The organism is Mesorhizobium sp. LNJC391B00, assembly GCF_000502535.1.
Classification (GTDB): domain Bacteria; phylum Pseudomonadota; class Alphaproteobacteria; order Rhizobiales; family Rhizobiaceae; genus Mesorhizobium.
The window spans coordinates 1-57,671 of the sequence record NZ_AYWI01000021.1 but is presented as its reverse complement, the minus strand read 5'-3'; the positions used below and the strand labels follow the sequence as shown (position 1 = coordinate 57,671).

Sequence of the window (57,671 nt, the reverse complement as noted above, 5' to 3'; positions counted from 1 at the left end):
AGCCAGCGCTGGGCCGCGTCCCAGATTCTCGCTGAGAACGCCCGATATGGTCCATCGACGATGGGTAACTCGACCCACCAAGCGCGGCTTGGGGTTTCCACTACCGCAAGAAACTCGCCGTTGAGGGCGTCAAACGGCGCAACGTATAGCGGCAGGTTGCTGATCTCCCTGAAATACGAGCTCGTGGAGCGCCGCTGTACCTCGACGAACCGACTGACGGTCGGATCAACAACCAGATGATAGTCAAGGGCACTGCGGACTCGGTGGCGCACCGCCGCCGCATAGTGTGTCGTCACCAATGCAAACGCGCCCTTCGACATCTCCGGCCGCACGGGATCGAATCCTTGCGCTTCTAGGTAACCGTAGCGGTTAATGAAGTCGCCGACGCTGTGGATGTCGTAACCCCGTGCTTGCAGCTGTTCCTGCTGAGAGATTATCTTCCACACGCGGTTGGTGTCGAAGTCAGCGTCCCAACTCATCCGCAACGCGTCACCGAGCCCGATACTGACACGGTGCCACTCGGGTGGGCTTTCATCGAAACCCATGGCGACGCCTCGCCCGACACCGCCATGGACGATCAACGTCAAGCCCCGGCGATAATCGGACGAGGCCGCCTGCTGCTTTTCGAGCTGCGAGACGGCCGAGGCGCCGCGATCCAGGTCCTTGTCGTTCATTCCCTGGAGGCCGGTCCCCATCGCCTCCGAAAGCTCGTCAGCAACGAGCACAATCAATGCAAAGCCGCCCAGATCGAACTCCGCCTTGACGACTGTCAGCTTCGGTTCGGCCGGCAGAGGGAGAATAGCCTGCTTGGACAACTGCATGTTTTCCGCCAAAATTTCCCGCACGTCCTGCAGTTCGGCCCGGCCGATTTCGGCCTGGAGTTTGGAAAGCGCGCCGGCGGCAGCTGCCTTGTCGAGGATCAGCCGCCGCGCCGCCGCACCGATCGCCGTCGGAAGCATAACCAACCAACCGCCTTCATGTCTCAGCAGGGGAAACCGTTCGAGCGAGCTGTTTGTCAGGGACTCGCTTTCGAGACTTGCCAGGTCATTTGCATCGCCGACGAAAGGCGCGAGGTCGCGGGCGACGAGACCCAGCCCGAATATCTCTTGCAAGCTGAAGCTGACGGCCTTCACCCCGGCCTCGACATTCCCCGGAGCAACTCTAACCCGCGAAACTGGCTGGGAGTCGGCTAGGGTGTATCGCGTCACTCCGGCCTTTTGCGCCATTGCCTCGCCCAAATAGAGCAACGACATCACGGACTGCATCGCCTCGTTCGCCCAAGCCTCCTCGCGTAATGGCAATAGCGCACCCATGATCCGCGCCAGATGGTAGCCGTTATCTTGCCATGCTCCTTCGAGGATCGTGGCGCTACCGGACGATGACGGCACTACCGAACTGAACACGTCCTCGACCGGGTCTTCGCCTGCGCCTATGCCGTCCTTAAGGAGAATCTCGTTCACCCATTCCCTAATCTGCAAGAGCGTGGGCTTCACAGTGCCTTTGCAGTTGAGGACAGCGAGGTGGATGAGCGCCTCGATGCGCAAAGTGGCTGCATGGTTTGCTGGCTGGGTAAGAAGCCCGGCAAGGATTTCAACGACATGGCGCTGGCTGAACTTTGCCAGCCGAGCGCACAGTTTCGCCTGACGCTTCGCTAGTGCGTCCAAGCTAAACATGTCGCCCGCTCGCGCAGCGGCGAACAGGGATGACAGTGCGTCGATCGTGGAACCGTTGGCGGCCATGTTCTAATCCTTCAATACCTCGGCCGGCTGAATCGCCCTGCGCGATGGGACGAGGCCTTCTAGACCTTGCGGGCAGTGCTTTGACGCCGCGGTAGGATCGTTGAATTCCTTCGCATCCCAAGGGGGCTTTCACGAATCCGATCAAGATGTCTCGCCTCCCCTCTGGTGCCAGATCGGAAGGGTGACTTGTGCGGGCCAGACTCCGAGGGATCTTGCCTACACTACCGCCGAAGCCCGGCGAAAACTCGCTTCTGCGATCCAGACCCGGCACGGTCCCGATCTTGGTTTGATAGCGAAGGTGAGTGAACTATCGCTCGACTTCTACAACCGGACGGGTCTATTTGCAGGAGGACGCTTCGCCAGGCCAACTGCTACGCCTCACACCGACTGATTGCAGTTCGACCTCTATAACGTCCGCTTTTGGCGCCTTGCTGACATTGATTCGGAAAAAGATAATCCGTAATGCCGCCCTCAGGGGCCGCCTTCGGTTAAGTGTTTTCGGTACCGCGTGACAAGCGCACACCAAAGCCACCGCCGTTCTCTGGAATGAATTCTATTCCGGCTGCTTCGAGCGATAGCTTCAGCACTTGTAGGATCGATTCAGATGCTGGTTTCGAACCGCGTTCGAACTGCACGATCGTCCTCAAACTTACCTTGGATAGATCCGCCAGTTCCTGTTGAGAAATGTCGAGAAGCCCGCGGGCTGCGCGAACTTGGGCCGCACTTACCTTCATTGTTCAAATGCCCTGTTGCACAAAAAGTGCAAATATGCTTGTTTTACGTTGGGGGGGGTTCCCCGCTTCCAACAGTCTAACCACGCCCACGCTTTGCGGAGCTCGGATCATGGCTGATTCAGACCATAGCACGACTATGCCTCTCGTCACGAATGGCGGGAGCACGGCGTCGCACCGGTTGTCGATGCAGACCCTCCAAATTCTACTGCTGCGAGATTGGTTGCGGGCGCAGCATGTTTCTCAAATCCTTTGCCGTCTTCAACAGCGTCTAGAGAGGCGTTATCTCCACGCTAGCTAGAGGCTCGGAAGCGATGGACAAGCGGGTCGCCTACTCGATCGCCTGCCAAGCTGAGGTCGAGTCTTCCACTGTGGCCTTGAAGCTTCAGGACGAGCTACCGCAAATACGGGCGCGGTCGCTTCTTGGCATTATCGCCAAGCTCGAAATAATCGCCGGCTCAGATCGCGATATCGACGAACCGACAAATTTTCCCTGGGGTTCCTGGAAGCTTTTCGAACTTTCTGGGTCGCGCCTCAGCCCGAATTGCGGTTGCTTATGGACAAAATAGCACACTAGATTAGGTTTTTGGATAGCTTTGAAGGCATCGACTTCTGGCACATGCGCCAGATAGCGCGTCAGCACGAACTTCCAAGCGTGCTACCTTTTGAACGACAGCTCTGCGCCTCATCCCGGCCATTCTGGCAGACTGCTCTTTGGCCGGAAGCTGCCTTCGCCGCTGATCATCGATGATGCTCGATAAGAGGTCGAAAACGGACTGGCAGTTTCGGGCGACGCCGCCGAGAAGGTTGCTTTTTATCTAATCACCGAGCTTGCGCGGAAACCCAACTTACATACTCGGCTGGTTCAAGCGTTTCGAATTTGCATTGCCAACAGGTTTGCTCGGTGTCGAATCCGCGTCAGAGCCAAGGCGATTGGGTCTGCCTCATGATTCTCGCGCCATAAAGCTTATCCTGAAGGGTTTCGCTTCTGCTCTTGATGGCTTGGTTCAGTACGGTCAGGTTCGTGTCCCAGTGTCGCCCGACCGGAGTCGTGAGCAGCTCAATATCCTTACCCTTGATCCAAAGGTTGCCTCGCCCGTCGATCGTCTTCGCGAGAACTTCGTGGGCGGCAAATGCGGTCGCTTGTTCAGCGGCGTGTAGGTAGCGTCGATACCACTCGCGCGCCCATCTGTTTCGACGATAGTGATCACTGCCAGTCGCGTAAACCTCGGCCAGCCAGCCTGTTCGTGGCTTCCTCGCCTCGAACTCGGTCCATATCTTTTCGAATGCGGGTGTCAGATCGCAGAAACCCAGGAGCGTATAAGCCCGCGCGATCCGGGCCGCATCGCCACTGGCCTCGTCATCTCGGATGGTGGCCTCAAGCCAGCTCGATTGGCCGTGCTGGATGGCGGCCCTCGCCATGTCAAGCAACACATTGTCAGTCGTACAGAGGTCAAGAGCCTCCAGGCGTCCTTCATCTCCGGCAGCGCATGCTGGCGCCTCAACTGGCAACAGGGTTATCCGAGGGTTCTTTATGATGCCTCGATCCCTTGCGTCATTCAACTTCCGCCACAACGGGATGCCAGCCACGGGCGAGGATCGAATGAGTCCCTCACACAGGGCAATGAGAGGAAATTCATCGAGCGTATCAACGTTCGAAATGTGGTTACGCTCGTCGAGCCAAGCGTTCAACCAGGCCACGAGCTCGCCCCTTGCTTCGCAATCAAGATGGTCATCGGCAGGTCGTGGTTTGCCCAATATCTCGGGTAGGACCAGGAGCCTCCCTTTTGATCCAGCCTATCGAAGGCACCGCGAACGAAGTCATGATATTTTTGCAGCGCGACCGGGTCTTCAGGATTTCGTTGAAGCATGACGGCCCAGATTTCGGGATCCGCCTCTTCCATCAGTTCCGGGCGTTGCAGAATCTCGCTTGCAGCCAGCAACGCCGATGATCCCCGGCAGCGGTCTTCGAGGTTCTTCGCTTCCGCAGCTTTCCATCCGCTATCGGCGATCGCCTGCAGCACCTGAGTGTCGCGCGTCTCTGGTGCCAGTTCGAAAGCGGCGCCGCGTATTTCTGCGTCCACGCTGCTGACAAGTGGCGCCAAATCTGACCAACCATCCAGAGCCTCTTCATCAGCTATGGCGCCCAGGAGCAGAAGCCCGCTGAGCACGTCATCGCGAGGACCGGTTAGCGGGAATCTGGAAAGGCGCGATCGTATGGCTGATTGTCCACAACGCAGCAGCACCTTCTCGATCCTGGCGAGGATCGGCAGCTTAAGACAATCGTCGAGCACTCTATCCAGCAGTTGTTCCGGTTCGAGGTCCCAAAGACGCAATTCCAGCTCGCGTGCTCGCCACCAAGGAAGATCATCGTCCTTGGCGATGGCCGAGGCGTCGATCAAATCCTTGATGGCATCGGCGATTAGAAGTCTCTCCTCCTGTCTATACAGTAGCGAAAGTCGGTTGGCCTCGGCCACAAGACGTTGCAATTCGAGTTCGTTTCGCCCCGGGGCGCTCAGGGCCGCCAAGCGAACGATTTGTTGCAGGAGATTTGGGTCTGTGCGGGCCAACATAGCTTTTAGGCGCTCAAAACGATTGTCGTCATCACTCGACTGGCGCCCGAGCAGCCAAAGCTGGTCGCCTGCGAACTTGGCACCATGGTTCGCTGCGCATGCGTTCGGATCAAGCGGACTTTGGGTATCCGCGCGGTCTGCAAATAGTGTAGGTGATTTGTCCTTTACTAACGCAGCCTGGTGCGTCCCGGCGACAGCGTCTCCAAGAGCCTCCAGAAGCCATTGCCCGCCAGTTAGCGCAATGTCATCACCTGTTGCGGTCAGTTCGTCCACGGCTTTCAGCAGCGCGGCATGAAAATCGCCAGATTTGCCGCCGCCCAGGCGCAAGACCCAGGCCAGCTCCTCGAAATGATTGGCGGTGGCCATGATTGCCCGGCTGATTGCCCAGGCCAGGAACGCGTCAGTGAATGCCTGCAGCGGCAGGAACGAAAGAATCCCGAACACCCGGTGAGCGAGCCAACTCACGTCGCCCGTGGCCACCAGTTCAACGGTCGGGCAGGTCGACGATATCGGCGAGTCATTCCATCGTTTCAGGTTGTCATGAGTTCGCTTGCGATTTGTGACCGATCGCTCGGAGTTCGGATCAATCTTACCAAGGAAGCGTCCGTCGTCTGGGTCTGCCCAGAGCCATCCCAGCCAGATCGTCACCTGCCTGACGAGGCGTGGCGCGATCTCTGCGAAGGAATGGGCTCGTGCCAGTCCCTTGATAAGGATTTCATCCATCGATCTGTTGCCGGACCGGGCGAGCCAGGTCTCCTCAGCAATCTGGCAAAAAAGTTCAAAATCCAGGCCGATCAAACGCCAGAAAGCATCATAGTCCACCTGAGAGAAGTTTTGTTCGGCTACCCACCGATGAACGATGGCACGCCGAGCAGGCCGGCCGACAAGCCCGTCCAGGAGCGCGATTGTTGCTGTCGCTCGCAGGATCGAAACGCCGAGCCGTTGCCCCTTGTAGGGATCTACGAACGTGGCGATGATGGCAGCGGCCTCGCCTTCATCGCCCAGGCCTCTCAGTTCAGCCGCCAATATTAGGCCGAGCACGAAAGGCGTGAGCTCCTTGCGGAGTTTGAACCGATGAGGACCGCCACCTGCTTCCAGCCAACGCCCCGCGATCAGCTCCGCCACGGTTTCGCGAAGGTCGTCCTGGCCCTTGCCGCTCTCCCGGCCCAGTTTCGTAACCAGATCAACGCGGGTGAACATTGCGTCATCGAGCGAAACCTTCACGCCGCTGCCGAGATCGCGGATGAAATCTCGGAATTCCTCATCGGAAATCGCCAGCGCTGCTCCGCGCCGACCTACCCTGTGCTTCCAATCTTCGTATGCGAGCCGCTCGGGCGTTATGTCGCCTGTTGGCGCGAGGGCCTCACGCCGTTCGATAGCCAACTGGGAGAGACGCGGCACCTTCATAAGATCCAGCATCCGATCTCCAAACGCCTCACTCTCCACCGCGTGCAACTTCAACAGCGCTTTCAGCTCGTCGTTGCTGAAGGGACCAACACGAATTTCATCCGGACGGGGAGCCAACGGCGCCAGCCTGTGCAGATCGGCCCAATGGTCTGGCCAGCAGCTGGTCAGAACGGCAAAGCGACCTTTCCAGCGCTCGTCGTAGAGCGGTTGCAGGAAATCCGACCAATCGCGTTTTCGCCAATTCTGGTTCAGTCCATCGACGACCAGAATGAACTGCTGACCGGCGAAATCGGCGCGCTGCCAGAGCCCAACTCTGCGTAGCCAGAACGTCGCATCGCCATAGCCGAGCCGTCTGGCTAGAACCTTGGCCAGCAGCTCCTCGGCGTTGTCGTCCCGGACGTCATTGGCAGAGACGAAAACCGACAGAGGCAGATTACGGCCGTCTGCGGAATTCGCTGCCCACCAGGACAAGAAGGACCAGGTTTTCCCCATGCCTTCATCGCCGAGCAGAACCGCAGGTCGACCGCTGATGAGCCATTTGTCGAGCTGTTCGTTCAGCGATGGCCGTAAGACTTTCCTCACGGCAGGGTCATGCAGATTGTTAAAGCTCCCGCCAAGACGTGATGCCGCGTTCATGGGATTGGCCAAACCAACCTCAATCCAGGTCTTCATGGCGCTCACAGCTGCCGCATATCCGATATCGGCGTCCAGCAGCCTTTGGCGGACCCTCTCGCGAGACTTTGCGAAATCCGGGTGGGATCCAATTGCTCTGACCACGTCCCGCAGAGATCGGTCGTTCCCAAAGTGGCGCGCCATGGCGACTGGCGCTTCAAGGCAAAGGACCGCCAAGTCGGGAAGCGAGTCTTTGGGGCTTGGCCAATCGAGGACCAGCACAGCTACTCCCAGGCGGTTTCCGATGTCTCGGAGCGCTTCGATATCGGTGACCGGGATCTCCCGCGAGGCAGCCAGTATCCATAGATCGACAGGGTCGCTTTGAAGAGCGGAGTCGACGACCTTTGCCTTCATCTGATCAAGGCTAAGCCGTGTTTTCGCGCCATATCTTTTGGCTTCCAGACCGACGCGAAATGTATTGTGCTCGATCGTCCGGACATCGGATCCTGCCTGCGGGCCTGATTTGGCCAACCTGAACAGCTGACCTGTGGTTTCCGACAGGACGTCTCGCATGAGACCTTCAAACCCACTCGTGCCGGTCGCATCGAGTTTGCGAAGTCGAGCCGCCAACAAAGTTTTTGCGCGAGCAAAGTCCATCAAGCTTGGTTTTTGGCCGGCGGAAGTGGTCATAAATCCCCCATGGGTTTCAGTCATTGATGGTTGTACTCACGGAGACGACGTGATCAGCAGAACCTGGATATGAATGCTCTGCAAGATTCGAGGTCGAATTCATGGGTAAGCTGACGGAGGCGTTGAGCCAGGACAAGCTCAGTGTTTGCCTTAAATTGGAGGCCTCCGAGGTCAAGCGCGTCTATAAGTGAACTCCTTCCGGACTTCGATTTCATCCCGTACGACGGGGGAACCGATAAGGACTACCCAGTCTGGCACGAGTTCGATCTCTCGGACGAAGCGATTTTCATCCATAGATTGAAACTGGACGACTATGGGTACTCCGTTGACGATGACCCGCACGATGATCCCGAATATGAGCTACCGAAAGCAACTCCTGAAAGCACAGGGAAGCTTGCCTTGGAACTCCAGATCGTAGACCGCTTTGGGTGTCGAGCACTGGTCAGGGGAAGCTTGTCTGGTACTTCCATGGAAATGAACATGGATGTGCGCTTCAATTTCATCGTGGCCTCCTACTCCGGAGAAAGCAGTCGTATCGGATATGCTGCGGAAGCGATTGCCGAAGGTTTCGCGTTCGAGGAAGAGGGAAAGCTCAAGCAGGCATTTTTCTCATATTTTTCGGCAGTCGACAGCTTCGTTGAATCGGAGCGTGAGAAACTCAACAAGGGGCAATCCGACGATCAGCGGATCAAACCTGACATCCGACTGATGCAGAAACTGCAGGCGATCATAAAGGCGAACATGCCACCGTCTGTCGGCGGCCTCGATAAATTGAAGGTATGGGGAGACGTTAAGAACGGTTTCGACAAGTGCGAAAGACTCAGAAACGCTATCGCTCACAACACGAAAACAGAGCCGATTGCTAAGGCCGACGTTGATCTGTGCTTTGCCGTCGCCGCCATCATCGTGGCGATGGTTAATGATGATCTCTACGAAGAAAAAGAGATGAGGAAGCACTACGTTGTAGAAAGCGACTGAGTCGGAGTTACGAAATTAAGGCGGATTGGCAGCTTGCGGCATCCACTGGCCATCCGCCGTGCAGGCTTACCAGGAAAGCCGAGACACAAGTCCGCTAAGGGCTAAAAGCAGTCCTACCGGAGCGCAGGAGCGGCGGCAATGCGGTCGAGAGCCGAACCGCAGACTTCCGCCATCCGCTCCCATAAGCGGACTGACCGCTGTCGACCCCTAGGAGGACAGTCAGACGGTTCTACAATTGACCATCGACTGGGGTTCCTGGAAGCTGTTCGAACTTTCTGGATCACGCCTCAACCCGAATTGCGTGTGCTTGTTGGACAAATTAGGTCACTAGATTCGGATTCAGGATAGATTAAGGAGGCTTCGAATTTCTAACACTCGCGACCTCGCAGGTCGTTCACGTCAGCACGAAGGGCGTTTAACTCTACGTGTCGTATTGGCAGCTATGCGCCTTCTATCGGCCATTCAGTTGGCTTTTGGGGATCCCTCGAGCGGACACTCAAGTGGACAGGTCAGGTGGCGAGTCGGTCCCAACAAGCAATGGGTCGCTGACCTGACTTGAGGCACGTTCGCATTGCGTGGTTACCCGGCATTTCGTCCTGCTCCCAGCAGTCTGCGACTGACTCGTCCCGTTCCGGTCCGATTTGCGGAGCCGGCAGGGACGGCGCGACGATCGTGTCGATGAGCATCCGTCATGGGAACAGCTCGCGCACGGATACGTTCGGCCGCCGCTCTTCGATAGCGATGCGAAGCTTTTTGGCCACGATCTTTTCGAGCGAAATCCGGCGACGCAACGCCTCGACGACGTCCATGCCATCCATCATGACGATGCGCCTGGCGACGAAAGCTTGCAGGCCGTCTTAGGTGAATCCCGAATATGAAACGAAGAGGCCACGCGCGCCTTCGAAGTGTTGCCCGATCAACTCTTGGAACGACCGGAGTTCACCAGCGCCAGTTTGGGCATTGCGCCAGTTCGCTTCGAGAAAATAGACGGTGTTGCCGTGCAGAAAGCTGCCATCGATCTGCTCGCCTTTGAGCTTGAAGGCTTTCCGCGGTTCTAGCCCCCATGCATCGAACCAGCGCTTCAGAAACCTCTCAAAGGCGTAGCCACGCGCCTGTGCTGCATCGTCCATGCCATGCAGCCCCATGAACTCGTTCTCAAGATCGACTTGTGTAGATTCGGCCGGTCCGCAGCGTAGCGGCGCACTCGGCTCCGGAGTCTGAGTGGTCGTGCCAGGGATAGGTCTGCCGCCCAGTCGCTCAATCAGTGCGCTCAGTCTCTCGCGGCTCCGGAGCACGCTATCTTCGTTTCCCGCAAGATAAGCCATCCGATATTCCCAGAGGCCATTTAGCGCCTTCACTATAGCGCCCTTCTGAGCCTTCTGCATGAATGCGCGTAGGCGCTTGCCCTTGCTGTTAGCGTTGTCGATGAGATAGGCGTCGTCGTAGATGTCGACGCCCACCTCGTCCCGGAAGAATTCTTGGTAGGTGCGGTTAGTGAAATCCATCACGTAGCCGTCGCCGAACAGATCCCCGACTAGCTTCAGATCCACCGCCTTGATTTCGCCGGCCATCGATTCGCCTGTCCAATTATTGCTTCGCCAGTTTGAAGCAGAACCGATCTCGGATGCAATTGCGTTCCCAATAGTACTGCCGCCTACCCACATCGTTTGGCGACTGCTTTTCTTCTCACAAAGACCGCCCGAACGTTGCTTACGAGAGCCCGTCACGATCGGGCCGCCACTTACCGGATCGCCGATTGCGGAAATTGCTCTTCTCGATCGATCGCCAATTGCGCTATTCCAATCAATTGATTGCTGCAGTGAAGATTCATATGGGACGTTCGAGTACGGCGATGCATTGGGGACCGGTGAGATGGTCGCTGCTACGGGCCCTCTGGGCACATCGTGCATCGTCGACCGCAAATGAGGCAGAGCTTTTGTGTTCCAAAAACTGCGATATGCTAAACCTTGGACATGCCGTCGAAGAAGACCACTAAGACAGTAACCGCAGATACCGCCTCGCTCCTGCAGGCAGGAGAAGGTGATCGCGCGGACTTCAAGCGCGGCCCTGACGGCGTGTCTGCTGAGGACCTGGTCGCGTTCGCCAACGCAGGCGGCGGAGCCATTCTTGCTGGCGTTGATGAACGCGCCGGGGATGGAGGCGCACAGATCGGCTTCGTGGTGGGATGTCATGTTGGCGATGGAACGATACATCAGATCGCCAACAAAGCTCTGGGATGCATACCACCGGTCGCGATCAATGTCAGCATCGAAAATGACGATGGCAAGTCGTTTCTGCGGATCGATGTCCCGAGCAGCGCCACGAAGCCACACTGCACCCCCAGGGGCATCTACTGCACGCGTGATGGGCGACGTAATCGCGCGCTGCATCCAACCGAGCTTCTGAAAATCTTCCTCGAAAGCGAAGCGCGCGCATTTGCCGAGCGGTTTGAGGCGGCGGCAGGCCGCATGACGAAGGAACTCGGCCAGCTCGAAGCCTCTTTGGATGCCAGCATCCAGAGCATGGCCGATCAACTCGGCTGGGCCGACAGCAAGCTTGGCGGTACGGAAAGCGCCCTCGACACCATCCAAGCTTACGTCACCCGCATCAAATCAGAAACTAACGATGTTGCCTCAAGACTTCGAACGATTTTCCGTCAGGACAGGCGCGACGACCCCGTCACGGAGCGTGAGCGAACCAAGCTTCGTGACGAGCTGCGTACCCCTCGACCGAAAACCCCCGCGAGGAAATTATCCTCCTGACACAGAGCTCCAGGCCGTCTATCTCAAAGGAAAAAGAAGGCACAAGCCGAACTCAACCGCATCCCGAGCCGGATCGCGGTGCGCGTCGACAATCAAAAGGCTGAAGCACATACCTGGGCCGCCTGGTCCCGAAACCCTGCCATTCCGGCGGAGCGTCATCAACGTGCGTGTATCGTGACCTGGGACCCTTGTTCCCTCCAGTTCACGCGGTCGCGACAAGCCCGCGCGCAAATCGAAGCTTCCGCAGGGCGGTCGGACGCGGCATCCTTTCCGAGATGCAGGCACTGGGCATCGCCCAGCCGCAAGGGCTCTCGACGGCCAGAGATCTGGCCATCCTGACACGAATACACTGACCGTCGTGTTACGGTTTGATGGTTTTTTGCACCACTGGCCTGACCACCATCAAGCAAATGGGAGAGGTTGCCATGTCTAGGATCAACCGCCGCGCCTTGCTCCTCCACTCCGGCAGCGCAGTCGTCGCCTCGACGGTTGCGGCAACGGCGTTCAATACAGAGCCGCCGGGCCGGGACCAAGAGCCGTCCAATAATCTGCGAGCACTGATTGAGGCCCACAAGGCAGCTTATGCTGCGTTCGGTAAAGCGCTACATGACATAGGTGGTGGCAGCAGTGGCTCCGATAGAGCCAGCCTGGAAGAGGAGAGGGCGCTGCTCGCCATCTGCGGCTATGCTGCGGTTACGGAAAGGGATCGCCTGACCAAGGCCCGATACCTTCTAGAGATCGAGGCGCGCGGGAACTCGACCTCGCAGAGCATATGCAGGCTGTTCTCCGATCGACGATGTGGAAGGGATGTAACAACGGCGCGCCTCACCGTCTGCTAATCAATGTCTGGTGTGCTCAACCCCGACATTCAGCATCGGTCGGTTGAACCCGCCTCTGAAAGCGGACGTTCAATTCTGATCGAATCGGGTGCGGCGTAGACGTAATTTCTAAGCGATCTTCGGCAGGCACGTGACTTCCTGTCCTGTCCGCGAGCAGATCGATCGCGCGTCGCGAAACTTGCCGCAGCGGTCCCATCCGTTGGCATCAGCTTCTGGTGGGATACCTCAATTGATGAAGCGATCTACAGCGGCGGCGCAGCCCGTCTGACGACGTCGCGCGTGTGCTTGATTCCGTCGGTTTGGACGGCGTTGTCTGGTCGACGGTGCCGATCGGTGCGGCGTGGGTGCGCTACGAGACGAGCGCGAGTCGCGACCGGAAGCGACTAGCCCAAGGGCGCGCCTCGATGGCGCGTAGGCACCCTTAGACAGTGCCGCGGGCAGGCGCTGCAGCGCGCTGCCTGTGTTGCGATCAGCGCGCCCGCAGTGCGTCTACCGGCCCAGTGACCGTGATCACCAAGGGCACGCCCCTGATCTCGAGGGGTAAACGAGCCGCCACGCCGGCATCAACTACACCTACCACAAGCGCCTCGCCTCCCGCGGGGCCGAGGCCAATGCCGACAGAGGTTACGCCCTGAACAGCAAGTAGCCGCGCCTCCTCGCTCGCCAGCAGCGATTCTAGCGTTCCGCGCTGCGTGGTTTGGGCCGGCTTGAACTCGACGGGACCGGAACCTGAGAAGTCCGACCCGGGGTCTTCGATGTCGCTCATTTCGTCACCTCGACTTGCCTCACCAGAACATAGGCAACCGGCCGCCCCAGTTAAAGAGCGGCCGACAGACATCGTGGTCAGAACAGCCGGATGTTCAGCGCGGCGAGAACCGTGCCGATTGGGTTGACGAAGGTCGTGCCGCCGCCGCCCGCGAAGAGGAGGCCGACCGGCCGCACTCCAGTAGCCCAGTGCCAAACGAGCGAGCCGGAATCGCCACCTGCCGAGAACGGATTGGCATTAACCGACTGTATTGCGATCTGGTTGCGGAACAGCGCAACGCGGCCGCCACCATAGTTGACATTCACCGACACCCCGATTTGTGTCACGCGGCCTTGGGTAAGGCCGGTGGTGCGGCCGCTCTTGCCGACGATCAGGCCGAGCGAGGCTGCGAGTGGCGCCGTGCCCGTATTGTAATAGGCTGGTGCGCCTCCCGAAAGGTAGTACTGCCCGCCGCGAATGCGTTCGTGCCACGCCCAACCAAAGGCGGCGTCCACGAAGTTCGGCGCGCCACCAAAGTTTATCGGCACCCAGCGCGCCAGCACCGCGATCTGGTCCCCCGGGTGGCGGCCGCCATCTGCGGCACCTGGCTGGATGATGCTGTCACCCACCCGGCCGGCGTTCGAATTCGCCAGCACATGGTTGTTGCTGAGTACCAGGTGCCGATTGTTCCACGGAGCCGTCAGACCGATCGCGCGGCTGCCGAGCGTCCCCGCCGTGATGGCGACGTGCCCGACCGACACGCCGCCCGGCGCGGGGCGGTGCCGCGCGCGGTGCGAGTAGGCGTCGACCGCGCCGACGGGCACCTGCTGCACCGGCACGCTCGAGAGCGCGCGCGTGCCGGCGCTTTGCGCCAATTGGCTCAGCAGAGCTTCCTGCGGCATAGCGCTTTCGGTGAAAAGCGTCAGCGTCGGCTCGCCCGGGCCGCCGGCGCCGAGCGCAACGGTGTCCGGGTCGGACAAGCCGATGCCTACGCCAACGATGCCCTGCGTGGAAGGTGCGTCCGAGAGGACTTCGATCTGGCCGGACGCGGCAAGCAACGTGGCTTCGACCGCGTCCCTGAGCGCGAGCAAGTCGTCCGACACGCCGGCTTCGACGTACACGGCCTGCTGTTCGGCCTCGACGCTCAATGCATCGAGATCTCCACCCGCCGCGTCAGGATCCTGTGGCCCCGCAGACGAAGGCTCGCTCCCGACCGAGCCGCCGTCATTTTCTTCTCCCGGATTGTCCACGAGCGGGGTATCGCTGTTCTTTCCTGTCTTTCCTGGCATGACAATATCCTCCACAAGTAAGATTTATATTGAGTAGGGTCACCAGTTATCCATAGAAGGGGGGGGCTGAAAGCCATATTAACTGGCTTGCTACTACTTAATAATACGCTAAAGTAGTAGATCCTGTCAAGTACTCGCCCGCGCTGAGGACACATGAGGCGGGTGAGCAATCCGGGTCTCGGCAGATTTTGAGATACTCGTTTGGTGTTAGGCCGTCGAGGGCTCCGTGCGGGCGGTGATGGGTGTAGAGATGTAGGAAGACATCGACATGCTCGGCGATTGTGTCGATCTGGGCCGGGAGGTCGATGGTTGCATAGAATTCGTACGCCATGTTGCAATGGACGATGGAATCCAACTGCTTGAGCTAGCCCGCAACGCCAGCCAAATGTTCACTCGTCAGGCCCCAAATGAGAAAAAACGACTGCTGAATCTGGTGCTGTCGAACTGCGAATGGAATCGCGGCGAGGTCCGCGCGGTCTTCAGGCAACCGTTTGATTTACTAGCGGAAACGGCCGCGTCTGCGGCAGCTGCACAAGCTCGCGGGGATGTGTCGTTGACGATGCATCCAATTTGGCTGGGGTTCCTGGAAGCTTTTCGAATTTTCTGGATCCCGCCTCAACCCTAATGCTGTGCTTGTTGGACAAATTAGGTTACTGGATTCGGGCTTATGATAGATTCAGGAGGCTTCGAATTTCTAGGGCATTTGCAGCGCTCAGCGCCACTAGAAACGCGTCGACAAGTGTTTCCCTTCTGGTTTTTACCTCGGCATCACCCCGAGCAAACCGTCCGCGTATTTCGCGAAATGCAAACCGTAGTGCTTCAGCCGATCCAGGCGCGACATCGACAATATGTCGAACGATTGTGCAAATCGTGCTCATGCTGTGCTCGCTGTCGCGTCCGCATCGAAATGCGGGGTTCCTTCGGGCTTATAACAATGCCTATCAAAAGTTGGAGGATTGGCGCCTACAACGAGGTCCATGCGATCCGGCATAAGGTGCCGATCTCGTTGCTTCAATGGCGCAGCCAGGCCGCAATCGTGAGAAGACCGGGGAACTCTATCGCCGGACGCAAGAATGGCCATCAGAGCAGACAGGATTCTGCCGGTTTGATTTTGCCCCCCAGCCCCGTCGCTCCATGATGCAGCGGCAATATCAACCGCGAAAGAACAGCAAAGTTGCTTGCTTCGGTTCCCCGATTGACGCCCCTCTCCGGAACCGATGTCCTCAATCCCATGCCAAATCGCAGCACACGTTACCCCTCAGTGTATCCACTTACCGTGGGACCCGGTGCCGCGGCTGGGAAAAATACTCCTCGCGGGTCATTTCGTAATATTGGTAGAATCTGCCGTCATGCCAGCGGTCGTCAATATACCGCAGCCCAAGCTTTGTGGCTGCTCGCTGCGACCGCAAATTACAATGCCTAATGAGACCGACTACCTTTTCCTTGGTCGAACTTCGCAAAGCGTGCGTGATGGCGAATCGTGCGGCCTCCAGCCCCAAACCTCGTCCAACTCCGCGTTCGACCAATGAAATAGAGAGTTCGATATTATTTGTGTCAGCGTGGTCGCGCAGGCCACAGCGACCGATGAAAACCGGACTGTCACTGCATTTTTGGTATACGATCCAGGTGCCGAAGCCGTTCTTGCGCCACTGGGTCAAAGACCTTTCGACCCACTCGCGCACATCCTCAATCGTTTGCGGAGTATTATCATAGATTATCTTCTGAACCACGGGATCGGCATGCAACTGGAACAATTCCGCCGTGTGTTCGGGTCGCATGGAGGTGAGAATTAAACGTTCGGTCTGATACGTGATCATAAGTATTTCCAATCTGAACGCTATTATGATGTCACAGGCAAGCGCCTACCCGCATCAACGGTGACCATGGACTTTCGAAACGGCCAAGAGAGGCAATGTGGATCGAACTCCATCAGTTGCCTGCAAGAGCTGCGCCAGTGCTGCGTCGCGATTCGGATTTTTGTTGCAGGCGGAGGGCATCGCCAGCTTGTCTCGGCGGATCGTCGGCCCTTCATCTCGGCCTACAACTGCACAGCCCGAATGGTTCAAGCCTAATCCGCTCCAGATAGGGTCGGAAATGGAGTTATCGACCAATCGATTAAGTCGACGGCGTCCTGCAGTATCGCCTCTGTCCGAGCACGGCTGGGCGAAGTAGCGACAACATGTGCGATGCGGTCTCCGGAATCGCTGTTCATGATTATCGGCGCCTTGGGTTCAACGTAAAATTTTACCTCGGCAACACCCGATAGGGCAGCCGCCCGTCTCCCGCCATCGATCCAATCGAGAGTGCCATCGCACTCGGGAAGTAGGTACCGCGAGGCCGCAGCGTGTGACTGCCTTTCGCGCAAATCCAATTCCTCACCAACAACGAGCCTGATGTGGTTGGTGATGAGATCGACACCGTAAGCCAGTTGGACCATGTTAGGAACGGGCGAACCCGCAAGACGTGGATTGACTTCAATGACGGTTGGACCGTGGTTCGTCCACCTAAGTTCAATGTTCGTCGGCCCCCAACCGAGCCCGAGAGCTCGCAAACAACTCAGCGAAAGATCTGCGATACGTTTGCACTCTTCCTCAGACAGCGGGGCCGGATAGATGTGTCCACGACAGAAGAAATTAGGTGGACCGTAGTTCGCAGCGCCAATGGCTATAACCTGATCTCCCATTATTTCTAGGTTATACTGGGGGCCTTGTGCGAACTCTTCGACAAGTATCCTTGGTGAGGACCGCCATTTGTGCTTCGCACTCAACAGATAGATCATATGTTCGGCCATCTCATCGAGAGTGCGGCACAATCGGACACCACTGCTGCCGATGCCGGTGGCTGGCTTGAGAATTACCGGTAGGCCGATTTCGGTGGCAGAGCGTTCAACCTCCGTCGCATTCACTGCCAAACGATATGCAGGTACTCGAAGGCCAGCCTCAGCGAGCAGCTGACGTTGAACGAATTTGTCGCAACACCGTTCAACCGCCATGGCGTTCGGTCCCGGCAGATCGAAGTACCGGCAGAGCTGGCCAACCATCGCATAGGCCGACTCCTGGGCGCTGGTAATACCAGCTATTTCATAGGTCGATCGTAGCCGGATACATTCTCGGATCAGCGAATCGAAGTCGTTGTTATCGACACGGACCGCCTCAATTCCCAATGCCGCGAGGTAATCAAATAACTCCGGGTCAGCAGACATGGTAATGGGATAAATATCAAGGCTCCTGGCGGCTTTAATGTATAAAAGGCTATTGCTTGCGCCTTCAAGGAGTATTATTGCCCGCTTTAACATATATCGACACCTAACGTCTTACTTAGTCCCCACGTTTGTTTGGAGTAACTCGATCGCCCGTGAAGTAATTTCCATTTCCGCCGACCTTCTGTTGCAAAACATTCCTTAAATGAGCTGTTTTACAATTTGTTGCATGGCCTCCCAATATGATGAGAACGTCTCAAAATTCATGCCAATTGCGCCGAGGGAGCCTGAGAAATAGTTTTTCTGAGTTTTGTTCAGTGACTTGACCCGGAGTGCAGCAGACTGTCAGGCCGAAAACAATGTGTCGCGGATTCGACAAACACGTCAGTAGGTGTCGGTTGCCCGGCGTTTTATCAAGAACGGCTCGGACGCTAACGACGGAGCAGGCCCTCCGCTCCGACAACAAGATTGCGCCCTTTGTCGACTATCTGCGTGAAAGCGCCCATCGTTCGCCTGAAGCGCAGATTCGCGAACGCGGTTATGAAGGCGGCTACACCGCCGTGAAGCGATTCGTCGCCGCTTGGCCACGCGCGCTACATCTTCGCCGCCTATCGTCATGCATGCACCAGGACCTGCAGATTCTGCTGCGCGTATCGCCTAAAAACCAAGGGCCAGGTCGAGCGACCGTTTCGCTACGTCCACGAGGACTTCTTCCTGGCCCGCTCGTTCCGCAATCTCAACGGCCTGAACGACCAGTTGCAGGACTGGCTCGACACCGTCGCCAATGCCCGCCTGCACTGGCGCAACAATCGCGCAATCCAGCGACACGTTCGGAGTCTAGGTTAGTCTGCGGCCGAAACAAGGTACGCGCGGTCGACGGTAATCCGGCCGCCGTTGATACGACTGGCAATTCGCTGCCTGTCTGCGCTACCGAGCGGCATCGTCACCGGCGTTCTGACGGGCATGGCCGGCGCGTAGCTGTCGCTTGCCCAGGATGCGGATATGACCGCCAGCAAGCGTTCCATCGCGCCGGCAGCGCTCACCGTCGCCAAATGGAAACCGGTGCCGGCGAGGTCCACGTGTCTGGCGGGGAAGGTCGCCATGGCCCGGAGGTGAAGCCGGCGAGGCGCTTCCGCTGGTCCATGCAAGCGGAGGATCGCGCCGCGCCGTGCATCGCATCTCTCGTCCCGCTGCGCTGCTGAGATCTCTCCTGTCAGGCGGTCCAGGTTTAGCGCTTCGGGCCGAGCAGGAACACTATTAGGGCAGCGATGAACGTGGCAACAGCACTGTAGGCAATGGCGCTGGCGATCCCCGCATTCTCCACCAACAGCCCGCCGAAAATCGCGCCGGCTGCGATTGCCACTTGGAATGCTACGACCATCAGCACACCGGCGCTTTCGGCCTGCTCGGGAACGGCCCGCCGCACCATCCACGTCTGCAATCCCACTGGCACCGCGCCGAAGGCAAAGCCCCACGCGCCAACCGCAATCCCCGAGGCGAAGGCCGATGCTCCCGCCGTCAGTAGCGAAACAGCCGCTATCCCTATGAGCAGCGGTGCAAGTGCCGCGACTGCCTTGAGACTGTACTCGGCCAGAAGCCCGCCGGCCAAATTGCCGAAGAATCCGCCGATGCCAAAAGCAAGCAACACAAGCGAGATCGTCTCGACGTCAAGCGCGGGAATCTTTTCGAGGAAGGCGCGGATATAGGTGATTCCGGCGAAGTGGCCGGAAGCGACCAGCAGGATGACAAAAAGCGCAACCTTGACCATCGGAATCTTTGCCACATCCAGCAGGCTGCGGACGCTAGTCACTCCAATCGGAGGCAGTCTCGGAATGGTTATGAGCTGCACGAGCAGTGTAGCGACGCCACCGGCTGCGGCGAGCGTGAAGGCGCTTCGCCATCCCCAGATGTCGCCGACATAAGCGCCGATTGGAGCTGCGCAGACGGTAGCTACGGAAACGCCGGTGAGGATGATCGACATAGCGCGCGGCAGGAGGTGGCTTGGAACGAGCCGCATCGCCAGTGCTGCCGACATCGACCAGAAGCCTCCGAGCGCTATGCCGAGCACGACGCGTGCAGTCAGGAGAACCGCCAGCGACCACGCGCCGGCCGCCAGAACGTCCGACAGGATCAGCAGCAGCGTCATGGTCCACATCACGGTCCTGCGGTCCAGGCGCTTTGTGATGATGGCCACCGTCGGCGCCGAGATCGCCCCGACGATAGCTGTCGCCGTCATCGCCTGTCCAGCCGCTCCCNCCCTCGCTGATACCGAGATCATGCGCGAGGGGCGTGAGCAGGCTGACAGGCAGAAACTCTGCCGTGACCAGCCCGAAGGTGCCCAAGGAAAGCGAAATGACGGCACCCCATGCGGGACCAGACGGTGGGACTGGCTTTTCTGGGTCGTGCAGAACAGCGTTCATAACGCCTGCTGCGGATCGGGTCATGAACGAAGTCTCCACTTTGATGCAATGCAACGTGATGTTGGCTGCCTTGACCCAAATCTAAAAACACAAGCGCATTTCCCGGCGGCGTTGTACGGAGGAGGGGATGTTCATTGCTTCGCGATACTTTGTGACGGTGCGGCGCGCAACATCAATGCCGGTTTCCTTCAGCCGGACAGCGATGTCCTCGTCGGAAAGCACGTCGCCGGGAGATTCTGCGGCAATGATCGCTTTGATCCGATGCCGGACAGCTTCGGCGGAGTGCGCATCGCCGCCTTGGCAGGACGCGATCGCGACGGTGAAAAAATACTTCAGTTCAAAAACTCCGCGCGGGGTAAGCATGTACTTGTTCGAGGTCACCCGGCTTACCGTCGACTCGTGCACGCCGATCGCGTCAGCGACGGTTCTAAGATTGAGAGGCCGCAGGTGGGCGACGCCATGTTCCAAAAAGGCATCCTGCTGACGCACGATTTCAGCCGCAACCTTAACAATCGTCTTGGCGCGCTGATCGAGGCTGCGGATTAGCCAGTTCGCGTTTTGCAAGCATTCGTCGAGAAATGCTTGATCTTTCGAATTTTGGGCAGTCTGACGCGTGACTTCGGCATAGTAGGTTTGGTTGATCAGCAGCTTCGGCAGCGTGGCGGGATCAAGTTCGATCTGCCACCCGCCTTGCGGCGAGGGCGTGACCCAGACGTCGGGTATGATTGATTCAGACGCACCGGATTCGAATCTGTTCCCAGGCTTTGGATCGAGCGCACGAACCTCATGCATCATGTCGAGAAGGTCTTCTTCATCGACGCCGCAATGCTGCTTCAGCGCCTCAAAATCGCGTCGCGCAAGCATTTCAAGATGGGCAACCAAAGCTGCCATTGCCGGGTCGAGCCGGTTTCGCTGGCGCAACTGAATCTCGAGGCATTCTCTGAGACTTCGCGCAAAAACTCCCGGTGGATCAAATTGCTGCAAGGTTCCGAGAACCCGTTCCACAACAGCCTCATGGACATTTAGGCTCTCGGCCAGCTCCAAAAGGTTTGCCCGAAGATAGCCAGTGTCTTCCAGATCGGCGGCAAGCTGGCCAGCGATCAGCCGCTCCTGTGGTGTGAACGCAGTGAGGGCGATCTGACGAGCGACATGGTCGTGCAATGTTTCGGCGAGGGTGGCAAACTCGTCGAGGGAAGGGCCATTGCCCCGCGGGTTGTTGGTCGTGTTGCGAAGTGATTTCCATTGCCCGAGCCGTTCAGGCGACCCTGCCCCGGTCGGACCTTCAACGGGTTTTGCCCCAAAGCCGACAGGCTGATCCGCTCCCGAAATCGAAGCATCGTCAAAAGGCCCGCCATCGTTTGACGCAGATTCCAAGAGCGGGTTCTTCTCGATTTCCGCCTCCACGAACTGATGCAGTTCGGTATGCGCCAGTTGCAGCAAGCGAATCGACTCAATGAGTTGAGGCGATGCGACGATGGATTGCTTCTGGCGCTGAAACAGGCTTGCTGAAGATTGCATGGTGAGTGCGATAATCCTGTCGAGGAGCCTCTTGGGGCCTGCAATGGCGCCAGTGAGACGTTTTCTAGGTCATGCGGCGGCTCTCAGCGTTTCGAGAACGTTTTGCGGGGATGAGACGCCATACGGGTCGGCCTCGCAGTTGTCGGAGAAACCTTCCTCCTCGAACCAGTGCTCCACCACGCCATTGTTGATCAGGGCGGCGTAGCGCCATGAGCGCATCCCGAATCCGAGATTGTCCTTGGCAACCAGCATGCCCATCTTGCGTGTGAACTCGCCTGAGCCATCGGGGATGAGCTGGACCTGCTTCAGGCCCAAGGACTTCCCCCACGCATTCATGACAAAGGCATCGTTGACTGAGAGGCAGTAAATCGCGTCAATTCCCTGCTTCGCAAACTCATCATAGAGCTCTTCGAACTTGGGCAATTGGTAGGTCGAGCAGGTCGGGGTGAAGGCGCCAGGCAGCGAGAACAGGATGACCCGCTTGCCGGCAAAGTAGTCGTCAGATGTTTTTTCTTGCCAGCGATATGGATTCGGCCCCTGGACTGACTTATCGTGAACACGCGTGAGAAAGGTGACGAAGGGAACTTTCTTTCGAACTGTCATCAAGTTGCTCCTGAAGAAGACTGCGCTGAATTCTGGCAGAGGCTGGCGCAATACCGGGCAAAGGCTCGTATCCCCGGCACGGAATGAGGGCCTCGCGGCTCGCAACCTCCTTTTTCCCTCCCGACGTATGGGAACGTCTTGGCGGTTGGTCTTGGCCACCCGAACGCAATCGATCTGAGCGAGCTGGACACCGTCGAGCCGGTTGCTTTCCACGGCTATGGCGCCGGAAGCGGGATCGGTCACTAGCGATAGTGCGTTTGGAAAAGGGATAGCGGCCGGAAGGAGCCAATATCGCAAAGCATGTGGGGGCCTGAAATGTCACTTCACGCAACAGACCCGCGTCACTGGATTCCGCGTCACTGGACTGGTTCAGCATGTTGTCGATATGTGGCAGTGACCCGCCGGCCTTGGTTTGGGTGACGACCCTTTGACAAGGCTTTTCGGCACTCACATGCTGAACAGAACCGGCAAACCGCATTTGCGCGCGCGGCCCGCGTTGGCGCGCCGGCATCGGACCAGCCATGCGCAAAGCGGCCACCCAGAACGGACTTCCGGAGGAGACGATGCCCCGATGTTCAGCTGGAAGGGGCACCGTCTCCTCAGGCCACGGTCTGGAGCTTCGCGTATCGGGCATGGCACAAGTCGCTTTCATCGTGATTTGATGGTGCTCTAACCAGGAGCAGCAAGCGGCGTGCCATTTGGAATAGAGGTGCCGTTGGACCGCCCCTTTCTTCTCGGAGGCCGTGTCTTGGAAGATCGGGCGCGCGCTATAACCGCCTCGTCACCACACGCAACAACGGTGCTGTATGGTGCGGGTATTCGGCGCCCCGGCTGGGCAAAGACGAACCGGAAGCCGAGCCGATGCACTACCTCACACCGGCGGGCACTGCAGCGATTGTGTAGCGTGTGCCACTAGCGTGTTCTTGCGTGCGGGGGCACGGCTATCGCGAACACGCGCCTGTCGCAGCAACCATGAGCGCGCGTTCTTCGGCAAGCGCCGTGATTCCGTGAGGATCGAATTCCACAATCGTGTCTGTTTGCCGCCCTCTTATGTTCGAAACTGGACCAGAATGTCGCAAGCCCGACCTAAAGGTCGCCGAGGCGTTCTGTCCGACACTGTTCCGTCGCCTTTGTTGGCCGGCGACACCGGCCTATTTCGCCTAGCTCTTCTCTGGCCTCAGGCTAAGCCCTTAAAAGCATCACAGATTTTTTTCTTCGGTCGGCCAAATTGGCACGAGGTTTGAAGCCTCTTCGTTGCGGGCCGGGAGCCGCCGACCGACTTTCATTTCGTGGATGGCACGAATGGGACGAAGAAAGAAAAGCAAAATGTCAAATCCGCGTCGGATAGCGTCTATGGGCATGGGGTCCTCGGCGAAACCACCCTTACCCAACAGCTCGCCGCTCTTGTCGACCCTTGCGCAGGAAATCTTGGCTGGCGGCGGCTCAAAGGCCCACCACACCGACCTTATCCTGAAATCGATGGTGCAGGATAAAGTTCTGCAACTCGCCGCGCGGTGTGCCTAGACAGTTACACGTTGGCCGATGTTGATAATCGGTCTGCCTTCGGACGACGTCCTCTACATGCCGTCTTAGGTCTTCGCTGCCGCAGCACCCGCCGGTCACCTTCCGCCCTTCCATCGCTATAGAGTGAAGTGCCAGCATGTCCGAACAACCTTTGCCGACGCTGCCGATGTGGCGGGTCGATCACATTGAGCCCTCGCCCGAGATGTTGGCGCTACGGGCCAACGGTCCGATCCACCGCGTGCGCTTCCCGTCCGGGCACGAAGGCTGGTGGATCACAGGCTATGACGAGGCCAAGGCGGTGTTGACCGACGCGGCGTTCCGGCCCGCCGGAATGCCGCCGGCGGCATTCACCCCGGATTCGGTGATTCTCGGTTCGCCAGGATGGCTGGTCTCGCACAAGGGGGGCGAGCATACGCGGTTACGTACGATCGTGGCCCCGGCCTTCAGCAATGGCAGGGTGAAGCAGCTCACGCAGCAAGTGGAGGCGATCGCCGCGCAGTTGTTCGAGACGCTGGCGGCCCAGCCCCAGCCCGCCGATCTGCGGCGCCACCTCTCCTTTCCGCTTCCGGCCATGGTCATCAGCGCGCTGATGGGCGTGCTCTACGAGGATCACGCCTTTTTCGCCGGGCTGTCCGACGAGGTGATGACGCACCAGCATGAAAGCGGCCCGCGAAGCGCGTCGCGCTTGGCCTGGGAAGAACTCCGCGGCTACATTCGCGGCAAGATGCGGGACAAGCGCCAGGATCCGGGCGACAACCTGCTGACGGACCTGCTCGCGGCGGTCGACCAGGGCAAGGCGACCGAGGAAGAGGCGATCGGCCTGGCCGCGGGCATGCTCGTGGCGGGTCACGAGAGCACCGTCGCGCAGATCGAATTCGGCCTGCTGGCCATGTTCCGCCATCCACAACAGCGCGAACGCCTGGTCGGCGATCCATCCCTGGTGGACAAGGCGGTGGAGGAAATCCTGCGCATGTACCCGCCGGGCGCCGGCTGGGACGGCATCATGCGCTATCCGAGGACCGACGTGATCATCGCGGGCATGCATGTTCCCGCGGAGAGCAAGGTGCTGGTCGGCCTGCCGGCGACGTCGTTCGATCCGCGCCATTTCGACGACCCGGAAATCTTTGACATCGGACGTGACGAAAACCCGCACCTGGCGTTCTCCTACGGGCCCCACAACTGCGTCGGCTTGGCGCTGGCCAGGCTGGAACTCAAGGCGGTGTTCGGTTCGATCTTCCAGCGCTTTCCCGCGCTGCGCCTGGCCGTGCCGCCCGAAGAACTGAAGTTGCGCAAGGAGATCATCACTGGCGGGTTCGAGGAGTTCCCGGTGCTCTGGTGATGCGCGGACGCCACCAGGAATCCCGATGTTCTCGAATTGCCGGCGCGCCTGCCGCGCGCCGATCAGAAGCCAGCCAACAGGTGACCAAGATGGACGTGCAAGAAACCACGGCAGCATGCCGGGACGCCTTCGCCGAACTGGCGTCGCCAGCGTGCATTCAGGACCCGTACCCATTCATGCGGTGGTTGCGCGAGCACGATCCGGTACATCGCGCGGCGTCGGGCCTCTTTCTGTTGAGCCGCCACGCCGACATCTACTGGGCGCTAAAAGCCACTGGCGATGCTTTTCGGGGGCCGGCACCAGGCGAACTGGCGCGCTATTTCCCGCGTGCGGCGACCAGCCTGTCGCTAAGTTTGTTGGCGTCTACTTTAGCGATGAAGGAACCTCCAACGCATACGCGTCTGCGCCGGCTGATCTCGCGCGATTTCACCATCGGCCAGATCGACAAGCTGAGGCCGACCATCGCTCGCATTGTCGCAGCGCGCCTGGATGGCATGGCGCCCGCACTGGAGCGCGGGGAGGCAGTGGACCTGCATCAGGAATTCGCGCTGGCCTTGCCCATGCTGGTTTTCGGCGAACTGTTCGGCATGCCCCCGGACGACATTCTCGCGCTCGTCACCGGCATCAGCGCCATTCTGGAAGGCCTGAGCCCGCTCGCCAGCGATCCGCAGCTCGCCGCGGGGGACGAGGCCAGCGCCAGGGTGCAGGCCTACTTCGGCGACCTCATACAGCGCAAGCGCACCGATTCCCGCCACGACATCGTGTCAATGCTGGTCGGCGCACACGACGACGATGCCGAGACGCTGTCGGATGCGGAATTGATCAGCATGCTCTGGGGCATGCTGCTGGGCGGCTTCGCCACCACTGCTGCGGCCATCGGCCATGCTGTCCTGGCGATGCTGGCGTATCCCGAACAGCGGCACTGGCTGAAGGGAGATGCCGTGGGGGTGAAGGCATTCGTCGAAGAAGCCCTGCGCTACGACGCGCCCGCCATGTTCAGCTCCATTCCGCGTATCGCCCAGCGCGACATCGAAATGGGCGGCGTCGTGATCCCGAAGAACGCGGACGTGCGCGTGCTGATCGCGGCCGGCAATCGCGACCCGGACGCCTTCGCAGATCCCGATAGCTTCGATCCCGTGCGGTTCTGCGGCACCAGTCCTGGCATGTCGATCGACGGGAAGATCATGCTGACCTTCGGCCACGGCATCCACTTCTGCCTTGGTGCGCAACTGGCCCGGGTGCAGTTGGCCGAAAGCCTGCCGCGGATCCAGGCGCGCTTCCCCACGCTGGCATTGGCCGAGCAGCCGACCCGGGAGCCCTCCGCGTTCCTTAGGACGTTCCGCGCGCTGCCGGTGCGGCTGCATGGGCAGGAGGGCTGAGATGCGCGTCGTGGTCGATCAGGATCTGTGCGGAACTACCGGACAGTGCGTGCTGACGCTGCCGGGCACCTTTCGCCAGCGCGAACCGGACGGCGTGGCCGAAGTGTGCGTGGCGACGGTCCCGCAGGCGCTGCATGACGCCGTGCGGCTTGCGGCCAACCAGTGCCCGGTCGCCGCCATTCGGGTGATCGAAAGCGACGCCGGCCATGACGAGCGCGCCAGCGCCGACCCTGCGCCTTCTCCGGCGCAGGCCGAGCGGCATGCCCCCGAAGAACAATGCAATTCAGGAGGCACGATGGGACGGTTTGAAGGCAAGGTGGCCGTGGTCACCGGCGCGGGCGCCGGCATCGGCAAGGCATGCGCTCTCGCCATCGCGCGCGGGGGCGGCAGAGTGGTGGTGGCCGACATTGATGGCTCGGCGGCCATCGCCTGCACCGCGCAGATCGCGGCCGATGCAGGCCACGCGCTGCCCATAGCCATGGATATCGCCGATGATCAGGCGGTGGCAGCGCTGTTCGAGACGGCGGAGCGGCACTTCGGGGGGGTCGACCTGCTGGTTAACAATGCGAGCGCCATGCATCTGACCCCGCGCGACTGCGCGATCCTCGACCTGGACCTGGCAGTCTGGGATCAGACCATGGCGACCAATCTGCGCGGCACGCTGCTCTGCTGCCGGCAGGCCATCCCACGGATGATCGCCCGCGGCGGTGGCGCGATCGTCAACATGTCGTCGTGCCAAGGGCTCAGCGGTGACACGGCGCAGACGTCCTATGGCGCGTCGAAGGCGGCGATGAACATGCTCTCGGCTTCGCTCGCCACCCAGTACGGTCATGCGCAGATTCGCTGCAACGCGGTTGCGCCGGGTCTTATCATGACCGAGCGTCTCCTCGCCAAGCTGGACGAGTGCATGCAACGGCATCTGCGCCGGCACCAGCTCCTGCAGCGCGTCGGCCGCCCCGAGGACGTGGCCGCGCTCGTGGCGTTCCTGCTCTCCGCCGATGCTGCGTTCATCACCGGCCAGGTCGTGTGCATCGATGGCGGCATGCTGGCGCATGTGCCAACATACGCGGACGGTGGCAACAGCTGCGCCGCGCGCCCTGCCGGCGACACCGAATCGGCGACGGCGGCGCGCTGCTGATGGACATGCTGCTCAACCCACTCAACCGTCGGCACCGGCTGCGATCCGACATCCCGGTCATGCCCGGCGCGTTCCCCCTGGTCGGGCATCTTCCCGCCATTGTCTGCGACCTGCCGCGCCTGCTGCAACGCGCAGAACGGACGCTGGGCAGCCACTTCTGGCTGGATTTCGGCCCTGCCGGACATCTGATGACCTGTGTGGATCCGGACGCTTTCTCACTGCTCAAGCACAAGGACGTGTCCTCGGCGCTGATCGAAGAGATCGCGCCCGAATTGCTTGGCGGAACGTTGGTTGCCCTGGACGGCGGCGCGCACCGGCAGGCGCGCGATGCCATCAAGGCAGCGTTCTTGCCCAAGGGACTGACCCAGGCCGGGATCGGCGACCTGTTCGCGCCCGTCATCCAGGCGCGGGTGCAGGCGTGGCGCGCCCGCGGCGAGGTAACTATCCTGCGCGAGACCGGCGACCTGATGCTGAAGCTCATCTTCAGCCTCATGGGAATCCCCGCGCAGGACCTGCCGGGATGGCATCGCAAGTACCGGCAATTGCTGCAGTTGATCATCGCGCCACCGGTCGACCTGCCCGGATTGCCTTTGCGGCGCGGCCGCTCCGCCCGCGACTGGATCGACGCGCAGTTGCGCCGGTTCGTACGCGATGCGCGCGCGCATGCCGCGCGCACCGGGTTCATCAACGACATGGTGAGCGCTTTTGACAGCAGCGACGGTCCGCTCTCCGATGACGTCCTGGTCGCGAATATTCGCTTGCTGCTGCTTGCCGGTCACGACACCACTGCCTCGACGATGGCCTGGATCGTGATCCAGCTGGCGCGGCAGCCTGTGCTGTGGGACACGCTGGTCGAGGAGGCGCAACGCGTGGGCGCGGTGCCGACCCGGCACGCGGACCTGGCGCAGTGTCCGGTCGCCGAGGCGCTGTTCCGCGAGACACTGCGCCTGCATCCGGCGACCACGCTCCTGCCGCGTCGCGCGCTGCAGGAATTGCAACTCGGCCAACGGCGCATTCCCGCGGGCACCCACCTATGCATCCCGCTGCTGCATTTCTCGACCTCGGCGCTGCTGCACGAGGCGCCTGATCAGTTCCGCCTGGCGCGGTGGCTGCTACGCACAGAGCCGATCCGGCCCGTGGACATGCTGCAGTTCGGTACCGGCCCACACGTCTGTATCGGCTACCACCTCGTATGGCTGGAAATGGTGCAGTTCTGCATCGCATTGGCGCTGACCATGCACAAGGCCGGGGTGCGGCCGCAATTGCTGAGCGACGCCGAAAAAGGCCGGCGCTATTACCCGACCGCACATCCGTCCATGGCAATCCGCATAGGCTTCTCATGAGCTGGCATCGCATGCCCCGTGTGGAAGGCAGCCGCGCCGGCGAGGCGCGGCATTGCTGCACTCGGCGCTCGCACTCGTGTGACGACTTGCGCTCGCCGTGGCCGTCTCAGCTACAAGGACATCAACAACATGCAGACCGGTTCCACTCCACGCGACCGAATCGGCGTTTCCGCATTCGGCGGATTGGGCGCGCAGGCGCGCGGCGCCTCCGGCGGGCTGCTCCCGGAGATCTGGATGCAGGACGGCGCAAAGCGGGTCGAACAGGCTCTGGGGCGTCTGCTCTGCGCCGAAGACGACGGTAAGACGGAGCTGATGGCGGCCATGCGCTACGCCACCTTGCATGGCGGGAAGCGCACCCGCGCCTTGCTCTGTCTGGCTGCCGGCGCACTGGCGGGCACGCCGGCGCACATGCTCGACGACGTCGGTGCCGCCATCGAGATGATGCACGCCTGTACCCTGGTCCACGACGATCTGCCCGCGATGGACGACGACGTGCTTCGCCGCGGCCTTCCGACCGTGCACGTAAAGTTCGGCGAAGCCACTGCGATCCTGGTCGGCGATGCGCTGCAGGCCCACGCCTTCCTGACGCTGGCGAGCCTGGATGCGCCGGGCGACAATCGTATTGCGCTCGTGCGCGAACTGGCGCAGGCGGTGTCCGCCGAGGGTGCCGCAGGCGGGCAGGCCATGGATCTGTCGCTGGTCGGAAAGCACGCCGGGCTGGACAGGATCCTGGCGATGCACCGGATGAAAACCGGAGCGCTAGTGCGCGCGTCGGTTCGCATGGGCGCGCTATACTCCATCGCGGAGGATGCCGCGCACGCTGCGCTGTACAGTGCGCTCGATCGCTACACCGCCTGTTATGGCCTGGCGTTGCAGGTGGCCGACGACATTCTCGACGCGACGGCGGATACCGCGACTCTTGGCAAGACCCCCGGCAAGGACGCGGCGGCGCAGAAGCCGACCTGCGCGTCGATCATGGGGTTGCAGGCAGCGCGCCTGTTCGCGCTGTCCTTGTTGCACGACGCCGGGGAGGCCATCGCCCCTCTGGGGCCGCGTGCGGAAGGGTTGGCGCAGATGCTGCAGCGGGCCGACCTGTATCTGTCCGCGCCATACGCATGAGCGGCCCATTATCCGTAAGGACTCGCCCCTGTGCTGGTGCGATCGGCCGGCGGGCGCTGCATGCTGCACTGTGTCCGTGTCGGCGGCGACGTGCGCGGCGTCTGCACGTTTCTGTTCTCATTAGCCCTCTGCAGAAGGAACATCCCGCGTGAACGCGCTGTCCGAACAGATTCTTTCCGAATTGCGCCACCTGCTGAGCGAGATGAGCGACGGCGGCAGCGTCGGTCCGTCCGTATACGACACGGCGCGAGCTCTGCAGTTCGACGGCAAAGTCACCGGTCGGCACGAGGCATATGCGTGGCTCATTGCGCAGCAACAGGCCGATGGCGGATGGGGAAGTACGGACTTCCCGCTGTTTCGCCATGCGCCTACCTGGGCGGCGCTGCTGGCATTGCAGCGTGCCGATCCTCTTCCCGGGGCTGCCGACGCAGTCCAGGCTGCAACCCGGTTCATCGAGCGCCAGTCCGACCCCTACGCGCATGCGGTGCCGGAAGACGCGCCCATCGGCGCGGAGCTGATCCTGCCGCAGTTGTGCGACGAGGCCGCATCCTTGCTGGGCGGCTTGTCGTTTTCGCGCCACCCGGCGCTGTTGCCGTTGCAGCAAGCACGCCTGGTCAAGCTGGGGGCTGTGGCGACGTTGCCGAGCGGCCATCCGTTGCTGCACTCCTGGGAAGCCTGGGGGACGTCGCCGGCCACCGCATGCCCGGACGACGACGGCAGCATCGGCATCAGTCCGGCGGCCACCGCCGCGTGGCGTGCGCACGCCGTGACACAGAGAAGAACGCCGCGCGTCGGGCGCACGGGCGGGTATCTGCAGGCGGCATCGCGGGCGACGCGCACCGGCATCGAAGGTGTCGTTCCCAACGTCTGGCCGATCAATGTGTTCGAGCCATGCTGGTCGCTGTACACCCTGCATCTGGCCGGTCTGTTCGCGCATCCCGCGCTCGCCGAGGCGGTGCAAGTGATCATCGCGCAGCTCGACGCCCGCCTCGGAGTCCGCGGTCTGGGCCCTGCCTTGCACTTCGCGGCCGATGCGGACGACACCGCCGTCGCGTTGTGCGTCCTTCGCCTTGCAGGCCGCGACCCGGCGGCCGACGCGTTGCGCCAGTTCGGAACCGGCGAGCTGTTCGTCACCTTCCCCGGCGAGCGCAATGCCTCGGTGTCGACCAACATCCATGCCCTGCATGCTTTGCGAATGTTGGGAAAACCCGCCGCCGGCACCAGCGCCTACGTCGAGGCCAATCGCAACCCGCACGGTCTATGGGACAACGAAAAATGGCACGTTTCGTGGCTGTATCCCACCGCGCATGCGGTCGCTGCGTTGGCGCAAGGCAAGCCCCAGTGGCGCGACGAGCGCGCGCTGGCAGCGCTGCTGCAGACGCAGCGCGACGACGGCGGCTGGGGCGCCGGTCGCGCGTCCACATTCGAGGAAACCGCCTATGCGCTGTTCGCGTTGCACGTGATGGACGGGACCGAAGAGCCGGCAGGGCGACGGCGCATCGCGCAGGCGGTGGCGCGCGCGCTGAAGTGGATGCTCGGCCGCCACGCAGCGCACGCACTGCCCCAGACGCCGCTGTGGATCGGCAAGGAACTGTATTGCCCCACCCGGGTGGTGCGCGTGGCCGAACTCGCCGGGTTGTGGCTGGCGCTTCGTTGGGGGCGGCGCGTCTCGGCCGAGGGAGCAGGAGCCGGGCCATGATCCCGACCGATCGCGCGCTGCAGCAGGTGCTAGAGTGGGGGCGTTCCCTGACCGGGTTCGCCGACGAGCATGCCGTGGAAGCAGTCCGGGGCGGCCAGTACATCCTGCAGCGCATCCAGCCGAGCCTGCGCGACACCAGCGCCCGCACCGGCCGCGATCCGCTGGACGAAACGCTGATCGTGGCGTTCTATCGCGAACTGGCGCTGCTGTTCTGGCTGGACGATTGCAACGACCTTGACCTGATCGCGCCGGAGCAGCTCGCCGCGGTGGAGCAGGCGCTGGGGCAGGGCTTGCCGTGCGCGCTACCAGGATTCGAGGGCTGTGCTGTGCTGCGCGCTTCGCTCGCCGCGCTCGCCTACGATCGTCGCGACTATGCCCAGCTTCTCGAGGATACCCGGTGCTACTGCGCGGCGCTGCGCGCCGGACACGCGCAGGCGGCAGGGGCGGAGCGATGGTCCTACGCCGAGTACTTGCAGAACGGCGTGGACTCGATCGCCTACACGAACGTGTTCTGTTGCCTGTCGTTGCTGTGGGGGCTGGACATGGCGACCTTGCGCGCGCATCCGGCGTTTCGCCAGGTCCTGCGGCTCATCTCCGCGATAGGGCGCTTGCAGAACGATCTGCATGGACGCGAAAAGGATAGGTCGGCCGGCGAGGCCGACAACGCGGCGATCCTGCTGCTGCAGCGCTATCCGGCCATGCCTGTGGTGGAGTTCCTCAATGACGAGTTGGCCGGCCACACACGCATGCTGCACCGGGTGATGGCGGAAGAACGTTTTCCCCCGCCGTGGGGACCGCTGATCGAAGCCATGGCGGCCATCCGCGTGCAGTACTACCAGACCTCAAACAGTCGCTACCGCAGCGACGCTGCGGGGGCAGCCCAGCGTGCGCCGGCCTGAACGAGCGGAAAACGGCGGCGTGCGCGCGCTGCCGTCGGTCCGACCCGACGCAACGCCGTCGCCCGATGACGCGGATGGAGCGAGCATCAGCGACACCAACTTGAGCCGGCGCAAGGACGACCATCTGGACATAGTGCTGAATCGGCGAACGGCACGGGCCAAGGCCGCCGGCTGGGAGTACATCCGTTTCGAACACTGCGCATTGCCCGAGTTGGACCTGACGCAGATCGACCTCAGCGCCTCGCTGCTGGGCAAGACCATGCGCGCGCCTCTGCTGATCAGCTCCATGACTGGGGGCATGCAACGCGCCGAGGCCATCAACCGGCATCTGAGCGAGGCAGCGCAAGCCTTGGGGATCGCCATGTGCGTCGGTTCGCAGCGCGTGAGCCTGCAATCCCGCAACTCCCAGGGGCTGACGCGCGCGTTGCGCCGCTTGGCCCCAGACGTTCCCTTGCTGGCCAATATCGGCGCCGCGCAACTGCGCGAGGCCGACGGCCTGGACCTCGCGCGCCGGGCGGTGGATGCACTGGAGGCCGATGGACTCATTGTCCATCTCAATCCGCTGCAGGAAGCGGTACAGCCGGAGGGCGACCGCGACTGGCGCGGCGTCCTGGCCCAGATCGCTCGCGCCGCACGTAGCGTCGGCGTGCCGATCGTGGCCAAGGAAGTGGGGTCGGGCCTCTCTGCCTCGGTGGCTTGTGCGCTCGTTCAGGCGGGCGTGGCGGTGATCGATGTCGCCGGCGCCGGCGGCACCAGTTGGGCCGCGGTGGAGGGCGAGCGGGCCCCCGATGCCGCCGACCGTACAGTTGCGATGGCGTTCGCCGATTGGGGGATCCCGACCCCGGCCAGCGTGCAGGCGGTACGTCGGGCGCTGCCAGCGGTGAAGCTGATCGCGTCTGGCGGGGTCAGCGACGGCGTCGACGTGGCCAAGGCGATCCGCCTCGGCGCGGACATCGCCGGGCAGGCAGCCGGCGTGCTGCGCGCGGCTACGGTATCCACCGAGGCAGTTGTCGCGCATTTCGAGATCGTCATCCGCCAGTTGGCCGTCGCCTGCTTCTGCACCGGCTCGGCTGATCTGGCGGCGTTGCGCCAGGCCCGCTTATTGCCCTCGGCCCATCTGCCCGCCGGTTGATGCCGGCGTAGCCCGCAGGTGGCGGCGGGCGCATAGCCTTACTGAGTGAGAAAGTCTCGGAAGCGGGGACGCGCTGGTCACGGGCTTGTTCGGGTGCTGCTTCGTGATCGGGGAGGCACCCCGCCATGCCCCGAACGGACAGCCGAGAGTAAAGCGGTATTCGACGGCTATGTCGATGCTTGATCAGGGTGGTCACGCCGATCGAGCCGAGCCCCTGAAGGGGTCGGAACATGGTGCGCCGGAAGACCGGCAGGGAGTAGATGGTGCAAATCCATTGCAATAAAGGAGTCGCGATCCACATTGACCCCGAGTCAGCGCGGTCGGCCATATGAACGAGAAGAGGGAACCGATTTCAGCCGCCGGACCCGCCTTGATTTAACATTTCGAATTTCGGAGCGCTGATCGGGCGCTAATTTCGGACGGCGTCCATCGTCGGGCGGCGCTAAATGCAGGATGAGTGATCTCCTTACGTTTCATAAGGCTAACGCATGATACGCAAACAGATCATACCGTATTGACACGATCGCTCGATAAGATACTCTGTCATATCATCTAGCATTGGAATGGATCGTTACGTATCATAATGGACTCTCAATCGGAAATTCTTCGCGAAATTGGTGGGCTTTTCAGGCAGGCCAGGCTGGCGGCTGCGATGACGCAGGAGCAGGTCGCTGATTTGGCGGGTATATCCCGTCCCCGATATCGCGACATCGAAAAGGGAGCCGCAGCGGCGCGCGCGACGACGCTCATGAATATCGCTCGCGCGCTCGGTCTGGAAATGATGCTGGTTCCGCAAGCCATGGTGCCGGCTGTCCAGGCTCTATTGCGTCCGCATGATGATGACGATCGACCCGCCTTTGTTTCTCAACCTGACGATGACGATCATGGCTCCAGTCTTTCGCGCACCTAAGACGATCCCGTCGCTGGACGTGCTCTTGAATGCAGTGAAGATCGGCACAATCGTCAGGACGCCGGGCGATTTCAATGCGTTCAACTTCGATGACGCCTACCGCGCGACGGGCGGCTTCCCGGTTCTCAGCCTGTCGTTCCGGGCAGCGACGGGAGGATTGCGGAAAGATCCGAAGCCTCTGGCAAGCGCCTTGCCCGCTTTCTTCGCGAACCTCCTGCCGGAGGATAAATTGCGGGAGGCGATGGAAAGGCATCACGAAGGCAATGTGCGGCCAGGCAATGATTTCGATCTTTTAGCGGCACTGGGCGCCGATCTGCCGGGAGCCGTACGGGCGTTGCCCAGTGACGGCGCGATAGCGGTTTCGAAGGATGGCTCAAAGGATCACCCCAAGGCACGGTTCTCGCTTGCCGGCGTGCAGATGAAGCTGTCGGTCATGAAGAACATTGGAAAAGGCGGCGGCTTTGCCTTGCCGATGGACGACGAGCAGGGCCGGTACATTGCCAAGTTCCCTTCGACGGCGTTTCCGGGCGTTTCCGAGAACGAATTCGCCAACCTGGCGCTGGCAGCAGCAATCGGCATGGAGGTTCCTGAATGCGAACTGGTCGAGAAGTCCGATTTTGAGGGCGTTCCCGAAGAATTCAATACGCTGTCGGAAGGCAAGGTCCTTCTCGTCAAACGCTTCGATCGCGGCGCCGGTGGCGAGAGGATACACATCGAGGATTTCGCTCAGGTCTTCGGTGTCTACCCCTCGCGCAAATATGAGGGGGCCGCTTATCACGACATAGCCTTGGCTCTTGGCGTGGCCGTCTCGCCTACGGCGGCTCTCGATTTCGTCCGCCGCCTGGCACTGAGCGTCATCACCGGCAATGGCGACATGCACCTGAAGAATTGGTCTTTGATCTATCCCGGAAACGGCGACAAGCCGGCGCTTGCACCAATCTACGACGTCCTGTCCACCGTGCCATATATTCCCGCCGACTCCATGGCGCTGTCGCTTGGAGGAGAGCGCTCGTTCAAGGCGCTGGCAGCACCGCGATGGAAGGCATTTGCGAACCGTGCAAGGCTTCCGGAGCCGGCAGTCCTGAAGGCAGTGGTCGAGACCGTCGAACACGTCAACGAGCACTGGTTGCGTCTGCCTGAGCGCGACGTGATCCCGGCAAAGGTGCTCGAGCGGATCGACGAGCATGTGAAGGTGATGACGCCGATACTGAACACCTGCGCCGAGAAGTGCCGAGTCCCCTCGGGTTGCTGATATAGCGGAACTTTCCGCCCGCGGCCCTATGGATGGCCGTGGATCGAAGGTATGCCAGCGTGGCGCGAGATTCCGCGGAGTGTCCTACACGCGTGAGCAAGCACGTCAGCTCGCCGAACAGACCGCATCCCGCAATTCACCCAACAGGATCGAGCTGCTGTTCGTCCACTTCAACATAAGGACGCGGTTCAAACGAATTCGGTGACTGAGGATCGCGATCCGACGCTTTGTGTCGCCATTGTCGGGTCCGCTACACGGTCTGTCCTGACGATCCTTTCTTTGGGCTTCAGGCTAAACCCCTGAAAAGAAAACATCAAATTATTCTTCGGTTTGATCAGCCAAATTGGCACGAGTCTTGAGATCCTTAGGTGCGAGGCGGCGACAGCTGCCCGACCGGCATTCATGTCGCGGCAGCCGCGATGAATGGAACGAAGGAAGGAAAGCTACATGTCAGGTTTGCGTCAGATCGCCTTTTACGGCAAGGGCGGCATCGGCAAGTCCACCACCTCCCAAAATACGCTCGCCGCCCTTGTCGACCTCGGGCAGAGAATCCTCATCGTCGGCTGCGACCCCAAAGCCGACTCCACCCGCCTGATCCTGAACGCGAAGGCGCAGGATACCGTCCTGCATCTCGCGGCAGAGGAAGGTTCGGTGGAAGACCTGGAACTCGCGGACGTACTCAAGGTCGGCTACAAAGGCATCAAATGCGTGGAGTCGGGCGGACCCGAGCCGGGTGTCGGCTGCGCCGGCCGCGGCGTGATCACCTCGATCAACTTCCTCGAGGAGAACGGCGCCTACGACGACGTCGACTATGTCTCCTACGACGTGCTCGGGGATGTGGTGTGTGGCGGTTTCGCGATGCCGATCCGCGAGAATAAGGCCCAGGAAATCTATATCGTCATGTCCGGCGAGATGATGGCGCTCTATGCCGCCAACAACATCGCCAAAGGCATCCTGAAATACGCCCATTCGGGCGGCGTGCGGCTCGGCGGCCTGATCTGCAACGAGCGCCAAACCGACCGCGAGCTCGACCTCGCCGAGGCGCTTGCTTCCAGGCTCAATTCCAAACTTATCCACTTCGTGCCGCGCGACAACATCGTCCAGCACGCCGAGCTCAGGAAGATGTCTGTGATCCAGTATGCGCCGGACTCCAAGCAGGCCGGGGAATACAGGGCGCTGGCCGAGAAGATCCATGGGAATTCGGGCCAGGGCACCATCCCGACCCCGATCACCATGGAAGAGCTCGAGGACATGCTGCTCGACTTCGGCATCATGAAGACGGACGAGCAGATGCTTGCCGAGCTTCAGGTCAAGGAAGCGGCTAAGGCGGCCGCACAGTAGCGACCGCTGCCGACATGAGGCGCCGCCTGACCTGGTGCGTCTTTCAAAGAACGGCGCCTCGTCGGTGAGGCGTCACCCTGAACCTTGAAAGGGGTCCCATGAGCCTGGAATACGAGAATGACGGTGGCCTCCATGCGAGGCTTATCGAGGAAGTGCTGTCGCAATATCCTGACAAGTCGGCGAAGCGCCGCAAAAAGCACCTCAGCGTCGCAAAAAGCGGCGACGAGGCTGGCGAGGAAAGCGAGGTCCTTTCCGAATGCGAGGTCAAATCGAACATCAAGTCCATCCCCGGGGTGATGACAATTCGCGGCTGCGCCTATGCCGGCTCGAAAGGCGTGGTGTGGGGTCCAGTCAAGGATATGGTTCATATCTCGCACGGCCCGGTCGGCTGCGGGCAATATTCCTGGTCTCAGCGCCGCAACTACTACGTCGGTACGACCGGCATCGACACGTTCGTCACCATGCAGTTCACCTCCGATTTCCAGGAGAAGGATATTGTTTTCGGCGGCGACAAGAAGCTCGAACGGATCATCGACGAGATCGAGGAACTGTTTCCGCTGAACAAGGGCATGACTGTGCAATCCGAATGCCCGATTGGCCTGATTGGCGACGACACCGAAGCTGTGTCCCGCAACAAGGCCAAGGAGCACGAAAAGACAATCGTGCCGGTGCGCTGCGAGGGCTTCCGCGGCGTCTCGCAATCCCTCGGCCACCACATCGCCAACGACGCGATCCGCGACTGGGTGTTCGAGAAGAAGGACCTCGAGTTCGAGGCCGGCCCGTACGATGTCAATGTGGTCGGCGACTATAATATCGGCGGCGACGCCTGGGCTTCGCGCATCCTGCTCGAGGAGATGGGTCTGTGCGTGGTCGGCAACTGGTCGGGCGACGCTACGCTGGCCGAAATAGAGCGAGCGCCAAAGGCGAAACTCAATCTCATCCATTGCTACAGGTCGATGAACTACATCTGCCGGCACATGGAGGAAAAGTATGGCATTGCCTGGATGGAGTACAATTTCTTCGGCCCCTCCCAGACCGAAGCCTCTCTGCGCAAGATAGCCAAGCACTTCGGGCCGGAAATCGAGGCCAAGGCCGAGGCGGTCATCGCCAAATACCGGCCGCTGGTCGAAGCGGTCATCGCCAAGTATCGGCCGCGCCTCGAAGGCAGGACGGTGATGCTCTATGTCGGCGGGCTGCGCCCCCGTCACGTCGTCACGGCATATGAGGACCTGGGCATGGTGATCGTCGGCACTGGCTACGAATTTGGCCATAACGACGACTATCAGCGCACCGGCCACTACGTGAAGAAGGGCACACTGATCTATGACGACGTGACTGGTTACGAGCTGGAGAAGTTCATCGAGGGGATCCGTCCTGATCTCGTGGGCTCCGGCATCAAAGAAAAGTACCCGGTCCAGAAGATGGGCATACCGTTCCGTCAAATGCATTCCTGGGATTATTCCGGCCCGTATCACGGCTACGACGGCTTCGCCATCTTCGCCCGCGACATGGATCTGGCCATCAACAACCCGGTCTGGAACCTCTACGACGCCCCCTGGAAGAAACAAGCCGAGCCCTCGGCGGCGATCGCAGCCGAATGAAAACCTGGCCTCCCGGAAGCCGGGAGGCCGTGAACGCCTGTGGCCTTTGTCCCCGGGAGACCTGAACCGTTTCGACGTCCCTGTGCCGCCGTGTGGCGGGCCAGATGGAAAGAGGTAACCACCCATGCCGCAGTCGGCTGAAAAAGTTCTCGACCACGCGCCCCTGTTCCGCGAGCCGGAATACAGGCAGATGCTCGCCGAGAAGAGGCTGAATTTCGAATGTCCTCACCCGGACCAGATCGTTGCCGACCAAGGCGAATTCACCAAGACGTGGGAATACCGCGAAAAGAACCTTGCTCGCGAAGCCCTTGTCGTGAACCCCGCCAAGGCCTGCCAGCCGCTCGGCGCGGTGTTCGCGGCCGCAGGCTTCGAGCGAACCATGTCCTTCGTCCATGGCAGCCAGGGCTGCGTGGCCTATTACCGCTCGCACCTGTCGCGCCATTTCAAGGAGCCTGCTTCGGCGGTTTCCTCCTCGATGACTGAGGACGCGGCAGTGTTCGGCGGCCTGAAGAACCTGGTCGACGGGCTCGCCAACACGTACCAACTCTACGACCCGAAGATGATCGCCGTCTCGACTACTTGTATGGCGGAGGTCATTGGAGATGACCTGCACAGCTTCATCGAGAACGCAAAGGACGAAGGCTCGATCCCGCGCGACTTCGACGTACCATTCGCCCATACGCCGGCCTTCGTCGGCAGTCATGTCGATGGCTACGACGTCACGCTCAAGGGGATTTTGGAGCATTTCTGGAAAGGCGAGGAGCGAACGGAAGCCGAGGGGACCATCAACGTCATCCCGGGCTTCGACGGGTTCTGTGTCGGCAACAATCGGGAACTCAAACGCCTGCTCGATCTGGTAGGTGTGTCCTATACTTTCATCCAAGACGCCTCTGACCAGTTCGACACGCCGTCGGACGGCGAATACCGCATGTATGACGGCGGCACGAAGATCGAAGACGTGAGAAAGGCACTCAACGCCGAGGCGACACTTTCGCTACAGCATTACAACACCCGAAAAACTCTGGAGTATTGCGAGGGGGTAGGGCAGGCGACTGCCTCGTTCCATTACCCTCTCGGAGTCCAGGCAACCGACGACTTCCTGATGGAGGTCTCTGCGATTTCCGGCAAGCAAATCCCCGAGGCAATCCGCCTCGAGCGCGGTCGACTTGTTGACGCCATGGCCGACAGCCAATCCTGGCTGCACGGTAAAAAATACGCCATCTACGGCGATCCGGACTTTGTCTACGCCATGGCCCGCTTCATCATGGAGACGGGTGGCGAGCCGACCCATTGCCTCGCCACCAACGGCACCTCGGCGTGGGAGGCGGAGTTGAAAGAACTGCTTGCATCATCGCCTTTCGGCAAGGATGCTCAAGTCTGGGCGGGCAAGGACCTCTGGGCGATGCGCTCGCTGCTCTTCACCGAGCCGGTGGACCTGCTGATCGGCAACTCCTATGGCAAGTATCTGGAGCGCGACACCGGCACGCCGCTGATCCGGCTGACGTTTCCGATCTTCGATCGCCACCATCACCATCGCTATGCGCTGATGGGCTACCAAGGCGGGTTGCGCGTACTGACGACGATCCTCGACAAGATCTTCGACAAGCTTGATCGCGAGACAAGCGAGACGGGCGTGACGGACTATTCGTATGACCTCACCCGCTAGTGACGGTCGGCTTTGGCCGGTCGTCTTCCCGAGGGACTTTGGAGACCGACGCAATGTCCTTGCTCAAAGCCAAAATCCAGGATGTCTTCGACGAGCCTGCCTGCGAAAAGAACCGCGGCAAGGATGCCAAGGCGCGCAAGGAGGGCTGTTCGAAGCCACTGACCCCCGGGGCGGCGGCCGGCGGCTGTGCCTTCGATGGCGCCAAGATCGTACTGCAGCCGATCACCGACGTCGCACACCTGGTCCATGGGCCGATCGCCTGCGAGGGCAATTCCTGGGACAACCGCGGTGCGGCTTCGTCCGGGCCAACGCTGTGGCGCACGAGCTTCACGACCGACCTCACCGAACTCGATGTTGTCATGGGGCAGGGCGAGCGGAAGCTCTTCAAAGCGATCCGCGAGATCAAGGAAGCGTATGGGCCGCCGGCGATCTTCGTCTATCCGACCTGCGTGACGGCGCTGATCGGCGACGACATAGAGGCCGTCTGCCAGCGCGCGGCGGAAAAGTTCGGCTTGGCCGTTGTGCCGGTCAATGCGCCGGGCTTCGTTGGCTCCAAGAATCTCGGCAACAAGCTTGCCGGCGAGGCGTTGCTCGAGCATGTCATCGGCACGGTCGAGCCAGACGATGCCGGCCCTTACGACGTCAACATTCTTGGCGAATTCAACCTCTCGGGCGAATTCTGGCTGGTGAAGCCGCTGCTGGATCGGCTCGGGATTCGGGTGCGCGCCTGCATTCCGGGTGACGCGCGTTACTTCGACATTGCCTGCGCGCACCGCGCCCGGGCGGCTATGATGGTGTGCTCGACCGCGCTCATCAATCTCGCCCGAAAGATGGAGCAGCGCTGGGGCATCCCGTTTTCCGAGGGCTCCTTCTACGGCATTACCGACACCTCGGAAGCGCTCCGACAGATCTCTCAGCTGCTCGTGAAGAAGGGTGCCGATCCGGAGATCCTCGGCCGCACCGAGGCCTTGATTGCAGAGGAGGAGGCGATCGCCTGGAAGAAGCTCGCCGCCTACCGGCCGAGGCTCGAAGGCAAGCGCGTGCTGCTCAACACCGGCGGTGTGAAGTCCTGGTCGGTGGTCCATGCGCTGATGGAGATCGGCATCGAGATCGTCGGCACCTCTGTCAAGAAGTCGACCGTCGAGGACAAGCAGCGCATCAAGCAGATCCTCAAGGACGACAACCACATGTTCGAGCAGATGACGCCGCGCGAGCTTTACGCCATGCTCTCAGAACACAAGGCCGATATCATGCTGTCGGGCGGGCGCACGCAGTTCATCGCGCTGAAGGCCAAGACACCCTGGCTCGATATCAACCAGGAGCGCCAACATCCTTACGCCGGCTATGACGGGATGGTGGAACTCGTACGCCAGATCGACCTCGCCATTCATAACCCGATCTGGCGCCAGGTGCGCGAACCGGCACCATGGGATTGCCACCCTGCGGTGAGGGAGGAACTGCCGAGCACGAAAAACGAGACCGCGACCTTGTATGTTGTCCAGGAATTCGCCGGCACGACGGCCGACGATTTCGGCGACTGTTAAGGAGAGCCGATGGTCCGCATCCTTCCCCAGACCAAAGCGGCGGCGGTCAATCCGCTGAAGTCATCGCAGCCATTGGGTGCCGCCTTGGCCTTTCTTGGCGTCGACGGCGCGATGCCGTTGTTCCACGGCAGCCAGGGGTGCACCAGCTTCGCGCTCGTGCTCTTCGTGCGGCATTTCAAGGAAGCCATTCCTTTGCAGACAACCGCGATGGACGAGGTGGCGACGATCCTCGGCGGGGAAGACCATCTGGAAGAGGCGATCCTCAACCTCAAGGCCCGGACAAAGCCAACGCTGATCGGGGTTTGCACGACCGCGCTGGTGGAAACCCGGGGCGAAGACTGCGCAGGAGATATCGCCAATATCAGGCTGAAGCGCACCGAAGAACTCGCGGGTACGGAGGTGGTGCTAGCCAACACACCGGATTTCGACGGCGCGATCGAAGAGGGCTGGGCCAAGGCTGTAACCGTGATGATCGGAAGGATTACGCGTCCCGGCGAGCAGGCGCGGCAGTCGAAGAAGATCGTGATCCTGCCTGGCTGGAACCTCACTGTGGCTGATATCGAGCATTTGCGTGAGATGGTTGAGAGCTTTGGACTGAAGCCGGTGATTCTGCCGGACGTATCGGGCTCGCTCGATGGTACGGTGCCCGACCGTTGGGTCACGACCACCTATGGCGGCACCAGCGTCGAGGACATCCGCGAACTCGGCACGGCCGAGCAATGCATCGTCATCGGTGAGCATATGCGCCGCCCGGCCGAGGTGCTGCAGAGGTTGACCGGCGTGCCTTACGTGCTGTTCCGGTCGCTGACTGGATTGAGGGACGCCGACCGGTTCGTCTCGCTGCTGTGCGCGATTTCGGGCGCGGCGGCGCCGGCAGGGGTGCGACGTCAGCGGGCGCAGTTGCAGGACGCGTTGCTCGACGGACATTTCCACTTTGGAGGTAAGAAAATTGCGATCGCTGCTGAACCAGACCAACTCTACCAACTCGCGAGCTTCTTCATCGGCATGGGCTCCGAAATCGCGGCGGCGGTCACAACGGCCGCTATGTCGAAAATTGTGGAGGAAGTACCGGCGCAGTCGGTTCAAATCGGCGATCTCGGCGATTTGGAAGCGCTTGGCGCCGGCGCTGATCTTCTCGTTACTCATTCCCACGGCCGCCAGGCGGCGCAGCGCCTCGGCATTCCGCTCATGCGGGTCGGCTTCCCGATCTTCGACCGGCTCGGGGCCCAGCACAAGCTCACAATCCTCTACCAGGGGACCCGCGACCTGATCTTCGAGGTTGCCAACATTTTTCAAGCCAATGGGCGAGCGCCGACGCCTGAGGCGCTTGATCCACTCCGTAAGCGAGAAATGCCAGATGAGCTCCGTTCGTCGCCTCTCGCTCGTCACTGACGAGGTTCACGCACCGAAGCCGGAACGCCAAGCCGGCGCATTGCGCGTGGCAATCGCCACGCAGGACATGAAGAACCTCAACGCCCATTTCGGGTCGGCCAGGCGCTTTGCTGTCTACGACGTGATGCGCGAGGAGTGGAATCTCGTCGAAGCCGTGGCCTTCGATGACGTTTCCGACGAGAGCGGGAAGCACCGAACTGAGGGCGATGACCGCATCACCCCGAAGGTGGAAGCGCTAAATGGCTGCCATCTCCTGTTTTGTCTGGCGATCGGCGGACCTTCGGCAGCCAAACTTGTTTCCGCAAAGATCCATCCGATCAAAGTGCCGCAGCCCCAGACCATCCAAGAGGTGCTGTTGCGCACGCAGATGATGCTCAGGACGTGTCCTCCCCCTTGGCTGCGCAAGGTGCTGGCGCAGGCAGGTGTCGCTGAACAGAAGCCCTCCTTCGAGGACGAAAGCTGAAATGAGGAGTGGGCCAAATGTTTGAAGCCGCTGTTGGCGCTGCCGCCACCGAGGACGAGGCGGCCCTTGCCACCCCGTTCGTCAAATGCCTCGTGCGGCTGATCCGTGCCAATGATTCCCACGGGTCATGGGAAGGCAAATCGGACGCCGAGCTGCTGGGCGACTTCATCATCACCAGGGAACAGCGCCGTGCAATTCCAATCATCGGCGATCCCGATCCGGACGTGCTGTGGAGGCTCGATAAGTTCTACACCGCCGTCGGGCTTGCGATTGAGGAACGCTCCGGCCTGATGGCATCCCCGATCATGGAGATGAGCCATGAGGGCTTCGGGCGCGTGCTTTTCACGGCCGGGCGGTTGGTCGTTCTGTCGAAAACCCTGCGCGACGTCCACCGGTTCGGTTTCGAGACGTTCTGGAAACTCGCCGCGGCCGGTACTCAACTGGCCGGCGATGCCACCGCAGCCATTGAGGCTTATCCCGAGGTGGCGCGGGCGTGATGGAACCGATTTTCGATCAAGGGGATCATGTCAGGCTCGAGGATATGCGATCGCCAGCCCTCTCAGTCGAGGCGGTCGAGGCCGATGTGGTTCCTGGGGTAGCGCTGATGAAGCCACTGGTCCTGATCTGTTCGCAAGGTGCGGAGTTGTATCTGTACTACAGCCACATTCTGGGGGTGGATGGCTTCAGGATTGAACTGGCCAGAAGCGTGGAAGAAGCGCTGGCATTAGCCAGTGTACGGGAGCCGCAGGCCGTGGTGCTGGACTGCCAGCCGGCAAGCTCGACAGGGTCCACCATCTGTGCCCAGCTCAAGGCGGAGTTCCGGAACAGAGGCCTGCTGGTTATTGCGATGATCGCGCCCGGCGCCGAAAACCAGCACCTCGATCTCTTGAAGGCAGGTATTGACGAGAGCTTTGTGCGGCCCTTCGCGCCGGCGATGCTGCTCGACTGTCTACGCACGAAGCTGGCGCTGCCAAAGCCGGGTTCAAACGGGATCGAAAACGGCAGCTGGCTCCGCTGTGGCAGGCTAGAGATGAACGTCGATGCCCGCCGAGTCCATGGTAACGGCCACGACATCCACCTTGGACCGATCCAGTTCAAGCTGCTGCGGCATTTGCTCGAGACTCCCGGCATGGTGTTCAGCCGAGTCGAGCTAAAGAACGCAGCTTGGGGGGAAAAGATCCATGTCGGTGAACGCACCGTCGATGTCCATATCAGCCGGATCAGAAAGGAGCTGGAGAGGACGTCGGCCGGGAGCGTCATTCGAACCATCAGGTCCGACGGCTACTCGCTGGAGGAGGAGGACGTTGAGCCTGAAGCTGACGGCGGATAGGCATCGGTGCGGTGCCACTCGCTCGAGTGGCCGGACGGCTGAACAGCGAAGATGTAGTGCCATCCGTCGTGCTAAGGGCAAGTCTTGCGGCTTCGAAACGCGCCTACAGATACGACATACTTAGAAAGAAGCAGTCAGATGGCCTTCAAAAGCGTACTCAGTGTGACGGGAGTGACCACTCCGATCAGGATGTCAGGACAGCTGCCAGCTTGTGTGCCGAAGTCGGCGCGTATCTTTCCGTACTGGTGATGTCGCCTCCGCCGCTCGTGATGCTCGCCTCGGCCGCTAGGCGGTGGCATCCCCGAGTGGCCTGGACAACGCGCACACGCCATGCCGCACTGGAACACGGTACAGGCAAAGAGATTTTCACAGGACACGGCCAGTTCGGAAAAAACATCCAGCGAAATTCACAAACTGCTGAAAGCCACGTGGCGGTGCGATGATGTCGATATTGCGAACTGCGACCAGGCCAGCATCGGTGACGCGGTGCGACAGCGGGCGCTCTGCAACGATCTGACAATCGTCGGCCCCGCACTTCTCAACGACATTAAAGTCGGTCCTCTTGTTATCAACGGCAGCCCTGTTCGACACCGGAAAGGCGGTGCTTGTCGTGCCGGAGGCGCTGAGGCGACTCTGTCTCCACGGCGCGTGCTGGTCGGCTGGGATTCGCGAGTCGAGGCGTCCCGTTCGATTCGGGAAGCGCTGCATCTACTAGCCGGTGCTGAGGAAGTTCGTGTCGCACTAGTGGATCCGGAGGCGCCCTGCACCGGAAATGGAACCGAGCCGGGAGCTGATATCGCTGCCTATCTCACTCGGCACGGTGCTCGGGTGCCGGTTGACCTGCTGGCGAGCGCCGGAAAATCGGCAGCCACGGTGCTCGCGCAGCACGCAGTCGACACGTCTGCCGACATGATAGTCATGCGCGCTTATGGCAATCGCCGGCTGCGTGAGCGGCTCTTCGGCGGTGTCGCGAGATGGATAGTTGGGAAGCCGCCATTGCCGCTGTTTTTGGCTCGCTGACTGGTTCTGAGGCAACACCGTTGCTTTTCGTTCTACTCACCTGGCCTGATGCGAAGTCGGAAAAGGTGGCGGGAACGCGCAGGTTTCGCGAAGCTCACGAGCAACTTGCAGACGCCATCGCGAAGAACATTCGCGGACGCCTCTAACGCGCTCGGTGTCTGCCCGCCGAGACAAGCCGTAACGCGCAAACAAACGATCGGGCAGAAGCCCGGGCGTCCTCATGCGCTCAAAACACCGATACTCAAGCCGCGTCAGGTCGAGAAAGAGAGCCGTTTCAGCGCGGCAGGTCCGCGTTCGTACCGTAGACTCAACGTATTGGCGTTATCACGATTTCCTTCACCACTGGCCGGGAACGGAACACGGCAACGACCGTGCAGCGGCCAAGGCACCGACCTTCGAATCCGACGGTCGGGCTCTTGCCGGCCGTCGCCGCGCGAACGGTGGCATCAATCACGTGTCATCGCCCTGGGATGGTAGCCGGGTCAGCGGCGAGGGCGGCCGCATCTTCAGCGTTTTAGTCTGCCCGGCCCACCGCGTGGCGACCGAGCGGCCTTGGGGCTGGTCAAATTCCGACAACGCTCACATTCGCACCAGGCGGTCGCTGTAGGACCTGTGCACAGGGATACAGAACAACCCGGGAGAGTTCACCGGCCCGGCACATGGCGGCAGATCTTGGCTCTCTTCGGCACGATCATCATGTCGATCCGGGTTATTTCGCGACACGCAGCCGGACATGACCGGCTTCGTCGTGAAACTCTGGCGTTGCCAGCCAGGAATTCAAGCGCAAAGCGGAAGAGGTAGCGCAGAGGCGATGCTCGGAGGGAGCGGCCCCTCCAATCGCATGGCGTTCCGCTGAGCGACCGGAACGGCAAGAGGCTCAAGCAGGGCTTGAGGCGGACGGTGATGACGTGGCTGGCGCTAGCCAACCCGGTCATGATGTCCATCTGTCCGTCCCTATATGTCGAGACGTCCGTGGCCACGCTTCTGTGCCGACGCGAAGCGGGTGATGCGTGTCCAAGACCTGACAATGGCAGAAAACATGTCGCGACTACTACAACCGGCTATCTGAGCGCCCCGGAAGCTTTTTAAGTATAATCAGCATTTACTGCACGCCGAGCGCGTTGGCACGACCTTTGCGAATTAAGTTTCAGCAACACTGAGTGAAGGCCTCAATGCACGCAGATGCGCAAGACGAGCGATGCTCTCCCTTCGTTGAACCCTCGTGCCACGTCTCAAAGGGGAACAAGCTTGCCCATAAGGTCACGCAAACCTTTGGCAACAGCTTTGGAGGGCAAGATGATGTTGCGGATGGGGTCACCGGCTCTTTCGATCAAAGTGGAGGACTGGCTGCGTTGCGAGCCCCTTGCGGACTTCCAGCCCGGCAAAGTCTATATCGTCGAATTTTGGGCAACTTGGTGGGGACTATGTGCGGCGGAGATGCTCGAGCTGATGCAGCTACAGGAGAAATACAAGGACAGCGACCTTGATGTCGTCGGGATCGCGGCTGATGAAGACGCTCCAACGGCCGTCGAGGCCCGGACCAAGTTGGATGCGTGGTTGGCCGAAAATTGCCCGGATCTGAATCATCGGATTGCGTTCGGCTTCACAGGCGAAATGAAGAAGCTTTGGAGGGAACCCAGCTTTTGCGTCGGGGTTCCGACCTCGTTCGTAGTCGACCGAGACGGCTGCATCGCCTCTATCGGTCATCCGAGTAAACTAGGTGAGGTTTTGCCGAAAGTGCTCAACGGCAGCTGGCGTACCAGCAACAAAGCGAAAGCGGCCGATCAGGAGCGGATCGCAACAAGCGAACCCCTGGTGCGCGGACAAGCGTTGAAGAAGCCGATCGATGACAGGTTCTGGGCGGCGGTGAAGTTGCAAGATTGGAAGACGGCGCTCTGGGCTATCGAAGAGGGCATTGCCTTGATGCCGGACGACCTCAATTTCCGCCTGGCTCATGCGCATCTGTTGCTTCACAAAATACAAGACATGTGGACCGGCTTGCCCGTGATGCGGCAATTGGTTCGCGACGCAATCGACAAAAATACCGAGGATTGGATGGTTTCGGCGCTAGACCAACTTTTCCATCCGGCCAATAACCATTCGCGCCTTCCCCCTGCTGAGCGCTTCGCGATGGGCAAGGAGCTGTCCGAACACATCCTGGCCCTGAATCCCCCGCAAGGCGACAGTCCCAAATTCCGGTCCTATCCCCCGGTCGCCCGGTACTATCACGAGAACGGCAACAATGATCGCGCGATCGAGTTGGTCGAACTGGCACTGATGTCGCTGGACGGTCCGGACCCTATCCTAGCCGAATTGAAAGAGCAGCATCTGCGGGATTTGCTGCAGGCCCTCGCCAAGTACAGGGGTGCGAAGGCTTGTTGCGGCGCTCTCTTTGCCGCTGCGCAAAACAGTTTCCCGAAGGTGACAAAGCGCGGTCGGCCAAGGAAGAAAGATAAAAAAGGGTGATTGGTCGATGGCTTACTGGCCAATTCGTCCATTTCCCTGGCGTGACCGCAGCAAGGAGGGTCCATGCAGCACTTGGTCGATCGTTTCCAGCAGGATCGAGGCTCGAATTTTCATGGCCTCCCGCATTGCGGCGGAAGCGATGTTCGACGCGAATTCGCGTGGAAGACTTCGCAGCCGACGTGTTGAAGGTCGGCTGAGGACATCAGTTGTGTGGAATCAGCGGCGCCGAGCCAGGCGTCGGCTGCGCAAGTGTGCCCGAAGTAGCCGTCCCAGAAAACAGACATCGTGCTTCGAGGAAGAGGACTGAAATGAGGAGAAGGCGAAATGTCTGATGCGCGGTCAGCCCGGCTGTCACGAGGACGAGGCGGCCCTTGCCACCCCGTTCGTCAAATGCCTGGTGCGGCTGATCCGTGCTCAAGACTCCTACGGCTCATGGGAAGGCAAATCGGACGCCGAACTGCTGGCGAACTTCATCGTCACCAGCAGCATCGCCGTGCGATGCTTTTCATGGGCGATCCCGAGCTCGACGTGCTGTGGAGGCTCGACTTCTTCTACACCCAGTCGGACTCGCGATCGAGAAGCGCTCCGGCCTTATGACATCGCCAATGATAAACATGAAAGCTAGGGGGGCTGCGGACGATTGCATTTTACAGCCGGGCGGTTGGGTCGCTCTGTCGAGACATCCACCCGGTTCGGCTTCGAGACGCTCAGGCACCTGGCGGAGGTCGGCACGAAACTGATCGATCCGACTGCGGCCATCGAAGCCTATCCCCACGTGGCACGGGCGTGAAGAAACCGTTTCGGGAAGGATCTATGTCAAAGCTAGATGAGATGGGGACGAAAGTCCGAAAGCTTCAGCTGCGCGCGGTAATCGCCAAGATGAAATTGCACGACCTTGCAGAGAATCTCCCGGGAACATCGACGGAGATAGAGGAAGTTGCCGAGCAAGCGTCGGACGTTTTTGCCGAGTTGGATGGTGCCAGGAGAGAGCTCGCTGCCATGAAGAAGTTACTATGAGGAGCACATTCACCACCCGCGACGGCTCCGGATGGATGCCGGAATATCTCACCGCTATAGACGGCACGACCTGCATCGGCTGCGGCCGCTGTTTCAAAGTCTGCTCGCGCGAAGTCATGCATCTTTACGGCGTCGACGACGCGGGTGAAGTCCTCCGCGCCTGCGACGGCGAAGACGACGATTTCGATGGCGAGCTCAATCGCACAATCATGGCCGTGGATCATCCTGGCCGCTGCATTGGCTGCGGAGCCTGCGCCCGCGTCTGCCCGAAGAACTGCCAGACCCATGTTGCGGCCGACAATGTCGCTGCATGATGGTGGACAATCCAGGAGAACGGCATTGCCCTTCAGAACCTTCTGTCGCGTCCTGGGAATGGTCCTTTGCAGCACCGCTCTGACCGTCTACTTCGCTTCTCATTCCATCGGCACAGTAGTCCTCACGTCGCTGGCGTGTTCGCTGCTCCTTCAGCTGGCGTATTTCGCAAGCGTGCTCTTTCTGATCTGGCGGTCTGGCCGCGTTAGCCGAGCTGGCCAAAGGGCTGAGCATTTCGACAGTTGCAAGGAAGTAGGGTCCGAGCCGCCAGACCTTGATGAGGTGACGAATGGATCTGCAGATGTGCTCCAGCGCGATCAAATGCTGGCCATATCGCTGCTGCTGCCCTGAGGCGACATGACAAGGTCAGTGCTCAAGCCGGCGAAATTTTGGATCAACTATGAACATTGAGCAGATATTAGAAGGAATACTGGTGAAAACAATCCGGTGATTGTAGTAATCCAGGAGATGCAGTTCTTGTATCCCATACGCATTGGTTCTCTCGCAGGCCCGCGTGCGGTTGCAACTCTCAATGACGAACGAGGCGCTGGAATCGTAAATAGGACTCTTGGCGCCGGAAATGCAGATGACGTCAAATCAAAGACGCCTCCATAGAATCGTGGATGGCTCATTCAGCTCCATCGCGTGTTGCCGGAGAGAATATGCTCGATACCGGCGGCGTGCAGTCCAACCACACGCGCATGGTCGCCGCAGTCGCCGCCAAGATTGGCATGAAATGTTTCTAGGTTCAGGAGAGCGGGGTACCCCATGAGGATGCCGTCTACGATGCGATACCAGCTGGAGCGTCTGTTCACCCGAACGGCGGCCTGGGCTAGGTGGGGTTCGCGGAGGAGGTGCGCGCTCAGGACAAACAGCTTGGGTTTGCCTTCGGCTATATCGTTGTTTGCACGGGGTTCAACCCATGCCGGCATGCTCGTCCAATTCGCCCATCACAGTCGACGCGCAATGTGTCAGTATCGATGCCTCTGCCGCCCCCGCAAAGACCAAGGCGCAGGTGCTAAAGATTGCCCAAAATACAGCGGAGCTCGTGGATCTCGGAACGGAACTTGTCGAGACGACGTGGTGTTTGCTCTGGCGTGTGAAATCTGACGCTTGGTACCCAGTGGAGCACGGCCCGATGGCCCTTTTCGCGGAAGCGTTCCCATCCGTGCAGCCGTCTGCGATTAACACCGTCAGGAAGTCTGCGACCGACGACCCCTGCCGCTCAGCCGAAACACCAATGAAGACTGGGGCTCGACATGGATATCGAGAATTTCGCAGCTCCTTCGCAGCAACTGCGCGTGCGCCGGTGGCCTTCGAAGCGCCACGATACATCCCCTAGCCATGAGAAGCCGGCCTGGCGGAAGGCCGCCCCGCGTATAGGCGTCCGGTAGCGTCTCTTCAGGTCCACAGAGATCTGCTGCACACATGGAATGGCGCGGTGCATCTACCAGACAGGCTGGAGATGATTCGGATCGCCGCCCTCGAATGCCACAGGTATTATCGCCATCGGCGCCGACCAGCATTTTTCCCTGAAAATTTAGGTGTTCCCGATCCTTCGCCACCTTGGGCGGCTTCCTATACGAGGGCCCTATTGAAGATGCAGGCTTCCGCCGACAGTCGTGGGAGGCCCTGCTTGATAGCCCAAGCTCAAGCACTTCCACATAATAAAGGGCTCAGGAGCCCGCCACGTTGACAGTGCGGATCTCCAGCACGATGACGCCCTGGCAGCTCCTCGGTAATCGCTCTGTCGCGGACCGCCGAGCCCAGATTATCCAGCGATAGCCTTCAGTGGGTTTCCGCCGGCACCGGCTGCAGGTCGTAGATCAGAACGATCGCCGAGGATCATCTCGCGGGACAAGTGCGAGCAACGGAGTAAGGTGCCTATCATCCGCTCGCCAGGAATGCGGCGTCTTCCATTCATTTCCGATAACTATTCTAGCGTCCGCGCCTGGCGCGAGGAGGAGGATGGCAGATTGTGCCTATTCGCCAGCCTATGGAAATGGCCTGATCGACCAATGGAGCGAATCAACGGCACGTTGGAGTGCCTCTTGGGTCTGAGTGTGCCAGGGCGAGGTGGCGATGATATGTCCGATCCAGTCCCGGTAATCGCCTTTCCTAACGATCGGCGTCCCAGGTGGAATATAGAATTTGACTTCGGCAACGCCTGGTACAGCAGCTGCTTGTTTGCCGCCGGCGATACTATCAAGGATGCCATTGCCATCAGCAACTAGGAACCGCGCAGCCGCAATGTGCGAATGCCTTCTGCGCAACTCCCATTTTTCGCCAATAGCAATCTTGATGTGCTCGGTGATCAGATCGATACCGTAAGCCAGCTGAAGCAGTTGGGGAGTGGGCGCGCCATGAAGCCGCGGATTGACTTCGATGACGACTGGGCCACGCTTCGTCCACCGGAATTCGATGCCCGCCGGCCCCCAGCCAAGCCCAAGAGCTCGCAAACAACTCAGCGAAACGTCGGCGATACGTTCATGCTCGTCATCAGTCAGCGGGGCCGGAATGGTGCACGCACGGCAGACGAAATGCGGGGGAGGGCCGTAGTCAGCGGTCCCAATTCCAATGATCTGATCTCCCATTGTGTCTGCCCAATAGTAAGGACCTTCTGCGAATTCCTCGACCAGCACCCTAGGCGAAGACCGCCATTTGTGCTGCCCACCCAACATATAGGTCGTATGTTTAGCTAACTCATCGAGGTCGCGACACAACCGAACACCCATGCTGCCGCTGCCAACAGTCGGCTTGACAATTACGGGTAGTCCGATCTCTGCGGCAGAGCTTTCGACGTCCGCCATGTTCGCTGCCAGGCGATAAGCCGGTATCGGAATGCCGGAGTCCGAGAGAAGCTGACGTTGAGTGAATTTGTCGTGACATTGTTCGATGGATATGGGGTTCGGTCCCGGTAGATCGAAATGGCGGCAGAGCTTGCCAACTGTTGCATAGACCGACTCATCGTGGCCCGAAAAGCCAGCAATGCCAGCAATCTCGTACGTCTCTCCTAAGCGGGAAAATTCGCGGATCAGTGCATCGACATTGTCTGTATCGACTGCGATTGCCTCCATCCCTTCCGCCGCAAGATAGTCGTACTGAGCTGGATTAGTCGACAGGGTGATTGGATGAAGACCAAGACGCTCAGCCGCTTCGACGTATAGCAGACCATTGCCCCTTGAATGACCCTCAAGGAGGATGAATGCTCTTTTGGCCACTGGCTGTTGCTCCCGATTTTTGCGTGCTGTGCCGAGCCATAGCACAGCTTCATCCGGTCCTGATCTCAGACTGAGGTGAACATACCCTAGTCAGCGATCTGCAGTCGCAAAGGTTCGGTGAATTCATTTAAAGGTTCTGTGTAGCGGATCATTTGAACGCAAGGAAGGTTGGCAAACCGCTGGTCGGGCAATGAGACACGAACTGCTCTGCCAGTGAAGAGGTTGAGATTCAATTCGCACTTCGCCTGCCGTTAGGAAATCGTCCACGTCGATGCCTCGCTGATCCGAGCCGACGCAAGCTGGGACAGCTTCGCCGTTCGTGGCGTTCGCATCGATCGTCGCCGAGGAGAGCACAGCGACCACCAATAGCGACGTCCGACACACTCCAACTGAACCTGAACGAAACTCTATCCTAACATCAACAAAGGCCAGTGGTAAGGCCGAGCGCTCCACCAGATAGCATTAACGGAGCGGGGCATACGGCCGGCATCAATGTGCCCCTATGGGCGGCGATCTCATCCGCAGAAACGCTCATTCCTTTGCGCGATTGATCCATGGAGGGGAGGCAAACCAACATCAAACTGAGTAGCCAAGGTCAACGTCAGACTTAATTTTGCCGAACTAATTGAGGTCGACCGATGGCATTGTGGTTCTCCGTCAAGCCAGCATAGACAACTCCGATCGACTTCCGACATTTTGTGTCGGGTTTGTCGGGTCCGCCGCGCCGTTGGGCAGCCTTTTCATCTCATGCATCGTCAGGGATGGCTGAGCAGCAATGAGAAGGCTCTTGCTTCAGCTCGTGTCAGCTGAATTGGCACGGATATTGAATGTCCTTCGTTGCCGAACCGGTACCTCTAGCCGCCATCGATAAGCCCTTGAAGGACCAAAAACCTGCTCACAACAAATATTTCTGGTTCTGGCGGCCAGAAATTGCGGAAAGCTTAGATGCCTGTAACCGCCCATGCGGAAAGGATGACCGCCATGTCAAGTAGGACGAAGAAGGAACATTACTCTATATTAGATGATGACGTCGGTTGCGCAAGAATAATCAATGCGCGAAACGTAAAGATCGCGAATGCGGGAGTGGACAGAGGGCGTGGCGTATTTTCATCCCGTAATTTTCTGCCAGGAGAAGCAGTCATGATCGGGCTAATCGACAAATTTGAGGAAGAGAGGACGATATATAGCATCCAAATAGACTGGACCATTCACGCTACATTCGAGGCGCCAGTCGTCTTCTCGAATCATTCTTGCAACCCAAATCTAGCGGTGGCTCCTAATCGATTCGGGGCCTATGATTTTATTGCTCTTCACGAAATCGCTCGTGATGTCGAACTGACCTGGGATTACGCTACCACTGAATTCGATTCGATTGCGGTACAAGTCTGTCTTTGTTCCTCGAAAAATTGTCGGGGTGCGGCTGGGGGGTTCTCCACGTTGCCTCCTGATCATCCGATGCTCTCGGCGGGGTTTTACGCTCCCTACCTCCAGCGGCCGTCCGGACGCTTTCCGAGGGGGATAGGAATGTTTGGAAAGTTGGTTGGCTCCTAGAGCACGACCTTTGATCGACTGATCGGTTGTGATGTGACAGCAGCGTTTTGCTCATTCGAGGTCCGGCTCTGGAGCAGATGCCGTAGTCGGTGCTTAGCGGACAACTCTAGAAACCGGCTCGTGTAAACCCGTTCTCCGAAAGGGATCGGCATGCGGAGCTGCATGACGACGCTGGAGGCTTCGGAGCGCATCTGTGCAGCAGACGAAACGCAGCGGCTAGAGGGAAAATTTTCGCTCGGACTGCGTGGTCTTCTAAGTGGAATGAAAAACAGACCGACCAAAGGCACTTAATCGTCTTCGTTGAACGCGACGCTTACACAGGGACCCTAAAATGAACACCGACGCTTTTACGGCTCATGAGTCTAACGTTCGTCGCTACGGACGGTCGTTTCCTGCAGTCTTTACGAGGGCTCTTGGAGCGACAATCTGGGACGAGGCCGGTAACCCCTATATCGATTTCCTCGTAGGCTCCGGCGCACTAAACTACGGACACAACAATCCAGACATTATTGCACCGGCAATAGAATATATGACTGGGGAGAATATTCTGCTATCTCTAGACATGTATACAGTGGCAAAGCGTGAATTCATTGAAGTGTTTGTGGATTCGATCTTGAAGCCTAGGGGCCTTTCCTACAAAATACAATTTCCTGGGCCGACCGGCACAAACGCCAACGAAGCAGCGCTGGCGCTGGCGCGAAAATACACCGGCCGCTCAAGCGTCATGGCCTTCACAAATGCGTTCCACGGCATGTCGCTCGGCTCCCTGGCGGTGTCGGGTTCGGCGTCAACCAGGGAACTGGGCGGCGTTGCTCGCCACGATGTGATCCGTGTCCCCTACGACGGCTACCCCACGCAAGCTTTCGATTCCGCTAGCTACATCGACTATGTTTTAGGCGACCCGGGGAGCGGCATAGAAAAGCCAGCCGCAATCATTCTGGAGACTATCCAGGCAGAAGGCGGCCTGAACACTGCATCTGCAGCATGGCTCACCGAAATTCAGCGCATTTGCCGTACGCACGGCGTCCTCTTGATCGTCGACGACATTCAGGCGGGTGCGGGACGAACGGGCGATTTCTTCTCATTCGAGTTCGCGAAGATCGACCCCGACATTGTATGCCTTTCGAAGTCCCTAAGCGGTTCAGGTAGTCCGTTCTCCATTGTTCTGATTCGCCCCGACTTGGACATTTGGAATCCCGGAGAACATAGCGGGACTTTCCGAGGCAACAATCTCGCCTTCGTGAGTGCAGGGGCGATGTGCATACTGTGGTCCGACACGCAGTTCACTGCATCCGTTGAGCGGACAGCCGCCAAACTACAGAGAAACCTTGATCGCCTCGTTGCCAAATTTCCCAAGTGCATCGAACAAAAGCGCGGCCGCGGTCTTATGGCCGGCCTCAAGTGCCGTTCGCAGGCCATTGTCGGCCGTGTGCACGATGTCGCATTCGAAAATGGCCTGCTGATCGAATCTTCAGGACCAAATCGCGACGTCATCAAAGTCTTCCCACCGATAACCATCACCGATGACGAACTCGATCATGGCATCGCCATCCTTGATCACGCACTAAAGGAGCAAGCCAATGGAGACTAAACAAGTATCCCAAGCCCCAGCCACCTCGCCTGTTGCGATCAGAGAACGAACTGGCTCGATCAGCTCTGCGGACGTCATCTCAGTCCTGAAAGGTGAGATCACCGCTTTGCACATCAGGCAAGCTTTCAGCACCGAAATAGCCGAGGAGATTACCGCGAACTTCAGTGGCAGTCCCGGTCTCAAGGAGCGTAAGGATGGCGTCCCCGGACAATATGTCGGCGCATCCCACTACAGGAAGGATGCGGCCACCTATTTCGCAGAGGCGGAAACTGCCCGACCGTACGTCGATGCCCTTTTTGAGAGTCTGGTTGATCCGGTCCGAGCATTATTCAACGCGTTGAAGCGCGAGCTTCGCAAACAGGGCATTGAATTGCGGCTGGCCCGTTCGGAGCACGGTCAGGCTAATGTTTGTCGCGCTCTCAGTTGGTCTGGCAGCGGCACATTCTCCTTGGATCCCCACGATGACGTCGCTCAAGTATTATGTGCTGGGAACGATTACGAGCTTTCTGCGGTGGCGCACAACACCGTGGCAGCACTCAACTTCTATCCCAGCATGCCCGAGGAAGGTGGCAATCTGCGGCTCTGGAGCCACAAGCCGACAGTCACCGACCGAAAGTCTCAAGGTGTGGAGACTACGGGCTATCCCTATTCGGCAGCCTATCTCGAGGGTGTTCCTTGTCGCGACTTCCAGCTCAGGGCGGGGGATATCGGCCTGATCGATGGCGGTTTCGTTCACGGGGTCACCGGTCAATCAGGCAACGGAAGGCGTCGCCTAGTGCTGAACAGCTTTTTCGGGTTTGCTCGCCCGGATCTTGTTCTCTGGTGGACCTGACGTTGGATGTTGCAGCGGCCGATCGGCTCCCGCAGCCAGTCAAACGATGAACAACCTTCGTAATGGGTGGCCTGCCACGCGGGATCCGACACTCTATTTTATCGGGAACGCGCCGCCGGTCTCCCGCAGCGCGCTCAAGGAGACCGGACGCAGCGCTAGACTGGGAAAGATCCAATCGGCACTCTGGGGAGTATCGAGCCGGCGTCGACAATGCCTGAAGTTGGGCCTGTGGAATGACCCCCTTGAGACCGCCTTGTGCCGCAACGCAAACACCAGATGCGGGCTCATACCGTGTGGACCTCGCCGCAGGGCATCGGCGCCCAAGGCCTTGGTAGTCTGACCACAGTCGTTTGAAGGGTTGTGTGCGTCAAGTTCTGCAAAATGGGGCGGCCATGATGCTGGTCATGCGGTTGGCGCAGAGCGAGCTTCTTGTGCTCGCGCAGGTCGTCCATGTTGATGTATCGGTTGGCCTCCATCCAGTTTTC

The 57,671-nt window shown here is 60.0% G+C and carries 46 protein-coding genes and 5 pseudogenes (1 of these 51 running past the window's edge); 34 read left to right on the top strand and 17 right to left on the bottom strand.

Features of this window, described 5'->3' with window-relative positions:
* Both X750_RS135555 and X750_RS1000000165285 read right to left on the bottom strand, forming a co-directional pair.
* Positions 1–1,739 carry the start of a hypothetical protein gene (locus tag X750_RS135555; RefSeq protein ID WP_023748896.1) on the bottom strand. 2,005 nt of this gene lie to the left of the window's left edge, so only the first 1,739 of its 3,744 coding nucleotides appear in the window; it begins with the start codon at positions 1,737–1,739; its stop codon lies off the left edge, out of view.
* A 488-nt stretch (positions 1,740–2,227) separates the two neighbouring features.
* Positions 2,228–2,473, bottom strand: coding sequence for a helix-turn-helix transcriptional regulator (locus X750_RS1000000165285; protein ID WP_023748895.1), 246 nt, complete (start codon positions 2,471–2,473; stop codon positions 2,228–2,230).
* Positions 2,474–2,784: 311 nt separating this feature from the next.
* On the opposite strand from X750_RS1000000165285, the gene X750_RS1000000166600 reads away from it, so the two are divergent.
* Entirely contained in the window at positions 2,785–3,039 is a 255-nt protein-coding gene (locus X750_RS1000000166600) for a hypothetical protein (RefSeq protein ID WP_023748894.1), read from the top strand.
* Between the two features lie 349 nt (positions 3,040–3,388).
* Here X750_RS1000000166600 and X750_RS135560 read toward each other — a convergent pair whose 3' ends face one another.
* Positions 3,389–4,171, bottom strand: coding sequence for a hypothetical protein (locus tag X750_RS135560; protein WP_023748893.1), 783 nt, complete (start codon positions 4,169–4,171; stop codon positions 3,389–3,391).
* Complete coding sequence (locus X750_RS135565) at positions 4,159–7,752, bottom strand: hypothetical protein (protein ID WP_156932481.1); 3,594 nt, start codon at positions 7,750–7,752, stop codon at positions 4,159–4,161. The genes X750_RS135560 and X750_RS135565 overlap by 13 nt, the downstream gene beginning before the upstream one ends.
* A 297-nt stretch (positions 7,753–8,049) precedes the next feature.
* On the opposite strand from X750_RS135565, the gene X750_RS135570 reads away from it, so the two are divergent.
* Positions 8,050–8,730, top strand: a complete 681-nt coding sequence (locus X750_RS135570; RefSeq protein ID WP_156932480.1) for a hypothetical protein — start codon at positions 8,050–8,052, stop codon at positions 8,728–8,730.
* A gap of 689 nt (positions 8,731–9,419) precedes the next feature.
* Here the strand turns inward: X750_RS135570 and X750_RS1000000167460 are convergent.
* Together X750_RS1000000167460 and X750_RS1000000167225 are read right to left on the bottom strand one after the other, a co-directional pair.
* On the bottom strand, positions 9,420–9,551 hold the full coding sequence (locus tag X750_RS1000000167460) for a hypothetical protein (protein ID WP_023748890.1): 132 nt from the start codon (positions 9,549–9,551) through the stop codon (positions 9,420–9,422).
* A gap of 36 nt (positions 9,552–9,587) precedes the next feature.
* A complete protein-coding gene (locus X750_RS1000000167225) occupies positions 9,588–10,301 on the bottom strand; it encodes a hypothetical protein (RefSeq protein WP_023748889.1) in 714 nt (237 codons plus the stop codon).
* A gap of 402 nt (positions 10,302–10,703) precedes the next feature.
* Between X750_RS1000000167225 and X750_RS1000000163900 the strand changes: the two genes are divergently transcribed.
* Together X750_RS1000000163900 and X750_RS01295 are read left to right on the top strand one after the other, a co-directional pair.
* Positions 10,704–11,492: an RNA-binding domain-containing protein gene (locus X750_RS1000000163900; RefSeq protein ID WP_023748888.1), complete on the top strand. Its 789-nt coding sequence runs from the start codon at positions 10,704–10,706 to the stop codon at positions 11,490–11,492.
* A gap of 425 nt (positions 11,493–11,917) precedes the next feature.
* On the top strand, positions 11,918–12,331 hold the full coding sequence (locus X750_RS01295) for a hypothetical protein (protein WP_245271917.1): 414 nt from the start codon (positions 11,918–11,920) through the stop codon (positions 12,329–12,331).
* A 469-nt stretch (positions 12,332–12,800) separates the two neighbouring features.
* On the opposite strand, the gene X750_RS135575 is transcribed toward X750_RS01295, so the two are convergent.
* Positions 12,801–13,097 carry a hypothetical protein gene (locus tag X750_RS135575; RefSeq protein WP_023748886.1) on the bottom strand — a complete coding sequence of 99 codons (297 nt, stop codon included), beginning with the start codon at positions 13,095–13,097 and terminating at the stop codon, positions 12,801–12,803.
* Between the two features lie 77 nt (positions 13,098–13,174).
* Positions 13,175–14,365, bottom strand: coding sequence for a hypothetical protein (locus X750_RS135580; RefSeq protein ID WP_031243742.1), 1,191 nt, complete (start codon positions 14,363–14,365; stop codon positions 13,175–13,177).
* Positions 14,366–14,633: 268 nt separating this feature from the next.
* Here X750_RS135580 and X750_RS135585 point away from each other — a divergent pair, with 268 nt between their 5' ends.
* A complete protein-coding gene (locus X750_RS135585) occupies positions 14,634–14,990 on the top strand; it encodes a hypothetical protein (RefSeq protein WP_023748884.1) in 357 nt (118 codons plus the stop codon).
* Between the two features lie 646 nt (positions 14,991–15,636).
* Here X750_RS135585 and X750_RS135590 read toward each other — a convergent pair.
* Together X750_RS135590 and X750_RS135595 are read right to left on the bottom strand one after the other, a co-directional pair.
* Complete coding sequence (locus X750_RS135590) at positions 15,637–16,182, bottom strand: GNAT family N-acetyltransferase (protein WP_023748883.1); 546 nt, start codon at positions 16,180–16,182, stop codon at positions 15,637–15,639.
* A 251-nt stretch (positions 16,183–16,433) separates the two neighbouring features.
* Entirely contained in the window at positions 16,434–17,660 is a 1,227-nt protein-coding gene (locus X750_RS135595; RefSeq protein WP_031243738.1) for an acetyl-CoA carboxylase biotin carboxylase subunit family protein, read from the bottom strand.
* Between the two features lie 555 nt (positions 17,661–18,215).
* On the opposite strand from X750_RS135595, the pseudogene X750_RS1000000166155 reads away from it, so the two are divergent.
* Positions 18,216–18,362, top strand: a pseudogene (locus X750_RS1000000166155) (IS21 family transposase); the annotation flags it as partial.
* A 44-nt stretch (positions 18,363–18,406) separates the two neighbouring features.
* Here the strand turns inward: X750_RS1000000166155 and X750_RS1000000167650 are convergent.
* The 5 genes and pseudogenes from X750_RS1000000167650 to X750_RS135605 form a co-directional block, all read right to left on the bottom strand.
* Positions 18,407–18,667, bottom strand: a complete 261-nt coding sequence (locus X750_RS1000000167650; protein WP_023748880.1) for a hypothetical protein — start codon at positions 18,665–18,667, stop codon at positions 18,407–18,409.
* Positions 18,668–18,792: 125 nt separating this feature from the next.
* Positions 18,793–20,008, bottom strand: a pseudogene (locus tag X750_RS01330) (MFS transporter).
* A 57-nt stretch (positions 20,009–20,065) separates the two neighbouring features.
* On the bottom strand, positions 20,066–21,502 hold the full coding sequence (gene rpoN, locus X750_RS0133980) for an RNA polymerase factor sigma-54 (protein ID WP_031243736.1): 1,437 nt from the start codon (positions 21,500–21,502) through the stop codon (positions 20,066–20,068).
* A 69-nt stretch (positions 21,503–21,571) separates the two neighbouring features.
* On the bottom strand, positions 21,572–22,105 hold the full coding sequence (locus tag X750_RS0133975) for a peroxiredoxin (protein ID WP_031243734.1): 534 nt from the start codon (positions 22,103–22,105) through the stop codon (positions 21,572–21,574).
* A 1,199-nt stretch (positions 22,106–23,304) separates the two neighbouring features.
* On the bottom strand, positions 23,305–23,565 hold the full coding sequence (locus X750_RS135605) for a hypothetical protein (RefSeq protein ID WP_023748877.1): 261 nt from the start codon (positions 23,563–23,565) through the stop codon (positions 23,305–23,307).
* A gap of 200 nt (positions 23,566–23,765) precedes the next feature.
* On the opposite strand from X750_RS135605, the gene X750_RS135610 reads away from it, so the two are divergent.
* From X750_RS135610 to X750_RS1000000166590, 26 genes and pseudogenes are all read left to right on the top strand, one after another.
* Positions 23,766–24,968 carry a cytochrome P450 gene (locus tag X750_RS135610; RefSeq protein WP_023748876.1) on the top strand — a complete coding sequence of 401 codons (1,203 nt, stop codon included), beginning with the start codon at positions 23,766–23,768 and terminating at the stop codon, positions 24,966–24,968.
* 89 nt (positions 24,969–25,057) lie between these two features.
* Positions 25,058–26,347 (top strand): cytochrome P450, encoded by a 1,290-nt coding sequence (locus X750_RS0133970; RefSeq protein ID WP_031243732.1) that lies wholly within the window; start codon positions 25,058–25,060, stop codon positions 26,345–26,347.
* Position 26,348: 1 nt separating this feature from the next.
* A pseudogene (locus X750_RS1000000167645) lies at positions 26,349–26,636 on the top strand (ferredoxin); the annotation flags it as partial.
* 6 nt (positions 26,637–26,642) lie between these two features.
* Positions 26,643–27,485 (top strand): SDR family oxidoreductase, encoded by an 843-nt coding sequence (locus X750_RS0133965; protein ID WP_031204274.1) that lies wholly within the window; start codon positions 26,643–26,645, stop codon positions 27,483–27,485.
* Complete coding sequence (locus tag X750_RS135615) at positions 27,485–28,828, top strand: cytochrome P450 (protein ID WP_023748873.1); 1,344 nt, start codon at positions 27,485–27,487, stop codon at positions 28,826–28,828. Before X750_RS0133965 ends, X750_RS135615 begins: the two co-directional genes overlap by 1 nt.
* 129 nt (positions 28,829–28,957) lie before the next feature.
* Entirely contained in the window at positions 28,958–29,947 is a 990-nt protein-coding gene (locus X750_RS135620) for a polyprenyl synthetase family protein (protein ID WP_031243729.1), read from the top strand.
* A gap of 148 nt (positions 29,948–30,095) precedes the next feature.
* Positions 30,096–31,646: a hypothetical protein gene (locus X750_RS135625; RefSeq protein ID WP_023748871.1), complete on the top strand. Its 1,551-nt coding sequence runs from the start codon at positions 30,096–30,098 to the stop codon at positions 31,644–31,646.
* On the top strand, positions 31,643–32,545 hold the full coding sequence (locus X750_RS135630; RefSeq protein WP_023748870.1) for a hypothetical protein: 903 nt from the start codon (positions 31,643–31,645) through the stop codon (positions 32,543–32,545). The genes X750_RS135625 and X750_RS135630 overlap by 4 nt, the downstream gene beginning before the upstream one ends.
* A gap of 85 nt (positions 32,546–32,630) precedes the next feature.
* Positions 32,631–33,677 (top strand): type 2 isopentenyl-diphosphate Delta-isomerase, encoded by a 1,047-nt coding sequence (gene fni / locus X750_RS135635; RefSeq protein ID WP_031243726.1) that lies wholly within the window; start codon positions 32,631–32,633, stop codon positions 33,675–33,677.
* Positions 33,678–34,260: 583 nt separating this feature from the next.
* Entirely contained in the window at positions 34,261–34,587 is a 327-nt protein-coding gene (locus tag X750_RS1000000165265; RefSeq protein ID WP_084567210.1) for a helix-turn-helix transcriptional regulator, read from the top strand.
* Positions 34,562–35,839 carry a HipA domain-containing protein gene (locus tag X750_RS135640; protein WP_031243724.1) on the top strand — a complete coding sequence of 426 codons (1,278 nt, stop codon included), beginning with the start codon at positions 34,562–34,564 and terminating at the stop codon, positions 35,837–35,839. Before X750_RS1000000165265 ends, X750_RS135640 begins: the two co-directional genes overlap by 26 nt.
* A gap of 447 nt (positions 35,840–36,286) precedes the next feature.
* A complete protein-coding gene (nifH, locus tag X750_RS135645) occupies positions 36,287–37,180 on the top strand; it encodes a nitrogenase iron protein (RefSeq protein ID WP_023706403.1) in 894 nt (297 codons plus the stop codon).
* Between the two features lie 98 nt (positions 37,181–37,278).
* Positions 37,279–38,781 (top strand): nitrogenase molybdenum-iron protein alpha chain, encoded by a 1,503-nt coding sequence (gene nifD, locus X750_RS135650; protein WP_023748867.1) that lies wholly within the window; start codon positions 37,279–37,281, stop codon positions 38,779–38,781.
* A 124-nt stretch (positions 38,782–38,905) separates the two neighbouring features.
* Positions 38,906–40,447 (top strand): nitrogenase molybdenum-iron protein subunit beta, encoded by a 1,542-nt coding sequence (gene nifK / locus X750_RS135655; protein WP_023748866.1) that lies wholly within the window; start codon positions 38,906–38,908, stop codon positions 40,445–40,447.
* 53 nt (positions 40,448–40,500) lie between these two features.
* Positions 40,501–41,991: a nitrogenase iron-molybdenum cofactor biosynthesis protein NifE gene (gene nifE / locus X750_RS135660; RefSeq protein ID WP_031243721.1), complete on the top strand. Its 1,491-nt coding sequence runs from the start codon at positions 40,501–40,503 to the stop codon at positions 41,989–41,991.
* Positions 41,992–42,000: 9 nt separating this feature from the next.
* Positions 42,001–43,383: a nitrogenase iron-molybdenum cofactor biosynthesis protein NifN gene (nifN, locus tag X750_RS135665; RefSeq protein WP_023748864.1), complete on the top strand. Its 1,383-nt coding sequence runs from the start codon at positions 42,001–42,003 to the stop codon at positions 43,381–43,383.
* On the top strand, positions 43,349–43,846 hold the full coding sequence (gene nifX / locus X750_RS135670) for a nitrogen fixation protein NifX (RefSeq protein WP_031243719.1): 498 nt from the start codon (positions 43,349–43,351) through the stop codon (positions 43,844–43,846). Before nifN ends, nifX begins: the two co-directional genes overlap by 35 nt.
* A 17-nt stretch (positions 43,847–43,863) precedes the next feature.
* Positions 43,864–44,343, top strand: a complete 480-nt coding sequence (locus X750_RS135675) for a NifX-associated nitrogen fixation protein (protein ID WP_023748862.1) — start codon at positions 43,864–43,866, stop codon at positions 44,341–44,343.
* The gene (locus tag X750_RS135680; RefSeq protein WP_023748861.1) at positions 44,343–45,176 is read left to right on the top strand and encodes a response regulator transcription factor; all 834 of its coding nucleotides are present in this window, start codon (positions 44,343–44,345) and stop codon (positions 45,174–45,176) included. Before X750_RS135675 ends, X750_RS135680 begins: the two co-directional genes overlap by 1 nt.
* Positions 45,177–45,506: 330 nt before the next feature.
* Positions 45,507–46,196: a universal stress protein gene (locus X750_RS1000000163895; RefSeq protein ID WP_023748860.1), complete on the top strand. Its 690-nt coding sequence runs from the start codon at positions 45,507–45,509 to the stop codon at positions 46,194–46,196.
* Between the two features lie 1,296 nt (positions 46,197–47,492).
* Entirely contained in the window at positions 47,493–48,662 is a 1,170-nt protein-coding gene (locus tag X750_RS135685) for a TlpA disulfide reductase family protein (RefSeq protein WP_050588824.1), read from the top strand.
* A 331-nt stretch (positions 48,663–48,993) separates the two neighbouring features.
* Positions 48,994–49,452: pseudogene (locus tag X750_RS01000000163450) on the top strand (NifX-associated nitrogen fixation protein).
* 23 nt (positions 49,453–49,475) lie between these two features.
* Entirely contained in the window at positions 49,476–49,679 is a 204-nt protein-coding gene (locus tag X750_RS135690; protein ID WP_023748856.1) for a CCE_0567 family metalloprotein, read from the top strand.
* The gene (gene fdxB, locus X750_RS135695; protein ID WP_031243711.1) at positions 49,676–49,993 is read left to right on the top strand and encodes a ferredoxin III, nif-specific; all 318 of its coding nucleotides are present in this window, start codon (positions 49,676–49,678) and stop codon (positions 49,991–49,993) included. The genes X750_RS135690 and fdxB overlap by 4 nt, the downstream gene beginning before the upstream one ends.
* Entirely contained in the window at positions 49,965–50,342 is a 378-nt protein-coding gene (locus X750_RS135700) for an exopolysaccharide production repressor protein (RefSeq protein WP_348524496.1), read from the top strand. The genes fdxB and X750_RS135700 overlap by 29 nt, the downstream gene beginning before the upstream one ends.
* A gap of 305 nt (positions 50,343–50,647) precedes the next feature.
* Positions 50,648–51,060: pseudogene (locus X750_RS1000000166590) on the top strand (aminocyclopropane-1-carboxylate deaminase/D-cysteine desulfhydrase family protein); the annotation flags it as partial.
* 925 nt (positions 51,061–51,985) lie between these two features.
* On the opposite strand, the gene X750_RS135705 reads toward X750_RS1000000166590, so the two are convergent.
* Positions 51,986–53,212, bottom strand: a complete 1,227-nt coding sequence (locus tag X750_RS135705) for an acetyl-CoA carboxylase biotin carboxylase subunit family protein (RefSeq protein ID WP_031243707.1) — start codon at positions 53,210–53,212, stop codon at positions 51,986–51,988.
* 1,882 nt (positions 53,213–55,094) lie between these two features.
* Here X750_RS135705 and ectB point away from each other — a divergent pair.
* Both ectB and X750_RS135715 read left to right on the top strand, forming a co-directional pair.
* Complete coding sequence (gene ectB, locus X750_RS135710; RefSeq protein ID WP_031243705.1) at positions 55,095–56,354, top strand: diaminobutyrate--2-oxoglutarate transaminase; 1,260 nt, start codon at positions 55,095–55,097, stop codon at positions 56,352–56,354.
* Positions 56,344–57,186, top strand: coding sequence for a hypothetical protein (locus X750_RS135715; protein WP_023748849.1), 843 nt, complete (start codon positions 56,344–56,346; stop codon positions 57,184–57,186). Before ectB ends, X750_RS135715 begins: the two co-directional genes overlap by 11 nt.
* Positions 57,187–57,470: 284 nt before the next feature.
* On the opposite strand, the gene X750_RS1000000166660 is transcribed toward X750_RS135715, so the two are convergent.
* Positions 57,471–57,671, bottom strand: a 201-nt coding sequence (locus X750_RS1000000166660; protein ID WP_156932478.1) for a hypothetical protein, incomplete at its 5' end; no start/stop codon positions are given.

What these genes read in the sequence shown, in the direction of transcription:
- X750_RS135580 (WP_031243742.1), bottom strand. Translation starts at nt 14,365, where the DNA reads ATGCCAGGAAAGACAGGAAAGAACAGCGATACCCCGCTCGTGGACAAT.
- fdxB (WP_031243711.1), top strand. Translation starts at nt 49,676, where the DNA reads ATGAGGAGCACATTCACCACCCGCGACGGCTCCGGATGGATGCCGGAA.
- X750_RS1000000165265 (WP_084567210.1), top strand. Translation starts at nt 34,261, where the DNA reads ATGGACTCTCAATCGGAAATTCTTCGCGAAATTGGTGGGCTTTTCAGG.
- nifE (WP_031243721.1), top strand. Translation starts at nt 40,501, where the DNA reads ATGTCCTTGCTCAAAGCCAAAATCCAGGATGTCTTCGACGAGCCTGCC.
- X750_RS135615 (WP_023748873.1), top strand. Translation starts at nt 27,485, where the DNA reads ATGGACATGCTGCTCAACCCACTCAACCGTCGGCACCGGCTGCGATCC.
- X750_RS0133975 (WP_031243734.1), bottom strand. Translation starts at nt 22,105, where the DNA reads ATGACAGTTCGAAAGAAAGTTCCCTTCGTCACCTTTCTCACGCGTGTT.
- rpoN (WP_031243736.1), bottom strand. Translation starts at nt 21,502, where the DNA reads ATGCAATCTTCAGCAAGCCTGTTTCAGCGCCAGAAGCAATCCATCGTC.
- X750_RS135690 (WP_023748856.1), top strand. Translation starts at nt 49,476, where the DNA reads ATGTCAAAGCTAGATGAGATGGGGACGAAAGTCCGAAAGCTTCAGCTG.
- X750_RS01295 (WP_245271917.1), top strand. Translation starts at nt 11,918, where the DNA reads ATGTCTAGGATCAACCGCCGCGCCTTGCTCCTCCACTCCGGCAGCGCA.
- X750_RS135585 (WP_023748884.1), top strand. Translation starts at nt 14,634, where the DNA reads ATGCTCGGCGATTGTGTCGATCTGGGCCGGGAGGTCGATGGTTGCATA.
- nifD (WP_023748867.1), top strand. Translation starts at nt 37,279, where the DNA reads ATGAGCCTGGAATACGAGAATGACGGTGGCCTCCATGCGAGGCTTATC.
- X750_RS1000000165285 (WP_023748895.1), bottom strand. Translation starts at nt 2,473, where the DNA reads ATGAAGGTAAGTGCGGCCCAAGTTCGCGCAGCCCGCGGGCTTCTCGAC.
- X750_RS135640 (WP_031243724.1), top strand. Translation starts at nt 34,562, where the DNA reads ATGGCTCCAGTCTTTCGCGCACCTAAGACGATCCCGTCGCTGGACGTG.
- X750_RS135630 (WP_023748870.1), top strand. Translation starts at nt 31,643, where the DNA reads ATGATCCCGACCGATCGCGCGCTGCAGCAGGTGCTAGAGTGGGGGCGT.
- X750_RS135700 (WP_348524496.1), top strand. Translation starts at nt 49,965, where the DNA reads ATGTTGCGGCCGACAATGTCGCTGCATGATGGTGGACAATCCAGGAGA.
- X750_RS1000000167460 (WP_023748890.1), bottom strand. Translation starts at nt 9,551, where the DNA reads ATGATGGATGGCATGGACGTCGTCGAGGCGTTGCGTCGCCGGATTTCG.
- X750_RS135715 (WP_023748849.1), top strand. Translation starts at nt 56,344, where the DNA reads ATGGAGACTAAACAAGTATCCCAAGCCCCAGCCACCTCGCCTGTTGCG.
- X750_RS1000000167650 (WP_023748880.1), bottom strand. Translation starts at nt 18,667, where the DNA reads ATGGCGACCTTCCCCGCCAGACACGTGGACCTCGCCGGCACCGGTTTC.
- X750_RS135680 (WP_023748861.1), top strand. Translation starts at nt 44,343, where the DNA reads ATGGAACCGATTTTCGATCAAGGGGATCATGTCAGGCTCGAGGATATG.
- X750_RS135675 (WP_023748862.1), top strand. Translation starts at nt 43,864, where the DNA reads ATGTTTGAAGCCGCTGTTGGCGCTGCCGCCACCGAGGACGAGGCGGCC.
- X750_RS135565 (WP_156932481.1), bottom strand. Translation starts at nt 7,752, where the DNA reads ATGACCACTTCCGCCGGCCAAAAACCAAGCTTGATGGACTTTGCTCGC.
- nifK (WP_023748866.1), top strand. Translation starts at nt 38,906, where the DNA reads ATGCCGCAGTCGGCTGAAAAAGTTCTCGACCACGCGCCCCTGTTCCGC.
- nifX (WP_031243719.1), top strand. Translation starts at nt 43,349, where the DNA reads ATGAGCTCCGTTCGTCGCCTCTCGCTCGTCACTGACGAGGTTCACGCA.
- X750_RS1000000166600 (WP_023748894.1), top strand. Translation starts at nt 2,785, where the DNA reads ATGGACAAGCGGGTCGCCTACTCGATCGCCTGCCAAGCTGAGGTCGAG.
- X750_RS1000000163895 (WP_023748860.1), top strand. Translation starts at nt 45,507, where the DNA reads ATGCCGCACTGGAACACGGTACAGGCAAAGAGATTTTCACAGGACACG.
- nifH (WP_023706403.1), top strand. Translation starts at nt 36,287, where the DNA reads ATGTCAGGTTTGCGTCAGATCGCCTTTTACGGCAAGGGCGGCATCGGC.
- X750_RS135685 (WP_050588824.1), top strand. Translation starts at nt 47,493, where the DNA reads ATGATGTTGCGGATGGGGTCACCGGCTCTTTCGATCAAAGTGGAGGAC.
- X750_RS135620 (WP_031243729.1), top strand. Translation starts at nt 28,958, where the DNA reads ATGCAGACCGGTTCCACTCCACGCGACCGAATCGGCGTTTCCGCATTC.
- X750_RS0133965 (WP_031204274.1), top strand. Translation starts at nt 26,643, where the DNA reads ATGGGACGGTTTGAAGGCAAGGTGGCCGTGGTCACCGGCGCGGGCGCC.
- X750_RS135610 (WP_023748876.1), top strand. Translation starts at nt 23,766, where the DNA reads ATGTCCGAACAACCTTTGCCGACGCTGCCGATGTGGCGGGTCGATCAC.
- X750_RS1000000163900 (WP_023748888.1), top strand. Translation starts at nt 10,704, where the DNA reads ATGCCGTCGAAGAAGACCACTAAGACAGTAACCGCAGATACCGCCTCG.
- nifN (WP_023748864.1), top strand. Translation starts at nt 42,001, where the DNA reads ATGGTCCGCATCCTTCCCCAGACCAAAGCGGCGGCGGTCAATCCGCTG.
- ectB (WP_031243705.1), top strand. Translation starts at nt 55,095, where the DNA reads ATGAACACCGACGCTTTTACGGCTCATGAGTCTAACGTTCGTCGCTAC.
- X750_RS0133970 (WP_031243732.1), top strand. Translation starts at nt 25,058, where the DNA reads ATGGACGTGCAAGAAACCACGGCAGCATGCCGGGACGCCTTCGCCGAA.
- X750_RS1000000167225 (WP_023748889.1), bottom strand. Translation starts at nt 10,301, where the DNA reads ATGGCCGGCGAAATCAAGGCGGTGGATCTGAAGCTAGTCGGGGATCTG.
- X750_RS135595 (WP_031243738.1), bottom strand. Translation starts at nt 17,660, where the DNA reads ATGTTAAAGCGGGCAATAATACTCCTTGAAGGCGCAAGCAATAGCCTT.
- X750_RS135590 (WP_023748883.1), bottom strand. Translation starts at nt 16,182, where the DNA reads ATGATCACGTATCAGACCGAACGTTTAATTCTCACCTCCATGCGACCC.
- X750_RS135575 (WP_023748886.1), bottom strand. Translation starts at nt 13,097, where the DNA reads ATGAGCGACATCGAAGACCCCGGGTCGGACTTCTCAGGTTCCGGTCCC.